Consider the following 55,022-nt stretch of genomic DNA (forward strand, 5'->3'; position numbering starts at 1 on the left):
GTCCAAGTTCTAATCTGAGTTTGATGTTACAAATCTTCCCATTCGGTGATCAGAGGCATCTCTTGCTCGTTCAGGATGTAACGGATCTGCAGAAGGCCGATGCAATGCGTCGTGATTTTGTGGCTAACGTTTCGCATGAAATGAGAACCCCAATTACAGTTTTGATGGGATTCTTAGAGACTATGCAGTCACTCGATCTTGAGAAGTCTCAGCAAAGTCAATATTTTGAAATGATGATGGCTCAGGCTCAGAGAATGAAGAGTCTAGTAGAGGATTTATTGACTCTAGCGAACCTAGAGGCAAATACCTTGCCGGCTTCTATTGAAAAAATCAACATTACCACTCTGATGGCGTTGTTGAAGAATGATGCAGAAGCACTTTCTCAGGGCCGTCATGCGCTTAGCTTTGAGGTTTTAAACCAGAACAATCTGATGGGTGAGGAGAGGGAGATTCTTTCTGCATTTGGTAACCTGGTCTCCAATGCCATCAGATACACACCCGATATTGCTTCAATTCAAGTTACCTGGAGCGTAAATGAGCATGGTGAGGGTGAGTTTTCAGTGGTTGATACTGGTCCGGGCATTGCTTCGGAGCATCTTTCACGGCTGACTGAGCGCTTCTATCGAGTCGATAGAAGCCGCTCTAGAGATACTGGTGGAACTGGCTTAGGTCTGGCCATTGTTAAGCACATTGCGAATCGCCATCAGGCTCAACTGATTATTAATAGTACGCCAGGTCAGGGCAGCACCTTTACCCTTCGCTTTCCTAAGGAGCGTATTTCAGCTTAAAGGTACTTGTATTGCTTAGTCCTTTTTATCCTTTTTATCTTTTTTATCCTTCTTATCCTTCTTTTTCTTAGATTCTTTAGGAAGCTTGTCTAACTTGCCATTGGCATAGAGGCACCATACCTTGATTTCCTCAAGCAGCTCGTTTAAGTCTTCATAGGATAGATTTTTAAAGTCTTGTAGGCCAATAGCGCCAGACTCTTGAAGCTGTTTTACAGCATCTTCATATTTATATTCGCTCATGGATATCCAGGTAAAAGTAATAAGAACGGACAAATGCTATCAAAGAAATATGACAAAACTGCTTTTTTCGCATCGAGAAGGGTATTTATCTGGATCGGAAGAGGTTTCGGCCGGCAATAGTCAGGCCCAATGCCAGGTCACTGCCCCCAAAAGCTGACTTTTGGTAATCTAGTGGCCTAGCATTAAATGATTTTCCTGACCTTGAGAGCCGTATAAACGGTGGCGCCAGCAGCCGCCATGAGAGCCATCACGAAATAAAAAGATTCCTTAAGGCCTGGCAGGTCCTCCATATTCATGCCCATGATGCCGGTTAGCAGTGTCATTGGCAGGAAAATCACGGTCATTACGGACAAAACCTGTAAGTTTCTTGCATTGAATTCGGCAACGTGAGCAGCCTGTTCATCTTGCAGCACTTTTGCACGGTCATACAGATTGGAAATTTCCTGTACCAAGAAGGAGAGCAACTCTAAGTCCTCATTTAGACGGAACTTATCGTCCTCAGAGAACCAGTATGGAAGGCGTTTTTGTAGGCGATGTAAGGCAATCAGTTCGGGTGAGAATTGACGCCTCAGGCGGCTACACTGGATTCGAATCCTGCCCAAAAACTCATGCTCGGGAAGCTCTTTGCCTTTTAGGAGAAGTTCCTCCAAGTCATCCATAGTTTCAGATAAATTGATGAGGAGGGTGCGTAGGTATTCTGCGCGTAAATCAATTAGCTCATGAAAGAGTTCGATTGCGGAGCGGGGATTGAGTAAGCCAGAGCGTAAATCAGATCGCAAGCGATCCGTTGTCCTCAGCGGGATATTTCGTAAAGAGATCATGAGTCGTGGAGTCAGAATGGCCCAAAGAGTCCCTAAGTCACCATTACTGAGATCATCTCCAAACTCTTGCTCAAAATCATTCATCACCATCAATAGGCAATCGTCTAGTTTTTCGATTCTCTCCAGGCGACTACGAGTTACGCCCTCATCGATCATCTCCACAACTCGATCTGGAATGAGGGAAGTATTTTTAAGCCAGCGCTGTACTTGAGAGTTGGATAGGTTGAGGTGCAACCAAACTGATAAATCTGAATTACTTAAGGCGTCCGCAATATCAAATAAGGGGATTTCATAATTTCTTCCATCGGATGTCATTGCCCAAGCAAAAACAACACCATTAATGGGGAAGGGGAGTGTAGGAATTAAGGTCAAAATGAATTTCCAAAGGGAGCTAAAAATATTATTAAATTGTAAGAATTTGACATCAAGCTGAAATACTCAAGCAATAAGATCAATCAGGTAAGCATCTTGATTAACTCTATGGAGGTTTGTATGAAACGCTTTTTTCTGAAAGTACTGATAATTTGGCACGACACCAAGGTGGCTTATCGCAATCGGAATATTCAACACCGTCTTGGTAGCTAAAACCGCCATGTGAACCCGATCTCTGAGCGGGAAGCATTAATACCTGAATTGCTGATAATGATGCCCATATTTGCGGCGCTTTTCATGTAAGAGATGCCGATATCAAGACTGTCACTTGCCGATATGATGGCCGCAACCAGAGCATAGTTGCTTAGATATTGCTCTGTGCTCGGTGGATTGGTAGTTAGACCAACATCCAATGCCAGCCGTAGCTTGTTTGCCACCCTCCAAACGGGTGCCATTGAAAAGAACCAGATATTGGTTCTATTTTCTGTAACGCCAGCGCCAATCTGGTAATTGGTGTTGTAGAGAGACTTGCTATACATTGCATTGAAGTGAACTTCTACTAAATCCCAATATCGTGAAGCAATCAAATTGACGCCATAATTTGGTAACGCGAGATCCAATCCTGCAGCTTGCTGCTGTGGAGATCCAGGTAGGGTGATGCTGGGTTTAAGGGCTAAACCCCACTGATCATTTTCAGCAAAGCGCCATTTCATCGCTATTACCTTGTTCGATAAAGGTGAGAAATTGCCTCTCGGGGCTGCAAAGTAGGTAGTGCCTAAAGAGAGCTCAACATTATCTGCCACGCCCCGGATATAGGTAAACGGGAAGGCCTTGGCACCTTGCCCACCAAAATATTCTTCACCGGGTGTAATGACGTCTGGAGTGCTAGCTGATCCACCGCCATGTGAGGCAGTGGTGAAAAAATACTGCTCAATTTGATTTAAACCCTTTGGTACTGTACCTGCGTCATCTGTATTCAGTGGCTCAAACGCGTTACATACAAGCGGAATCAGCAGTAAGAGAAGGGCAATCGATCGCATCTAACTTAAATGCCTAAAGCCTAAACTTTAGTCATGAAACATGACAATTCGATGTCACAAAGTGCTCCAATTGCTTGGTGAATTCAGTTAGCAATTGCAATCAATCTGAAATATTTCCTTCTTAAGATGGAGCTTTCATTACTTATTGTGAAATGCCATGAATAAACATAGCGATATCAACTTATCAACTCTATTTCGGCGCAATCTTGATACCCATGCGCTTGATGGTATTAGCATTAAGCAGGAATTTCTTAATGAAAAATACGAAAAGAGTGAGCACCTAACTAGTGTATTTATTGTTGATCAAAAGTACGCCTTAAATTTGGATGAGCTTATTTAGTTATTGAGCCATGGAAAATAATTACAACATCCTCTTTCTTTGCAATGAAAACTCTGCGCGATCAATTATTGCGGAGGCTCTGGCCACCACACTAAGTCACGGACGCTTCACGGGATATTCGGCAGGCGCTAAGCCCAGCGGGATAGTTCATCCGATTGCTTTGGAGATGGCTAAATCCATGGGATATCCGATTCAGCTTCTGAGAAGTAAAAGCTGGGATGAGTTTAGTCGTGAGGGCGCTCCCAAGATGGATTTCATTATTACCTTGTGTGATACCGCTATAGCCGAGGAGTGCCCAATTTGGCCAGGCCATCCCTCAACGGCTCACTGGGGATTCCCGAATCCAGCTACCTCAAAAACTAGCGATGATGAAAAAATTATTCAGGCATTCAAACAGGTTGAGATGGGTTTACGTAACCGAATAGAGCTGCTTATTGACTTGCCGATTGAAACTCTCAATAAGCTACAAATTCAAGACCAACTTCACAGCATTCATTACAGTAGTTAGCTTGAGCTACTCTGCGCAGTGTTTACGTTGCGGGGATTTGAATTATCACCACTATGTAATGTCATGACATTGACATCAAAAGCAGTGAACATGAGAAACCGATCGTCTCTTTAAGAGTTTTAGAATGTCTATTATCAAAGTTGCCTATCCAATTGTATTTATTACCCTTCTTCTTCAGGCGATTTGGGTTGAGGCAGCGGCTATTTACCCAATTAATAAGGCTTCCATTCTTGTTGGCTCATCATTTGATATCAAAATTGAATTCGATCAAGAGTACAAATTAGAAGATTTAGAAATTCAGCTCAATGATGCTCCCATCAAGGCGCAGATCAAGTCACAGCCAATATTTATTTCAAATGAATCAGGGAAGGGAAGTTCTCTGATTTATCGAGACATTCAACTTACAAAGCCTGGGCAATACACTCTGATCGCCAAAGCAGGTCAGGAAAATATCCAGGTGAACTGGGATGTCTATTCTAGCGGACCCAGAAAAGTAAAGAATGTCATTCTCTTTATTGGTGATGGCATGACGATTGCGAATCGTACTTCAGCCCGCGTTTTATCCAAAGGTATTGACGAAGGTAAATATCAGGGTAAGTTGTCATTTGACGATATGCCCAATATGGCGCTAATTGGAACCTCAGGTTCTGACTCATTGATAACGGATTCTGCAAACTCAATGAGTGCCTACACAACTGGTCATAAGACTGCTGTGAATGCTATGGGGGTTTATGTTTCAAGAGCAGCAGACAATTTATCCCATCCTAAAGTAGAAACTATTTCTGAATTAATTAAGCGTAAAACTAAAATGTCGGTTGGCATTGTGTCGGATGCCGAATTGCAAGATGCGACTCCAGGTGCCATGGTTGCTCATACAAGAAGACGTGCAGATAAGCCATACATTGCAGATCAACTCTTTGCTAGTGGGGCGGAGGTCATTCTAGGTGGAGGTTCTGCTTACTTTTATCCACAGTCTACTAAAGGGTCAAAGCGTAAAGATGATAAAAATCTTGTAGCTCAATTTGAAGCTTCGGGATATACAGTTGCCTTAAACAAACAAGAATTGTTGGCAGCAGCTAATGCTAAGGAAAGTCGAAAGCTATTTGGGGTATTTCATCCAGATAATATGGATGGATCTTTAGATCGGTTTTTCTTAAAGAAAAATACAGTGGCGCAATACCCTGATCAACCCGACCTAACGGAGATGACGCAAGCAGCGATTAATGTCTTATCCAAAAACCCTAACGGCTTTTTCTTGATGGTGGAAGCGGCTTTGATTGATAAGTTCAATCATCCCCTAGACTGGGAGCGGGCTGCTTTTGACACCATTATGTTGAGTAACGCTGTGCAAATTGCCAAAGACTTTGCTAAGAAAAACCCAGATACGTTAATCATCGTTACCCCTGACCACACCCATAGCGGCTCAATCAGTGGCGTTGTGAATGATGCTAAACCTGGGCCCCTGAGAGAAAAAGTGGGGGTATATGCTGATGCAGGCTACCCAAACTACCCCAAGGCTAATGTAGCGGGTTATCCAAGTCAGATTGATGTAAGCAAGCGCCTAGCCTTCTTCTATGGGAGTTATCCTGATCACTATGAAACGCTGCATCCAAAACTAGATGGTACATTTAAGCCGGCAGTTAAGGATGCATCTGGCAAGTATGTTGCTAATCCAAAATATATTCAGCAACATGAGGATGCTATTCATATGCCCGGCAATTTACCTTCAAACCAGGAGATGGGCGTTCATACGGCTGATGATGCAGTGTTAAATGCCATGGGCCCCGGTTCAGAAAAATTTCGTGGATTCATGGATAACACAGAGGTATTCAAGGTGATGGTTGACACTCTTGGGCTGGGTTATACCAGGCGCTAAGAAGTAACTTGAATGTCACCATCTAGGATCGGGTACCTTAGATAAGCCCCCAATTAACAGTGTTCTTACTTTATTGATTCATTACTATTATTCAACGACTTTGTAGTTCACAATGAATGCTGACAAGTAATATCTTGTTATAAATGGACTTAGCTTGAATGAAAAGAAAGTTATACGATTCACTGGTGGATTTAAGGCTTACTATTTCTAAAGTCCTTGGGCTCACTCAAGAGATTAAACATGGCATACCAGCCGCCGTTGTAGACGAGTTTGGGTTTGCACATGATCTTTCTTATGCTCTCTCAGAGACTCCTCTACTAACCCCCAAAGCAAAATTAATTCCGCCTAATACTCCTGTAAAGTCAAACATAGACCTGACTCTGCCTAATATCCAGTATTTTGATATTGCGAATGAGGGGGGCAATAGAAAACTTGCCTACAGCATCTCTGGGAATGTCAACGCAGAAAAAGTGTTGCTTTGCTTGCCTGGCCTCTTAGAGACTAAAGATTCCTTCAGTGTGTTGCATGCCTATTTTTTCGGGTTTGAAGATTGCAAGGTTGTTAGCGTTGATTTTCCTGGAAGGGGGGATTCCGAGTCTATTGCCTTGTCTCAAAACTACACCATGTCTCTATATCTATCAGACATTCAAGGCTTGATTAAGATGCTTTTGGAGAATCATTCATCGAGCACTCAAATTACTATTTTGGGTACTAGTATGGGTGGTGTGTTGGCCATTTATTTAACGAAATCATTTGGAAAAAGAATTTCAGAAATTATTCTGAATGACATTGCTTTAACGGTGAATTGGACTGCTCTCTATTCGCTGTATAAATCGATGAAAAATGAAGTTGGCTTTAAAGAGGTTAAACAATTAGCAGAAGAGCTGAGGGTGGATGAGAGGGCGTTTGCGGATGTGCAGTTACCTGGCCACTTTGATTTAAGTTTTAAAGCTGATGTATGGGGTATGAACTTCCATGAGGCAATGGAGGGCTATAAAGGTAAGGTTGCACTTATTTATGGTTCTGACTCAAAGGTATGCACACGCCAGCAAGTGCGCTCAGCAAGGGCTGCAATACCTGGATTAATTACATTCGAAGTAGAGGGTGTGGGGCATCCAGTCCCATTTACAAATCAGGTCTGTGAGTTTGTTCAAGTGCAAATGAAACTTGGGTAAGCTGTTGCTAATTATTTTCTTTGAGAATGATGGGTCTGAAGCTAAAGGGTTGCTCTTGCGCAGGATTAACCTGAACTTCAACTGCTTGAACTTGGTCGGCTCCCATCACTTGAAGTCGTAATACATTTTCCAGTACCTTTTTTTGATTCTGACGATATAGGGGCTGATCAATTTTGAGTCGGTGACTATCTCCATGAATCAATAGCACCGGTTTATTAAAGATCTCTGACTTGGATATGAGGCGATCTAATGTATCCCGATAGCCACTATCGCTACTCGTCAATTGACTGGGCTTATAAAACATATCGGCTTGATAGGCAAAGATGATCCCTTTCAAATTTCGCTGAGTGGCTAAATTAAATGCCTGATCAATCCATACTAGGTTGGCTTGATTTCTCTCTTGATATTCTTTGATAGCCGATTCTGTACCCTCATTATTATTATTGGAGCCGGGTATATGGACGCTGACAAATAGAAAATTATTTTTGATCCAGTAGGCGTTCTCTACATATTTAGAGTAATTAGAACTGATATCTGCCTGCCTGTGGAGGCGTATTGTATTTTTACCCAAGCTTTGATTGGTGTTAAAAAATACTGTTCTAAGCGCTTCCAGTCTTTCTAGTGGATCGTATGCACCAGCTAAGGGGCGGTGACAGTCTGTCCATTCATTGTCCCCTGGGCTGTAGATCAAGGGCGCTTTAAAGCTTGTGAAATAGGATTTAGTGATTTGATTATGCTCATCACTACAAAGTGACGAGCCAGATTTAGTGTCGCCAATAAAAATACTGAAGCTGGGTTTAAGTCGATTAATTTCAGTGATCAAAGTTTCAAAGCGCTGATAATCCTTTGGCGGTGAGTAAGGCATATCACCTAGGGCGACGAACTTAAATGTCTGGCCAATAGCAGCTGTTGAAAAGCTGACTATGGTGATAGTAAGAAAAAATAGGGTGAAGCGTATGGCTTTGAAGGATTTCATTTATTTGTATTGCTCAGGTTCATCACTGATTTCTTTGATCTCTAGCTCACCAAAGATGTATGTATTTCCCCCATATCCTTCCACCCAAGATCTTGAAATACATTTGCATGTTCTCCGGAAAACTTTTTTGATTTGCCATAGAAAATGTCTGTAAGCTCATCTTGCTCGTCTTCATCAATAGTCTCAGAAAAGTAGATCACCTTTTCCCCGTTATAAGTCTTGCTAATCACTGCTCCCGGAATATCGGCAATACAAATTCCCACTTGAGCTTGATATCGACTCATGAACCTTGGCTTTGTGGTGGTGATGATGGAACCCAGCTTCCAAACAGTCCCACATTTAATTTCTTTATTCTGTTTTTTAAAGATAGATCTTTGGACTAGAGAGCCCATTTCTAGAGGGATAATTTGATAAAGCATCCTATATCTCCTGTAGTGAATTCAGGCTTTTATCATGCTCTTAAAGTATGACGGTTCAATGAAGATGGGAGGACTTGATCAAACTTTAGGCGGGATAGTGTTTGGTGTATGAGGATTTAGCTGTCTTCATTTTGTAATAGTCACAGTTCATCATTCAGCCTGTGAACTCACTACATACAACCATTACCTGTCCCAACTGCCGTGGACAAGAAACCCTAGAAGTTTCGCAAGGCTATTCTCAGCACTTATATCGCTGTCCAAAATGCAGCACCATTCTGAGGCCTAGATCAGGAGATTGCTGCATCTTCTGTAGCTTCGGAAGCCAAGATTGCTCCAGCGCTGAGCAAAATTTAGCTGCCTAAGCCACTTCCCCAGTAGACTGAGGGCTAGTTTCACGAATATGTCATCAGATTTTAATAAAATAGACATATTCAAGTTAACCCGTTTCTATTGGAAATGCTGTGCCCTTAAATCTTCATCAAGCTGCAATGAATGCAACTGAGCTCGTCGCTGCAGTCGACCTTGGCTCTAATAGCTTTCGTATGCTGGTGGCTCAAGTCGTTAAGACGCCTTCGGGGACTCAGCTGCGTCCGATTGATACGCTGCGTGAGTCTGTCCGCCTTGCTGCTGGATTAACTGACAACAAGCTATTGGGGAATGATGCCTATCAGCGCGGGATTACTGCAATTCGGCGCTTTGGTGAGCGCATTCGAGGGTTTGATCCTGCCAATGTGCGCGCTGTTGCCACCAATACCCTGCGAGTAGCCAAGAATGCGCCTCACTTTATCCAAGAGGCCGAGGAGGCCTTAGGCTTCCCAATTGAAGTTATCGCAGGTGTAGAAGAGGCGCGCCTGATCTATATTGGTGCCGCTCACGAAGTCCCGGCGGTGCAGGGCAATCGCTTGGTGGTCGATATTGGTGGGGGCTCTACTGAGCTGATTATTGGTAAAGGTTATGAACCTAGGCTAATGGAAAGCCTTTATATCGGGTGCGTTTCTCATAGCCTGAGATTTTTCCCCAAGGGCAATATAGATTCTCATGCTTTCAAAGAGGCGGAGCTAGCCGCAAGAAGAGAAATTCAGGTAATTTCTGAGGCATATCTCAAGGCGGGCTGGAAGCAAGTTATCGGCTCTTCAGGAACCGCACGGGCTTTAGCCGAACTCATTGCAGAAAATGACTTCAATGGCCAAATAGACGGTTCCGATGGTTTGATTACTCGCGATGGCTTAAGAGCCATGAAAAAGCATTTATTGAAATATGAGCATGTCAATCAGGTTGAGCTCCAGGGTCTTAAGGACGATCGGCGCTCAGTTTGGCCCGGTGGCCTTGCCATCATGATTGCTGTTTTTGATGAGCTCGGTATTGAGTCTATGGAGGTCACCGATGCCGCTTTGAGAATCGGCGTTCTTTATGATTTACTAGGTCGCTCTCAGCATGAGGATATGCGCTTTGTGACTGTTGAGCAATTTATGCAGCGCTATGCCGTAGATCGTGACCAGGCTAAGCGTGTTGGCAATCTTGCCGCTGAGTTTTTGGCGCAATTACCCAAGCCAGATGAAGAGAGTCGAGCCGACAACATTGCTTTATTGCAATGGGCAGCTAATCTTCACGAAATCGGCTTATCGATATCACATAATGGTTATCACAAACATTCTGCATACATTGCCGGTAATGCTGATATGCCAGGTTTCTCAAAAAATGATCAGGCTAGATTAGCCGCCTTACTGATTGGTCACACCGGTAAGTTGGGGAAACTGGCAAATAACGCTTCCTTCACAGATTGGCGTATGTTGTTTTGCATGCGGCTTGCGCAAGTACTTTGCCGAGGTCGAAGCGATGTCAATTTACCCAAGGTTAAAGTCTCCGAGCACAATGGAGACTATTTGGTTAGCCTCTCTAAGGATTGGGCTAGAGAGCACCCATTAACCGAGTTTAGTCTTCAAAAAGAAGCGGCCGAGTGGGAGCGCATCGGCCGACCTTACCGAATTAGCTTAAAGTGATGCTTATAGCCCTAAGAAGTGTTTAGCGTAGCGAGGATTGATTTCTGACAGGCGCAACATAGTTAATACATCTGCCGTATTGAAATCTGGATCCCAGGCTGGTGCGCTGCAAATCTTGGCCCCTAATTTCAGATAGCCTTTAATCAACGGTGGCGGCTCTACTTCTAGACCACCATTCAGTCGCTCGAGTGGTAAGGGCAGGCGAGGGAAGGCATGATTTTCAACTGGTGCCATTTGATCATTGCTCAATGAGTTATATAAGCTTGCTGCAAAATGACCGCCATCACCCATAGGGATACTGGCACATCCAAGCATGATTTCATAGTCGTGCTTTTGCATGTATTGCGCTAAACCGCTCCACAAAGCCATGATGACTGCGCCTGAGCGGTAATTCGCATGAACACATGATCTCCCTAATTCAACCATCTTTGGTCGTAGGTGATTTAAGCGTGAAAGATCAAACTCAGAATCAGAGTAAAGGCGACCAATTTCTGCAGCTTTATTCGGAGGTAGAACACGATAGGTTCCCACTACCTTGAGGGTCTCTTGATCTCGAATTAATAGGTGATCGCAGTAGGCATCAAATTCATCAATATCGAGGTTTTCTGGATTATTGGGTAAATTGGCGCCCATCTCCTCAGCAAATACTTTGTAACGTAATCGCTGCGCTTCTTTAATCTCATTGGCATTGCTAGCCCAGGTAATTTGGAATGCAGGGCGTTTTGGCTTGGCAATTACCTTCTCAGTAACTGGCTCAAGTGATCGGAGCTCAGCTCTTGCTTTAGTGGCGAATTTCTTGCCAAATAATTTTTTCGCAATTTTTTTAGAAAAGAGTTTTTTAATTGCTTCTGCTTTACTTTTTTTGATCTTTTTTGGCTTTACTTCAAAGAGATCAAACGCAGCAAGCGGGTTTGGAATATCAGACATAGTGTTCCTTAGGTATTAATGATCAATAGTAAAAAATGGGTATTACTAATTGATGACAAGGGGTATACAAATCGTTGCCCACAATAAAGTGGCTATGAGTAGGGCAAGCATCACTGCGGCCGAGCCAAAATCTTTGGCTCTTTTCGAAAGATCGTGATGATCAAATGAAATGCGGTCGATGGCTGCCTCAACACTGGAATTCAGTAACTCAACAACTAAAACCATGATGAGAGAAGCAATGAGGGCGCATTTCTCAAGAGGGCTAATTGGCAATAAAAGAGCAACAGGGCTCAGCACTACCAGCAGGAAAAGCTCTTGTCTAAATGCGCTTTCCTCTTGAAACGCATAGACTATCCCGCACCAAGAATTCTTGGCTGCATGCCATGCTCTTGTCACTCCCCGATTACCTTTATGGGGGTTTTGCTTGATGTTGTAAGGTGCTGACAAAATAAACTCTTAAGCTAGGGCGGTAATATGAACTGCCGTGGAGGGTACAGGCTTTAAATGGTTGGCAAACTGCTCCGAAGCCGCTCTCCATGAAAACTTTTCTGCATGCGCTCTGGCTACTTCGCGAGGAATCTTTAGAGCTTGCAGGCAAGCCACTCTAAGATCTTCATGCATGGCGCCTGCCGCAGAGTTACCTAAAACATCAATTGGACCAGTTACAGGATAAGCCGCTACAGGCGTGCCGCAAGCCATGGCCTCTAGGATTACTAGCCCAAAAGTATCGGTTTTGCTTGGGAAGACAAATACATCAGCAGCGGCATAGACCTTTGCTAGCTCATGTTGCTGTAAAACTCCCAAATAGTTAATGTTGGGATATTTTTCTTTAATGCCGGCCATTGCAGGACCATCACCAACTACCCATTTAGAGCCAGGAAGATCTATTTCCAAAAAGGCGTTGATGTTTTTCTCTACTGCCACTCTACCAACATATAAAAAGATCGGATGAGCACTATTGAGCGCTTTAGATTCCTGCATCTTGAAGATGTCTAAATCTACTCCCCGTGACCACAACACGACATTTTTAAGACCATACTTCTCGAGATCATCTTTAACAACGATAGTTGGGGCCATGACTGCCATAGATGGTCCATGGAACCAGCGTATAAATGCGTAAGTAATAGCCAGCGGGATTCCTGTACGGGCTTTAACGTACTCTGGAAAACGGGTGTGATAGGCCGTAGAGAACGGTAAATGATTCTTTACGGCATATGAGCGAGCCGATAATCCCAAAGGTCCCTCAGTAGCAATATGCATTGCATCGGGTGCAAATTCTTTAATGCGGCGCGCCACTTCTTTTCCTGGGAATAAGGAAAGTGCAATATCAGGATAAGTAGGGCAGGGGATGGACTTAAAACCAGTTGGGGTAATCATTTCGACTTCATGACCCATATCGATGAGTTCGGCTCTAGTTTGTTTGAGTGTTCTCACAACACCATTTACTTGCGGATCCCATGCATCAGTAATGATCATAATTTTCATACAGTAACCTCTTTAATAAATGTTGCAAGCTCGGGTTGGAGGGTAATTTCAGGTACTTCCACTGGATCGCCATGAATATGTGTCCAGTAGATAATTTTTAGTTCACCGCTTGTGGTCTCTACTAGTGCTGATAGGCTTTCGACCCAATCACCATCATTGCAATACAGCAGACCATCAATTTCACGAATTTCTGCTTTATGAATATGGCCGCATACGACACCATCACAATTTCTTAGGCGGGCTTCTCTTGCCATGATGTGCTCAAAGTCTGCTATGTAGCTAACAGCATTTTTTACTTGATGTTTGAGATATTGCGAGAGGGACCAGTACTGCAATCCCATCTTGACTCGCAGCATATTGAAATAGCGATTGACGTACAGGATGAATGAATATAGGGAGTCGCCAACATAGGCAAGCCATTTAGCGTATTGCATTACCCCATCAAATAGATCGCCGTGGGTTACCCAAAGCTTGCGTCCATCTAAGGTTGTGTGTATTACTTCTTCCTGAACCTTGATGTCACCAAAGGACATGCCGAAGTACTGCCGAGCTGCTTCGTCGTGATTGCCAGGAATGTAAATCACTTCAGAACCCTTGCGAGCCTTACGCAATAACTTTTGCACTACATCATTGTGGGTCTGAGGCCAGTAAAAAGATTGCTTTAATCTCCAGCCATCAATAATGTCACCCACCAAGTAAAACTGATCAGCGTCATTATGTTTTAAGAAATCAAGGAGGTAGTTTGCCTGACACCCTGATGTTCCTAGGTGTACGTCTGAAATCCAAATCGCTCTGTAATGCGTCATGAGTACGTATTAAGCCGATTCATTATGAAGACCTCATGACACTTTTACGACAGTTTGATGACTTGATTTATATTACGGATAACTATGAAGTGCTCCCAATCACAACCCATTCCAACCCTGAATATTTGTTTTCGCTACTGGATTTGGATGCAAGTCCTTTTGCATGTGATTTCTGGAGTCTGTAAGCTTTCTATCCTTTTCCCCTTGCTAAATCGAGATCAAAAGGATCGCCATATTCATCAATGGTCTAGGAAATTATTAAAAATATTCAATATTCAGCTGCGTGTGATTGGCGCCGACAATTTGACATCTAGACAGTATTTACTCGCATCAAATCACATATCCTGGCTGGATATTCATGTGATCAATGCATTTAAACCGGTTCGCTTTGTTGCTAAATCGGAAGTGCGGGGTTGGCCTGTCTTTGGTTGGATGGCGAAGCAGTTGGGCACCGTTTTTATCCGCAGGGATAGTGCGCGTCATGCGAGGCAGGTTGTAGATCAAATGGCTGAGGTTCTAAAAGTAGAGCCTATCTGTATTTTTCCTGAGGGTACTTCAAGCTCTGGTGAATCAGTATTGCCATTTAAGCCCAATTTATTTGAATCTGCCATCCTTGCTCGTACGCCAGTCCTGCCACTTGCTATTGTGTACCGGACGAGGTCAACAGGTCTTAAGAGTGATTCTCCTGCCTTTATTGGAGATATGGGTCTACTGGAGTCTATGTCCAAGGTCATAGGCAATCGGGATATTGAGGTGCATTTATATCTTCTGGAGCCCTATTTAATTGATGGAGTGAATAACCCGGATCGCAAACAACTCGCCGTTTATTGTCAAGAATCTATAGCTAAAACCATATAAACAGCATATGTAATAAAAGTGTCATATGCTTGAGATACAACCATAGCAATGCATCTGGAAGAGATATGACATCAAAACATCAAGATATGGCCGAGTGGTACAAGCGGGCTCAAGAAGAAATTTTAGATAGTATGGACGAAGAGCTCGAAATGGAGCTCGACGATGATCGCCTATCACCAGACGGTGGAAGTGGTTCGATCATTCCTCGCAATGTTTACTTTAAGGAATTATTTCGCCTTCAAGGTGAGTTAGTAAAGCTTCAGGACTGGGTTGTAGAAAATAAGCTGAAGGTGGCTGTCTTGTTTGAAGGTCGTGATTCTGCAGGTAAGGGTGGCGCCATTAAACGGATTACTCAGCGTCTTAATCCACGTGTGTGCAAGGTTGTCGCGCTCACTGCGCCAAGTGAACGTGAGAAAACGCAATGGTACTTTCAGCGCTATGTATCCAACTTGCCCGCTGGTGGCGAGATCGTATTGTTTGACCGTAGCTGGTACAACCGTGCAGGTGTTGAAAAAGTAATGGGGTTTTGTACTGATTCCGAATATGAGGAGTTCTTGCGAACAGTTCCTGAGTTTGAGCGAATGATTATTCGCTCTGGAATCATCCTAATTAAGTATTGGTTCTCCATCTCAGATGATGAGCAATATAACCGCTTCATGATGCGTATTCATGATCCCCTAAAGCAGTGGAAACTAAGCCCCATGGATCTTGACGCACGCCGTCACTGGGAGGCCTACACCAAAGCAAAAGAGACTATGCTTGAGCGCACTAATATTCCTGAGGCGCCTTGGTGGGTTGTCGCTGCTAATGATAAGAAAAAAGCACGTTTAAATTGCATTTCTCACTTGCTGAATCAAATCCCTTATAAAGAAATTGATCATCCAGAGATTACTTTGCCTGCACGCGTCCATAACCCAGACTACTTGCGTGGCCCCGTTCCCAAGAGTATGTACGTTCCGGAGATCTACTGATTCGCGCTAGATAGTGTTAACCTCTCATCAATAATTGAGGGGTTAACCAAATGAAGCCACATGCCTTAATCACCAATCGGGAGTTCAAGCTTCTGATTAAGCCCAAGGGTTTAGATCGCCGTAGCAAAATTACCGCTCTGAGTGATCAGATTCTGAAATTCTGCAAAAAGAGTCAGGTTGAGTTCTTTCACCTCGACAATGCCAGCACTGGACTGCGCAACATATACTTTTTCGATACGCCTGGAGAGGATTTTCGTCGCAATAACATCATCTTGCGGGTGCGGGAATCTCGTCAAAATGTTTGGGTTGATGACTTTTGCGAGGTGACACTCAAGTGCCGCGCGCATGACCTCGGCGAATCATCCAAATTTGATCCTAAACCCAAGAAGAGCATTAAATCTAGATTGAGATTAAAAGAGGAAATCTTACGTGGAGATGGACTAGGAACAACCAGATCCATTTACTCGAACAACGCCATTTTGGACGCAATTCCGATTGATAGCTTGTTTGATAGATCATTGAGTAGTGCGATGAAATTTTTTCCAGGCTTAATTACATTACCTATCGATAAAAAATTACCGCTCCGCATCGTCGGAGGTAGAACGAATAAGATTTTAGAGGCTTGCCTACCTTTGGGTAATTTGGTCTTTGGCGATGGAGTACAGGCCCATTGTGATATTGCGATTTGGATGAAGAGTGTGGGGGACCCCATAGTTGGGGAGCTTGCTTTTTCATATCGCGTAAATGATGAGAACCGCGCTCAATCAAAAGCCCATAAACGTGCCGATAAGTTTTTTAAAAAATTGCAAATTGAACTTGCCGACTGGCTTGAAATTGGCAGTACCAAAACGGCATTAATTTATGGAAAACCAGAGTGAATCTAGAGTCCGAGCCCCTGGAATCAAGAGCTCAAGCTCTAAGCTTTGGAGATTTATTTATTCAGTTTCTGATTATTGGTGCCATTAGCTTTGGCGGCGGCATCATTGCCTATGAGCGCATTTTGTTAGTTGAAAAGCGTAAGTGGTTATCGCCAGATGAATTCATGGCCTATTTAGCGATCAGTCAAACTATGCCGGGACTCAACTCAGTCAATATGGCTGTCTTGGCTGGAGATCACTTACGAGGCGCATTAGGGGCATTTGTTGCCAGTATCGGTTTAATCTTGCCTGGCAGTGTATTTGTATTGGGTATTGGCATTCTCTATGCTGGCGCCTCCGATCATCCTCTAGCAAATCTCATTTTGATTGGCATTGCAGCGGCAGCGAGCGGCTTGCTAGCTGCCATTACTTATCGGATCGGAGATGCCAATTGGCGGCATCTCAAGTCTTTGCTCATCATTTTTGCCACCTTTTTACTGATGAGCATTGCTAAATTATCTTTACCGCTGGTTCTCCTCATCATGGCGCCGATTGCCATCTATCTATACCGACCAAGCAAGGCCGCATGAGTCTTTTAATCAACCTAGCCCTAAGTTTTTCTTTACTATCGCTTTTGGCAGTAGGGGGAGGCACTGCAGTATTGCCTGAAATGCAGTCTCTACTGTCCCATCATTTTGGTATAGATCACACCCAATTTGTTCATATCTACAGTATTGGTCAATTGGCGCCTGGCCCTAATATGCTGATGGTATTAGTTATTGGATATCAGTTGGCTGGCCTGCTCGGGGCTGGCATTGTTCTACTTTCTTTCTTCCTGCCCTCTAGTGTTTTATGTTTTTATATTGGCAGGCTCTGGAACCGCTTTGGTGAAAACCCATGGAGACGTTCTATACAAAATGCTCTTGAACCCATCTCTATTGGCTTGATGGCCTCTGGAGTTTATGCCGTTGCTAAGGCATCTATCGTTGGCGGGGTTACTGCAGCACTCGCATTAGTCAGCTTTTACCTCATCCTCAGAACCAAGATTAACCCAGTATTGGTTATTCTGGGCTCCGGAGGATTTGGTGCGCTACTGATGGTCTACCTAAAGTAGCCTCAGTTTAGAAAGTACCTCGCAAGCCAACCATGAGACTTCTACCTGGTTGGGGTGCAAAGAGTCTGACTGCCATTGGTGTAGTCGCATAACGAATTTGCTCATTGAGTAAATTCTTGAGGTTCATATACACAGTCCAATTTACATCTTTAATTTTCTCTGTGTAAGAGATTCCGGCGTTTAGTAAGTTGTAACTCGGTGCAGGCCCAATTTCCCAATTGGCTAAACGATTTTGCTGGTAGCTATAAATATAAGTAGCATTGGTAAGCCAGCCATTGCGCTGATGTGCTACCTCAGCACCTAAACGCGGAGCAGGTTGGAGCGGCAGATTTCCGCCCGCATCAAATGTACCCTGAGAGGCATCACCAAAGATGCGCCCACCAACACCATGCTGTCGCCAGTTATAGGTCAGTTCACCTTCAACACCTTTGATGGTAGCTGCTGCTTGTTGTGCAACGACTACTGAGAAGTTTTCTGCATCAGGTACCGATTGGCCAGTGTAGTAGCCATAGATGTAGTTATTAAAGCGGTTGGCATAGACGCTAGCTTTAGCACGCATCAAACCGCTGGTTTTCTGGATATTGAATTCTAGGTTATGCGAAGTCTCTTTATTTAAATTGGGATTACCAATATCAAACGTTGCAGTAGATTCATGTGCACCGTAAGAGTAAAGCTCTTGAGCGCTAGGAGCTCGCTGAGAAACGGTATAGGCAACCCCAGCACCATGTCCCTGCATAAAGTTCCATAAACCACCAGCAGAGTAGGACATTAGATTGAAGTTGCGGTTTTGCAAGGTAATGGTGGGCATATCACCAGTATTGACTGGTTCAGATACAAGCTCGGTTCCCAGATTTGGCTTTTGAGCCACATTGTTGTAGCGCAATCCTAAACTGCCTTGAAGAGAGTTCCACTTGCCTTCTTCAATCCAAAATAGGGCAGTGGAATTTGTTTTTGTTGGTGGCACGATTGCATAGCTACCGGTTCCAACTTCAGTTGCGTTGAGTGAGGCTGCAGAGACCTGTGCTCCAAAGGTGCCTTTCCATCCAGCGATAGGATTATGGGCTAATTCAAATCGAGCCTCATTGGCAATATTCTTCCAAAGGGAGGCTGCTTCACCAGCATTATTAAATTCTGTATGGTTGTAATTAGAATTCGCTGCACTAAATTTGAATGAAGAGAAGCCTGCGAATGGATCGCGCGTTTGATGTTGCAGGTCATATCGATTCTGCGACTGATTAATCGAGCCACCTTCTGGTGTTGGAATGCCGTAATTGTTATTGAGGCGCTCAACCGAAACACCGGTATATCCATTTTGACCAATGTAGGAGACGCCAACACCCAAATTATTTTGATTGCTAAAAGAATTCGGTAATTTGCCCGAGTATGGGACGCTGAGAGGTTCGCCTGGATTAATTGCCCATTCTTGATTTGGTCCGCCTTGATTGGCATAACCCGGTATACGATAGTTATTAGCATTATTAATTGCAGTATCAACGTGCACTGCAACTGAACCAAACGCTCCATCCACCTCAGCTGACGCAGCTCTACCATTGTTAACAGTTTCATAACTGGTATTGATGGCGCCTGTAGCTCTATCGGGCAGGTTGGTCAGGATTCGATCATTCACTACATTCACAAGTCCACCGCTGGAGCCTGAACCATAGAGAAGGGCGGCTGCACCACGCAGGATCTCCACTTGATGGGCGTTTTGCATATTGTTTCCAACCGCGTGGTCCTGTGAGATGTTGGAAACATCACCCACTGATAAACCATTTTGCAAAATCTGAACGCGAGCACCTTCAAGTCCACGAATCACTGGACGCGATGATCCCGCGCCATATCCGGTTGCAGACACGCCTAACTCATTGGCAAGAGTGGCGCCTAAGGTCGTGCCTAATTTATTCAGAAGCTCGTCACCTTGCAAAATCTTAGTAGGCGTCAAAATACTCTGGGTGGCTTCTTGAGATCCAGTAGCTGTTATTTCAAGTGAGGGTTGAGATTGTGCAAGCGCGGTAGAGCTAATCAATCCTGTGACTAAAACGTAGATCAGCTTGTGCTTAGCCAATGGCTTATCAATTTGATACATGGTATTTCCTTCAATCCTAATGAGCGCTAGCAATGAGATAGCGCAATAAATCTGGAGGCCAAACAAATTCTGTTTGGCGTGTTGGGCGATTTACAGGATGAAGCTAGGTGGCGCTCTCGATTGATATAGCCCAACATAGATTCGGGCTGGCAAAGAGTCATTGGATACCAATTGCACTTCATGAGAGAAGTTGATGCCAAGGAGTAAAGCGGGCGCTGAGGCAACGAAACCAGCAAGCGTGAGTGCGTCTAATAGATGACAACTTGCGGAGCTATGGCCAAGAGTAGGAGATTGATCTACACAACTCAGTTCGATGGCTTGATTCTGTATTCCGGAGTGGGCAATGCTATGCGCAAAGCCAATCCAGTGTGTGCCTACTAAGCTGGCAAGCAAAAAGCTCAGGGCGATCCAAGCCCGGAATTGCTTTCTGAATTTGCTTAAAAATAAGGCTTCCATACGCCGAATCTTACAGTATTTGCCCATGCAGGCCATCTCGGTGTAGAATATCAATTCCGTCGGAGTGTAGCGCAGCCTGGTAGCGCACCTGCTTTGGGAGCAGGGGGTCCAAGGTTCGAATCCTTGTACTCCGACCACTTTCTCTTTGTATTACGTTTTCAGTCCCAGTACACACTGCCTATAGCTCAGCTGGATAGAGCAACGCCCTTCTAAGGCGTAGGTCGCACGTTCGAATCGTGCTGGGCAGGCCAAATCCTCCTTATTTAATATTGTTTCAGGCTAGTTAATTGTGTCTGATTGGCTCAATCATGGCTAGAGCTTGGCTAGTGTTGGAGTGGCCTTTGGTAGGGCGTAGGTGATCCTGGATGACTATTAGCGACTCTGCGACTGAGCAACTTTAATGAAATTTAGGGGCTGGGCTTGTGGTGTCGGTTTGACCCGACTCGGAGGTGTCCGGTTACGTGACGGTCGGGTGGCTCTTATAGGGTGGCTTGCTGATACCCAAAACTGGATGATTGGTGGTGATGGGTGTCGGAGAGCGGCCAATAGCGGTCTATCCTCATGATCCTCAAAAATTACGCTACATTACTGATTTAATGTCAAATCATCTCAATCCCTCAATCTCTAAAACCATATTCATCGTGCCTGCTATGGATTGTCCATCGGAAGAGCAGATGATCCGCATGGCATTGGGCTCATTATCAATACACACGATGGATTTTGATATTCCCAATCGAAAATTAATCATTTGTCATAGCGAAGAGCCTAATGTGGTTCACGATAAATTAGTTCCCTTAGGTTTTGGGGCAAAGATTGAAAGCAGCCAAGTATTAGAAGACTTTGAAATTAAGCCAATTCAATTGGATGCCGCCAAAGATGCTCAAGAGCGAAAAGTCTTAATTTGGCTCTTGGCATTAAACGGATTGATGTTCTTTGTTGAGATTATTGCGGGCTGGATTGCCCAATCGGCAGGGCTTATTGCTGATGCTTTGGATATGTTTGCCGATGCCGCAGTCTATGTGGTGGCTTTATATGCCGTTGGTAAAGCCGCACAGCATAAGCTCAAAGCCGCTAAATTAGCTGGTGTGGTTGAATTACTTTTAACTGCTCTTGCTTTTTGGCGTACGGGTTATCAAATTTACATTGGGACAATGCCTGAACCCAATGCCATGATTTGGATTTCGCTACTTGCTTTGACAGTTAATGTCACCTGCCTATATCTAATATCTAAACGCAAGAATGATGGCGTTCATATGCGAGCCAGTTATATCTTCTCCGCCAATGATGTTTTGGCAAATCTAGGAGTTATTATTGCTGGTGTATTGGTGGTTTGGCTCAATAGCCCCTATCCAGATTGGGTCATTGGACTAGTTATCGGATTCTTAGTATTAAGCGGTGCTATTCGTATACTGCGTTTGAAGTAAAGCTAAAAGAGGGTAATTTGGAATTTATAAAACTCACAGGACTATTTGCTATTACGGCTGTAGCCGAGATTATTGGTTGTTATCTTCCATGGCTTGTATTGAGACAAGATAAGCCTGCTTGGTTGTTTTTGCCAGCGATAGTATCTCTACTATTATTTGCGTGGTTGCTAACCCTTCACCCTACCGCCGCAGGTAGAACTTATGCGGCGTATGGCGGTATGTATATTGTCGTTGCTCTGATATGGCTCAGACTAGTTGAAGGAATTGAACTGACAAGGTGGGATGTAGTTGGGGCAATAGTCGCCTTAATTGGTATGGCAATTATCGCTTTTCAACCATTTAGTAGGAGCTAGTGGCATGTTGTTTAAAACCACAGTCTAGATACAGAGTCGGGCATCCTAAGCTTTGGTCGATTCTGCCTAGGGACATCAAGAAACACTAAAATTGTGTGTAGGTGTTTTACTGGTATGAGCTGTCGGTAACATCTTTATCCAAAGCTAATCCATTAAGCGTTTGTGAGAAAGCTCATAATGCAAAATACTAAGAAATATGCTGTAATAGAAACATGAGAAAAATCCTGATAATTCTGGCCCTGCTAGCTTTATCTATACAAACATCCTATGCTACGGTTTCTGCTTACTGCCAAGAAGAGCGGGCAGCAGCTTCTCATGTTTCACATCACGAGCATGAGAAGCCAGTCAGTATTGCCTCAGCTAGCGATTCTGCAAGCTACGATTCTGATTGTGGAGTCTGTCATTTAGCACATTCTCCAGCATTGCATTCCACTTTTACCATTTCAGTTACTTCTACCGTCTTTCATTATGAAGATGCTCGATTAGAGTTTTTAGTCGATATTTCTCCTCACCGCCCCGAAAAACCCAATTGGCTCGCTCTCGCCTAAGTTAGCGAGAGCCTTAACCTAATTCTTCTCCTCTCGCTAACTCTGTTTTGAACAAACAAATGGAGTTTTTATGTTGCGAGAGTATTCGGGCGTAGTTCGTCGCTGCGTCATTCAATTTACTGGATTGGTTTTTATATTGGGATCGCCAATAGCGCTGGCTAATGGCGAGCGCAAAGCTGAGTCGGCCTTAAAGTCCTTCTATGAATCTTCATGGGAGCGCCAACCTGACAATAAGTCCTATCAGTATCGAGTAGAGGCCGCGCTTGCTAAGCAAAAAATTGCTAGCAGCCTTTTGGTAAGCCCCGCTTCGGTTGAAGTGTCGCAAAAGACCGATAGAACTAACACCAATCAAGGCGCTAGCGAAACCATACTGGGTTTAGATATTCCTCTGTGGTTGTGGAATGAGCGGTCAAGCTCAATTAATTTAGCGGATGCTGAATATAAAAAGCTTTTGTCTCAATACTATCTATCCCAATTGAGAATTGCAGCTGAAGTAAGGGATGCCTATTGGAATTACCAGAAATCAAAAATTGAGTCTGATTTAGCGCTACGCAGAAATGAGAATGCAAAGAGCTTAGCTCTTGATGTTGAAAAGAGATTTAAGGCTGGAGACTTATCTCGCGCAGATCTTCATCAGGCTAATGGCGCCCTCGCATCATCAGAAGCTTTTTTGGTCGAAGCGCAGGCCAACGTCATTAATGCTGAGCAAAGGGTGCGTTCTTTATTGGGAAGTGAGTATCTCAAGAAAATCCAATTCGGTGACATTACTAAAAATATTGAACCGTTACCCAAGGTTCCTGAAAACCTGTCAGGACTAGATTCTAGTTTGCCAATCGTTGCAGCCCTTGTAGATCAGTTAGAGGTTGCTAAAAAAGCAGTTGACCTAGCAAAGTCTCAAACTCGGGCCTCCCCACAATTGCAAATATGGACTACTAAGGGCCGTGAAGTCTATGGCGTTCCGTATCAGCAATCAGTTGCTGTTGGGTTAAGAATTCCTTTTGGCTCTGATGCTCGCAATACCAATAGATTGGCCAGTGCTACCGCTGAGATGGTCGATTCAGAGGTTCGATTGTCCTATGAGCGAGAGTCTGCATTAAGTAATGTGGAGTCAAATGTGGCTTTAGTGAAGTCGGCAAAAATGAAGCTTGGCGCCGCAGATAAGAGGTCTAACTTAGCCAATGAAACACGTCAATTTTTTGACAAATCATTTCGCTTTGGTGAAACCGATTTGCCCACAAGACTACGTATAGAGCTAGAAGCAGTCGATGCAAATAGACAGGCTGCGATTGCAAAAATCAATTACGCAGTTTCAGTTTCAAATTTACGACAGGCCCTTGGCCTGTTACCAGAGTAAGGTCACTTTAACTATGAATTTATTGAACAAATATAGTCAGTTGGCGTCAAAACTATTAATTGCGCTATCTCTGACAATCGCATCGGCAGCTTATGCAGGGCCTGGTCATGGGGAGGAAAAACCCACTACTGCACAAACTCAATCATTACCCCGCTTTTATGCTGAATCTGATCTCTATGAGGCGGTAGGAGTGATTAACGGCAAGGAAATCACGCTCTACCTAGATCGCTACTCCTCCAATGAATTGGTCAAAGGAGCTAAGGTTGAAATAGAGCTTGAGGGCTCTAAAATTAGTTCAGAGCCTCATGGCGATGGAGAGTATCTCTTTCGCCTAAAAAATAAAATTAAAGATCAGCCTACTGCGATCACTATCACGATTAATGATGATGATGTTACCGACATACTAGCAGCCACTATCGATCTAAGTTCCTTTGAGCGCTCCTCATTGATCACTTGGAAATCAGCAATAAAAATCTTGCTTTATTTCAGCCTCTTGATGGCAATTGCCTATTTGTCTTATCGCAAGAAAGAGATGTTGATGACGCATACAAAAAAGTTAATTAAACAAATCAAGGAGCGGGTATGAATCGCAAACAAAGAGATTTTGTATTTCGCCCCATTATCCTTATTGGTTTATCTGTGGCGCTATTTGCTTTTAAGGTTCATGCTGGGCCGGGTCATGGCGAGTCGGAAGTATCCCAAGTTCAAGGCGACGCCCCGAAAAGACAGTCGGACGGCAGTCTTTTTATTCCCAAGCCTGCGCAACGCCAGTTACAAGTGATGACAACTCCTGGCCAGTTCGGCGAATATGCCAAAACCTATGATTTAGCTGGAAAAGTCATCATGGATCCTAATTTTGGCGGTAAGGTGCAGGCGATTGTTGCGGGCCGTATTACGCCGGGACCAGCTGGTTTTCCATTGCCCGGACAGAAGGTTAGTAAAGGCGATGTCTTGGCGTATGTAACTCCAGAGGCTGGCCCAGGAAAATCAAGATCACTTGCGGAAAGTCGACTAAAGCGTTTGCGAGATCTTAGCGATACGGTCCCTCGTAAGACTATTGAAGAGGCAGAAGCGGCCGTCGCGAACGAGGAATTAAGAGCCCCAGTCAGCGGAATTATTTCTACTACGGGTGTTGTATCTGGCCAAGTAGTGCAAGCAAGAGATCTAATCTTTGAGGTCGTTAATCCATCCAAGCTATTAATAGAAGCGCTTGCCTACGACTCAAATCTGAGTAAGAACATTGCTGATGGCAAAGTGGATGTCAATGGCAAAGTGATTGAGCTCAAGTATCTCGGTGGTGGACAGACCCTCAGAGAGCAAGCTTTACCTCTTACTTTTTCTGCTAAATCGGACGATCTCCAATTTTTACCGATAGGCCAACCCATTCGAGTATTCGTAAATACCGATAGCAAGGTCACTGGAGTAAAGGCCCCTTCAAAATCATTAGTCAAAAGTAGCTCGAACCAAACAATTGTCTGGATTAAAAAGTCCCCAGAAATATTTGAGCCCAGAACAGTTGTATATGAGCCTTTAGATGGTCAAAACATTGTTATCACTAGCGGTATTAAAGATGGTGAACGAGTCATTACTGATGGGGCATCCCTCATCAATCAAATTCGTTAAGGACTAAGACATGTTTACTTGGTTATTAGATTTCAGCTTAAAAAATCGCATGATGGTGATTTTGCTTAGTGCTATATCTATGGTCTATGGTGCGTACACCTTAAGCAAGATGCCTGTGGATGTCTTTCCCGATCTGAATAAGCCTACTGTCACCATCATGACTGAGGCTGGCGGAATGGCTTCAGAAGAAGTTGAACAACTCATTACATTCCCACTCGAAACGGCTATGAATGGTTTACCCGGAGTAGAGGCCATTCGCTCAGTATCTAGCGCCGGCCTTTCTTTCATATACGTTACTTTTGACTGGTCTGTAGACATCTATCGCGCTAGGCAAATGGTTTCAGAAAGACTGTCATCTATGGACGGAGCAATTCCGGATGGCATTGTTTCGCGCATGGGGCCCATTAGTTCAATCATGGGTGAGATCATGCAAATTGCCATTCCGATTGATGAATCTAAGATTTCATCCATGCAGGTTCGCGAGTATGCTGACTGGGTTTTGCGACCCAGATTGATGGCTATCCCCGGGGTAGCGCAAGTCATTCCTATTGGCGGGCAAGTCAGGCAGTTTCAAGTACAACCCAATACTCGTCGTATGGCGGAGCTAGGCCTTAGCATATTGCAGATTGAAGATGCATTGCGGGGCTACTCTGCAAATACGTCTGGTGGATTTCTTGAGTCTAATAATCGTGAGTATCTTATTCGTCATATAGGGCGAACTTCTAGCCTTGAAGATTTAAAGAATATTGCCGTATCGAACCGCAATGGACAAACAATACTTTTAAGACAAGTTGCCGATATTACTTTTGCACCAGCAGTTAAGCGAGGCGATGCCGGTTATGAAGGTGGGCCAGCAGTCATCCTAGGTGTACAAAAACAACCTTCAGCAGATACGGTAGCGCTTACAAAAAAGATTGAATCAGCTATTGCAGAATTAAAGCAGGGCTTGCCAACTGGCATGGAAGCTCCAAAAGTAACATTTAGGCAGGCGAGCTTTATTGATGCATCCATTAGCACTTTAGAGGGTAAGCTCATCGGCGCATCAATCTTTGTTGCTGTAGTGCTGTATCTCTTTTTAGGAACAATTCGCCCGGTCCTCATCTCATTGACAGCAATTCCAGTTTCAATTCTCTTAACTGCCCTGGTTTTTAAGTACTTTGGTTTATCAATTAATACGATGACCTTGGGAGGCCTAGCCATTGCAATCGGCGGCCTGGTTGATGATGCAGTAGTTGATGTGGAAAACGTGATTCGTCGCCTTAGAGCAAATCTAGATAAAGCATCTTTAGACCAATTAAGCCCACTAGCGATTGTGAGAGCCGCCTCGCTTGAGGTAAGAACCGGAATTATCTACGCTACAGCCATCATCGTTTTGGTATTCATCCCATTATTTGCATTACCAGGTATAGAGGGGCGACTATTTGTGCCTTTAGGTATTGCTTTTATAGTCTCCACTCTTGCATCACTTTTAGTTTCAGTCACTATCACGCCAGTACTCTGCTTTTATCTGCTGCCCTCAATGCAGTCCCTGAGGGATCACGATACAAAGATTGTCACTTGGCTTAAAAGTCATTATGAGGTTCAGTTATCAAGGTTGTTAGCGGCGCCTAAAAAGCCTCTGATGTATGCTTTTACATCCGTCATAGTCGCTGCTGCCAGTGTTCCCTTTATGGCGAGCTCATTTTTACCGCCCTTTAACGAAGGGACTTTACTGATCGGACTGCGTTTAAATCCTGGTGTCTCTCTCTCTGAATCGGCAGGCGTGGCTAGCCAAGCAGAAAAGTTAGTCAGGCAGGTTCCTGAAGTAACTTATGTTGGACGCAGGAGTGGCCGCGCAGAATTGGACGAGCATGCGGAAGGTGTGCATGTGAGCGAGTTAGATGTTGGTTTAAAGCCTGCGGGAGATTTAGATCGCTCCATGGCTGAGATACAGGCAGATATCAGGTCAAGATTAGTTAACTTACCCGCTGCAATTGCGATCGGTCAGCCAATCTCACATCGAATAGATCACATGCTTTCAGGGGTTCGGTCGCAAATTGCAATTAAGATCTTTGGCGATGATTTAGACGTGCTGCGTAGCCAAGCCGATCTTTTGAGATCCAAATTAGCGGGCATTGAAGGCTTAGTTGATCTAGAAATAGAAAAGCAGGTTTTAGCACCACAAATTAAGGTCCGAATTGATTACGATAAAGCAGCGCAATACGGAGTTTCAACTTCTCAGATTATGGCCACCTTGCAGGGCATGGTTGAAGGGGAGAGACTCTCGCAAATTATTGAAGGTAATCGGCGGTTTGCCTTAGTGATCAAGTTACCAGACTCAGCAAGAAACTTAGAAGGGCTTGCTGATATTTTGATTGATACGCCAAATGGAAAAATTCCACTCTCAAAAATTGCTAGCATTGAGGATGGGGATGGTCCAAATCAAATTAGTAGAGATGGCGGTAAGCGAAGAATTGTCTTATCGGCTAATGCCTCTAAGCGCGCCTTGTCAGATATTGTGACTGACATTAGAACTGTTATCTCTAATCAGACTCTTCCAGAGGGGTACTTCATTACCTTAGATGGTCAATTTAAAGCGCAAGAAGAGGCATCTAAAGTAATTGGTTTGCTATCAATTGGATCATTTCTTTTGATGTTTGCAGTATTAAATAATCGCTATAAGTCCATGCGCCTATCTTTAATGATTATGTCTAACATTCCATTAGCTATGGTCGGAGCAGTGATTGGTTTGTGGATTTCAGGTCAGCCACTCTCGATTGCTGCATTAATAGGATTTATCACGCTAGCAGGAATATCTGTGCGTAACGGAATCTTAAAAATTAGCCATTACCTGAATTTGATGCAGTCAGAAGGTGAATCGTTTAGCCTGGCAATGATTATTCGCGGATCAATTGAGCGCTTAAGTCCTGTACTAATGACAGCTTTGGTTACAGCTTTTGCCTTGGCGCCATTGTTGTTTGAGGCAGAACGTCCTGGTACAGAAATATTGCATCCGGTAGCAGTCGTTATTTTCTCCGGGCTCATCAGTTCCACCTTATTAGATACTTTTTTAACGCCAGTCATGTTTTGGCTTTATGGGAAAAAAGCATCCGAAATAGCGTTGAGCCATATGAAATCTAACGAAGTATTTTAATTTTAAGGAGTCTATATGAAATCAATGATGGTGATTGCAACCTTGATAATCAGTTTTATTGGTCCAGCCCATGCTGGAGCCGGCCATGATTTAAAGCCAATGCATGGCGGTGTCATAGTAGAGGCTAAGGACATTGATGTTGAATTGGTTGCAAAGCCTGATAGCTTGTCGCTGTATTTGACGGACCACGGTAAACCGATACCTATAGATGGTGGGACCGCAAAGCTGACAGTCTTAATTGGATCAGATAAAAAAGATTATGAGCTACTGCCTAATGGAGGCAAATTCGAACTGAAAGGAAGCTTCGCTATTCCTAAAGGGGCTAAAGCCATAGCAGTTATCAAGATAAAATCGAAAGTGATTACAGCAAGGTTTAATTTATAAGTTAAATCACCTCAATCTAGCCTATAAATTGGGCCGTCGTGAAGTGATCGGATTGCTATCGTTGATTAGTGGAGCCATGTTCCGCCAAGGTCGGCTTTAGGTCGAACTCTGCCTGCCGCTATTAAGTAGGGTGTGGGCCTGCTTTGTGTTCAGTGAAAGCCCATCACAGCCCTGATGCTGTAGTGTCGGTTTAACCGACAGTAAATAATTCAGGTCGCCCAAAAGTAACTCTGAAATTAAGCTAACAAGTGTCCGGTTTCGAGACGCTTGTAATGAATAATTTATCACTCTTATTTTCTACCGTTATCGCTGATGATGAGCCCATCAAACTGCTTGATGGTGCCGTCACCCTCTACAAAAGACCTAGTAGTCACCAATGGCAATGCCGCTTTAAGCTGGCTACTGGCACTTGGCATTCCGCCAGCACAGGCGCAGATCAAGTAGCAGAAGCCGCTACCCAAGCCATTGCCATCTATGAAACTGTCAGGGTCAAGCTGGCCAGCGATTTAGCTGTTAAAACCCGGACCTTTCGGCAACTAGCCACGCAAGAACTAGCGGCTGCTGCCAGGGTAGTTCAAGCCAATCCCAATAAGCGCACTCATGTTGATTACATACACATCTACGCCAAGTACCTCATCCCATTCTTTGGTAATTATCAAGTTAATGACATAACCCAAGAGTTAGTAGATGACTATGCAGCGTGGCGCATATCCCAGATGGGCAAGAATCCCAAAACATATACCCAAAGACGTCATGCTGGGCTTTATAAGCGAGTAATTGAGCGAGCCAGAGATCAAGGCTTAATCCATCGAAATCGCACCATTCCCTTGTTGGAGGTTAATGCCGATAGGGCAGAAATTAGGCCTGCATTTAATCAACAGGAGGTCAATTACTTACTAGAATACATGCGGGATTGGGAGCGTTTCGGCCGCAATCAACGCAGTAATCACATGAGAAGGTTATGCAGGGTCTATGTGGAGTTCTTGCTGGGAACAGGCATAAGGCAGGGAACTGAGAGTATGCCAATCCGCTGGAAAGCTCTACAGTGGCATTGGATTGGTGAGCAGCGTTACCTAAGAATTTGGGTATCGGGTAAAACGGGCCCTAGATACCTAATAGCAAGACATTTTGTGATTGAGGCACTAGAGCGATTAATTGCTTGGCAAAAGCTACCTTATAAGAACCTAGAGGCTGTGATTGAGGCCAGATTGGATAAGAAAGTATTTGTATTTCCAGAGGGGGATGCTCCACATAGCCTAGATGATGTCTTTGAGCGGCTCATGGTTGAATCTAATTTATTAAAGGATGCGACAGGTAAGAATAGAACCCTGTATAGCCTACGCCATACTTATGCAACCTTTGCTCTAGCTGAAGGTATTGATATACATACCTTAGCCAGGCAAATGGGTACTTCGACTTTAATGATTGAAAAACATTACTCAAAGCTTACTCCTATGATGGCGGCCGCCAATTTAGCTTAAGCTGCCATGAGCGGGCTAATTGGCTCAGGCGTTGGTACTTCTACAACTACTCCACCGGGATTACTCGGCGGATTGCGTACCGATCTAACAAAGTCTTCAAGACGCTCTAATAATTTACGATTGCTAGAGCTTATTTGCAATTGCGCTGAGAGGACTTTGAGTAGCTGATCGTCGGGTAGGGCAATACCTTCTTGCTGCAAGATCCACTGTGCACGTGGTAACCAGTCTTTAGCCGAAACTGGAGGTACCACCAGGCAGCTGCTACGATCGCGTAAAGCAATATCCACTTGATCAATATAGTTCGTTGTAAAGATGAACTGGGTATGACTGATCATGTCATCGATTACATCTCTAAATGCTATTGCAGCTTTAGGGGTGAAATTAATTTCATTGGAAATGATGTAATTACGCTTTTGATCATTAATCGTAAACACTTGATAAAACATCGTGTGATCTTCAAACGTCTGCATGACATCGTTGATCGAATTAAATTCCACTGCTTTAAGGCGGGTAACTTCAGCCTTTTTACTCTCAATGGAATCAGGCAGTAAATTGGCGATGGTAGTTTTGCCAGTACCAACCCCGCCATGCAGTATTAACGGCTTTAAGTCTCGCCCGTTAATGTATTCAGCTAGCTTGTTTTTGAGAGTGATGCTACCTAGAATAACCTCATCGAGAGTTTTAGGTGCATATTTGAGTGCGAAGCTCATGGTATTTCCTTTCTAATTGGGTAAAAGCAGGGGCGGTTGATCAGCCCTAAACCCCTGTCAAATAATGAACAATGGCTTATGCCATCTCTTTGAAATAGGCTTGGTTAGCCGCTTCAGTGATTGCCGCTTGCGCTGCAAGCTCTGCTTGGGCTTTGATATGCTCATCAACCTTATTGAGCAGTTCTTGCGCAATCTTGCGAATAGCTTGCTCAATCATGGCAGTAGTAGAGCCTGGCACTACACTTAAAACCTGCGTTTGACCGCTAGCTAGCATCTTGCCAATGAGCAAGGTGTATTCAGCAGAATCAGCTGGATGCGCTAAGCCAGTTTTTGGCACCAAACTTAGCGGGTGTTGTAGTTGGTTAACTAATAATTGCTTAACCTCGGCAACCTTATTATCAAGCTGGCTACGCTTTTTAATAGTCTCATCGGTAATACCTTTGGTACTGGCTACTTCCTCAATGCCACCAACCTTGGTTACCCATTCAGCAAAATTACCCACTGAAATTGCTTCTTTAGCCGCTACCCGTAATGCACGGGAATAAGCAGAAGCACGGCGGCGCTCGGCATTAAACACATACTTTACGATCAAGGTTAGTACTGGAGTGCTGGTTTGCACTTTAATGCCACGTCCTTCTAGATTGGCTTTAATACCTTCTAAAACGACTTTCTCAGCAGAGCTGCCTTTGATCTCGTAATACATACCAAGGCAATCCGAGAGAAGGGCGTAAAGCGCCTTATTGGATTTATCGTAAAAGTCCCGTTGCCAGACTTGACGACGATTTGCTAAGGCATCTAGTTTTACCAAAGTGGCATTAGCGATTTCTTGCTTTTGATTTGCTGTGATTCTCATGGTGATGCTCCTTCAAGTTTTAAAATTACCAACACGGTTTTAGCGAAAGTGCTGTTGATACTTTTTTGTGTTGATTGAGTCACTGTACATTTTTGGGATTTTTCGAACAAATCACCTAGTTGTTTTATTTCCTTGACAGAAAAACACGAAAAATCAAAGCCACATGAACAGGGGCTTGTAGGGCGATTTTATTTTTGAGAAAAAATCACCAAAAAACTCTGTTTGAAAATTTGATGAAAAATAAATAGAAAGAAATTTCTAAATTAATTCAACTGCGTTTCTCTTTTGCTCATCATTTACATCGATGTACCGCTGAGTTACAGCAATTGATCTATGACCTGCTAATGAGGCTAAGATTCTTACACCGATGCCTTTATTAGCCAAAGTCGTAATAAAAAATTTTCTGCCCGAGTGGCTGCTTCCGCCGCTAATGCCCACATTCTTATAAAGTTGATGAAACCAAACGCATAAGCCATTGGGGCTAAAGCGTAAGCGGTGATCAGTATGAAAGAAGGGAATATCAGCGCCTTTGGCATGCCTTGTGGTGAGGTAATTAGCCAATTCCGCTTGTAAACGCTGTGATACGAAAACGGTTCTGGGGTGTTTGCCCTTAGTTTGCGCTGCCGATAGTCGAATCTCGTTTTTAATGGTGCCATCGGGGTTCACTACGTCCCCCATGGTTAAAGATGCGATCTCCGCAACGCGAAGCCCTCCGAGAAAGCTGGTAAGAATAATTGCGCGATCACGCAAAGCGTATTTTTTGGTACTAACGTAGCCTAGAACTTGATCAAGTTCTGCTTGAGATAAGGTTTTTGCTTGTGCCATTTGGTTTTCCTGTCATAAATAAAATGTGCGTTTTAAGTATGTTTCCTTAACGGGAAAAGGTCGACCTCAGTTTGTTTGCGAAGTGTCACGTAACAAGACAAAAAGACCTTCCAAGAATCAATGACTTACAAGACTGGGCTAAGAATATGTGAATATTCTTAGCCTCTTTCTTTCTATAAGTATTTAGCAATATTTACTAAGATCTGTCGTCTTTAGACGACGACCTTAGCTAACACCTCAAATCACTGGATAGCGTACTTTTGTAAGTTCTCAAGTGCTTGCTTATAACCCCCGGCAAACACGCCGTTTGTAGACGGTTTTTGAGGGGAATTTAGCTCGGATTGCGTTGTAGCTATCAGTGCAGGCGTGGGTTTTCCAGGAATTCTGGCAATACAACTTCTAACGGGTAGTTCCCAGTAATCATTTATTCCGTGCCCTGAATCTTTAATTTCAATATAAATTCTGCTGTAGTTCATATCCAAAGACGCATATCCCTCAATAGGGCTTTTTGAGCCATTCTCGTAGCGGTAGATCCAGCTCATTAATACTCCGGCTTCATTAACTGGTGGGTTTGCCAAGCGATTAGCCATTTCCACATGAACTGGACTCTTTGGGAAATGAAACCAAGTTTCGACTTCCTCAAAATCAACTAAATACTTGGCATAAGGACTTGGGATCTCTAATGTCCCGTTATAGATGGCCTTGCGATATTGACCTTTGCCGAAGGTTGTTCCGTACATTTTGTTTTCCCATAAGCGGGCTGTGATTTCTTTCATTTTTAATCTCCTTGAATGTTGAAAGGAGTCGCGGTGTTGCTTTGAGATGCTCTGAGAGGCAAAGACAAAAGATAGTTGCTGTTGCGTGAGTTGCTGTTCAGAGCTACTCATTTGTCCCAAATACAGCAACTTAAGCAACTCCTATTTACAACTGCAACTTATTTCTTAATCGCATCTCAATGCAACTCATTACGCGACTCGTAAATATTTAGCCCTTGTTAATAAAAACCATATTTTTTATGTCCAAAATGAGCCGATTTGCTCGTGATCTAAAAAGAGGTCGACCTTAAAAAGCTCTGAAATTAACTTGTATATAGGCAATCACGCCATTGATCACAAGGAGACGTAAATGAGTCAATTAAGTAGCCTCAACCTAGTAGCAGTCAAAAAGCCGATGCACCAACCAGCCATTGTTAATCGTAGGAATAAGTTATCTAGTCATTTGTGGGAGCAGATTCAATTAGCAAAAGGGCAGTTATCCGGAATCCCATTTGTATTAATGAAATTCCGTAGCATTAAGGATGCTCACACAGGGGTGCGTAAGCAAGTAGAGGTTCCTAAGAGGATCAAGCCTTGGTGGTTTCAGACGGAGGAGGGCAAAGTCTGTGTGTCCATTAAATATGGAGCGCGAATACTTGAGCTAGCAAAAGGTAAACCCAGTATTCAAGTTGATAGTGCCGAAGATTTAATTAAGGCACTTGAAGCGGTTAAGGTTGCAGTAGAGGCAGGTGATTTAGATGCACAAATTGAAAATGCTAGTGACTTATTAAGAGCTGGATTTCGCAGGTAAGCTGGGGGACGTCATATTCAAGGTGACGCCTATTGCCGAGTAATCCAACTTTACTTTAATAAGGAAAACTATGCGAGCAGTTGTAATAAAACCCCATCCAATCGTCTTTGACAAAGTTGAAAGATTGATTAATGTTAATGGTATGAATTTTGAAGAGGAGTTTATTGCTAAGGTTATTGGCGAGCATTTAGCAAGGCGGAAAAGTGGCAAGCTACCCACTATTACAGATGCTTTTGAAATCTATATGCATGAAGCTAAATCTTCTCATCGCCCAACATTTGTGAAGCATGCTAATTATCATTTTCGTAGCTTTAAAGAGTTCTTTGGTGATTTAACACTAGAAGAGCTCAAGCATTGGCATATTACGGAATATAGAGATTACCAGCTTAACAGAGGCATAAGCCCTACGAGTGTTCGTAAACACAACAATACTTTGAACGCTATGCTAAATGTCGCATTTAAACATTTAGATATAGATAGGCTAAGCCCTTTTAGGGCACTAAAAATTAGAGGTGAGGGTGAAACAAAGCGTTCTATGCCAATTATTATCACTCAGTTGATACAGCAAGTAAAAGAGCATTTGTTAAAAAACTCGACCGCACATAAGCTGGTGGCACTAATACAGCTCAATACGGGATTTAGATTGAGCGAGCCTTTGTTTGCGAGATTGGAAGATTGTGTCTTGGATCATGATATTCCGCACTTGTGGATTAGGCGAAATGTCCTAAGCGATAGAAAGACCAAGTCCAGTATTAGAGCTGTGCCGCTATGCGGCGTGTCATTAGATGCTGCAAAAGAGCTATGTAAGATTGCAAAAAAGAAAAACAGCGAGTGGTTTGTTCCACATTACGCAAGAGATAATGGGAATTCTAGTTGCTCCCAAATTATTAAGAAAACACTTAAACAATTTGACTTTAAGAGTCATATGTTTAGGCATGCCATTATTGACAGAATGAAGGCTCGTAATGACATACCTACACGTCTAGCGGAAAGCATTACAGGACATAGTAGTGGCGGGAGTGAATTTAATATGTATGGGACTGTTGGCTACACACTGGAGCAAAAGAGGGATGTAATTTTGAAGGTATTAATTTAAGCATAAGGGCGTCTAGTTACTAGAGGCCCTTATGCATGCTGCTTTACGGTTAAGAAAAGCTAAATATCTATATGAAACGATATAAGGCAACAGTCAATGCAGCGGGCTTGTGGGTAGAAACTATTCTGTACGCCCAAAATCAAGCCCAGGCATACAAGCTATTTCAAGCTATCTTTGGCGCTACAAATGTTCCACATCAACCACAGCAGATTGGTTAACTATGCGATTCGATGAAATAGCCCCAATTAAGCCTTTAAGCCCAGAACAGGCCAGACTTAAATCAATGAAGGATCGCGTTAAGCGTGATCAAGAGGCTGTAAAAGCTGAGCGGGCTAGACAAAAGATCAAGGCTGGACAGAAAGCCCTGACTCAAATAAGTCGAAATTAGATTAAACCCGCCGAGGCGTCCTGATGGCATCCTTGTTTGTATAGGTATATCCACCCCAATACTCTTCATCATCGTATTCGGACACAACTAAAGCTATTGCAATTGCCTGGATTGCTGCCTTAAGCCAATTGGAATCTGTAAAGTTTTTGGCTGCCTCAAGCTCTTTTGCCTCCCAAGGAGCAATCATTCCATACTCATAATTTAAATAATATTCAGCTTCTGCAATCAGCAAGCATGTGGTTTCTTGGTGATTTTCATATCCCCGGGTAAGTTTGAGGTCAAGTTTTTCGAGTTTCTCCAGGATGTCATTAAACATACATACTTTCTTTGTGAATTGCGGTGATAACTGCTTCGGTTCATTCTAAGTCAAGTGTCACTTAACGCGACACTTGCTCGGTTCTCATTGATGATATCGATATTCCTGGGTCTTGCCTCCATACCCATAGCTAGCAGCTCTAACATCTTGCACATAGATATAGCTCTCTTCATGAATATTACCTAGGATGCCTTCAAAACCCTCAAATGCCTCCTTGATGTACTGAGCCTTCTCATCTTTGGTATTGGTCTCATCGGTAATCTTGATGTCAAAGTAAAAGCTGTTCTTGCCTTGCTCGCTTAATAGCTTGCCACCCACAAACCAACAATCGAGATCTACGTATTCGATGGCAATGGCAGTAACTTCCTTTTTCTTACCCAGAATGCGATGAGTAAGGTCTAGTAGTAGTTCATTGATCGCCTTGGTAGTAGCGATATTCTTTTGGCCGCTGACTTTCACGTTCAAGATTGGCATGTAATTCTCCTTTGTTGATTCATTAAAATAAGTTAGCTATGCAACTATTAGGGAAATAAAAAAGTCCCGTTACTTCAGGGCAGAGCTAATGCCCCGAAGTTGCCCAACAACATCTTCAAAGTGTCCAGTTCCTAACGTTTTCTTCAGGCGCTTGGTAACAGCTCCACTGGCAGCATTAATGGCATCTTTCATCTCAATAGCCTTCTTGGTTGGATGAATCTCTTGTTCCCGACCATCCTTTTGAGAGGAAACCCGCTTAATTAGGATCAATCTTTCAAGGCCATCTAAACCTCTAGTAGCGGTGGGGCGGCTGATATTCATTTCCAAAGCCAGCTCACTTTGTAATAGTGGGGCTTTATCTAATACGACCCTGAGCATGAAGGCTTGAGAAGGGGTAAGACCAAAAGGCTTAAATGCAATCGTCCATTCTCGCTCCAGCTGGCGAGCTAGGCTGGTGGTATTGAAATAGAGGCATTGTTCGAACATATGGGTAGTGTAATCGATATTGGTTAGCTATGCAACTATACAGGTATAGTCATCATGCAGGGTGACGGTTGAAAATCACACAAATCTATAAACGCAATGTATTAATTAAGTGGAGCAGGTCAGATAAAAGACAAAGATCTCTTTTTCGGATATTTTTCGTAAAAACTCTTAAGGCGTCCATTTTTCTCAAGCAAAATTCGGTAGTGAGAGTGATTTGGTTCATTGATATGACAATGTACGCATAGGACCTTAAGATTAAGGGTGCTATTGTTGCTTGCATCACCATCGAGATGATGGGTATCCAAATCCTTTGGATCAAATCTATCAAAGCAGCCGTGACACTCTTTTTTTGATCTTAATTCTGCTGATAGAGTTTTGAAGCTAGCGGAATATGTATTGTGATTTGCCTGAAGCACTGATCTCCTGCTCGTTATAAACTCGTCAGCACAATTAAGTGGAAATTTTTCAAAAAACTGTTCGACAGTAAAATTTATCCTACTTGGAAAGGGAATTTCCGGAAACAGGCTTCTAAAGCAATACCCGCAGGGGTGAAGGCCGCTATCAAAAGTTTCTTTCTTTTTTCCATTTACAAGTAGCAGTCTAAACTTCCCATCCGGAGTAATTGGCCTTACATATCGATCGGCCCTACCAATTGATGCCATTTTGCTAATTGTGGTGCATTCGGTGAAATGGTACTTTGGTAGAGTAGCTTTGTCCTTTGTGTTCAATTTCCCCATGTAGTTAGATGGGTTACATATATAAATGAATGTGCGTTTGCCATCAACAATTAGCGTACCGTCCTTGGCTACTTGGTATTCTCCATGACGAATTTCAACTGCAGTCCCAAGGTTAAGGCGACTTGGATCCTCTTCAATAGGAGCTGCCATTTGGCTTGGAATCTTTGCTATCCCCGATAAATACCCAAAGCGGCGCATTAGATCGCCCAGGTAGTCTTCAATCATTTGATGTTTCCAAGGAGATTAATTTTGAATTCAACCCTTTGGTTACGAACATCATCAGCAGATACAACAATGGGTTTTGAGCTGGATAGTCCAATCGAGTATAAATTCGATACAACCCAATCATAATTCTGATCTGAGTTTTGTAATGTATAGGTAAGTGTTGATAGGGCTCTTCTCTGAGACAGCTCCATATTAAGTAAATAGGCAGTTTTTGTGTCGGTACCTACAGCCCAAAATGCAGAGGTATGCCCTTCAATCCTAAGCTCTTTAATGTACGGCTTAAATTTCGGCTTGGTGATAATCGCAAAGTAACGAGGTAGAAAAGAATCCATAACAGCTTTAAATTCAGGTTTTACCTCTGCTTTGCCAGTCGCAAACATCAAATCCGGATTTTTAAAGCGTAATGTTAGATCGTCAAGAATTTGTGCGTCCCATTTGGGGAGGTCTTGAGCAAACTCGGCCTCTAATTCACCGAGTAGTTGGATTCGAGTTTGTTTAGCTGAATCTTCATTAATACTAATGCGTGAGACTTCAGTTAGTAGAACTACTGTTAGTAACAAGAAAATCATGAAAAGCGACGTCATAAAGTCGCTCATTGCAATGAAGGAGGAGTTTTTAGACATGCTTATCTGTTTTCAGATTGAGATAGTCTTTGCTTGATATCTGAGATTTGTAATGCCATATTTTCGATAATGTCAGCTAATTGCTGCCCAAATTTACTCATAGTTGAGTCAAGATTTGACTTAATCTGCTTATCAAGGGCAACTAGATTATTTTTGAGTTCTTCAGTGGCCTTTACAGTTGCTCCAGTTGCTTTTTCTTGTCCATCTGTAACTGTTTGAGTTAACTTGGTTGCTCCATCTTGCAGTTGGCTAATCATTATCTCAATCTTCTGATTTACCGCAGGCGGAAGCCCTTCGTAGGCAAGTAACGTTTTTGTGAGTGATTCTTGACCTTGAGCAAGTAGTGCATATTGCTTCTCCAGCTGAGCTATAAGAGCAGAAATTTGCTCACTTCTTAGAGTAAAGTTGGTTGATGATCCTGCTAATTGATCCAGGCTGGCGCTAATCTCAACTAAATGCTGTGTTGCTTTACCAAGATTTTCAGTAATTTGACTATTTTTTTCTTGCTGAATATTTAGCTCATCTTTGTATTGTCGTTGCCAAACTACAAGCTCTCCAACTGCTTGATTCAACTGCTTAAAGTTTTCGCCAAACTGTTCAGTAAGATTTTTGTTGAAGTCTTTTACAACCTCTTCTAGAGCAGCCACTATTGCCTTTGTGGAATCTTCCGCTAGTCTTTTTGCAAAATCTTCAAGTGTTTGATTTAGCTTATCAAATTGTTCAATTTGTCGATTTTGGTTTATAAGTAATGTATCTTGTATGTGACCTAAATTAACATCGGCATGTGTCAGTGTCTTTCTTAATCCATTTGCTATGCCCATTGCTAATTTGCATCCAAGGCCAGTTAGGCTCATGATGAAGCCAAATCTGATATCGCCTAAAAATGCGGTAATTGATTCAATTGGGTTTGAGGGATTGAAATTAAATAGGGCTACAGATATAGAGAAAAGGCAACCCACTAAAGCTGCGGTTACGAGAACTTCTTCAGCTCGATCTTTCCAGTTCTGATTGTTTGTTCGTAGGGCAAATATAAAAAAACCTACGATTGCGACTATAAAAAGGTATTCATATCGCATTTAAGCGCCCTTATTTGTTTTTGGTAATGTGGAAATTGATGGTAATTTTTATAGTTAAATATTACCAGCTGGAAAATTATTCCTAGGGCTTATGTTTGATATCTCGCCTAGAACGGCTGGAAAGTGTCTCGAAACACGACACTTCGGGTTGATTTGACAAGTGGGTAATAGGCCCCTAAATCCTTGTAATATGTAGAAAATCACTAAAAAATTACATATATGCCATTACTTGAAATCTGGAAAGCTACAAAAGATTCCGTACTTAAGATGAATCTTGAAACCATTGTCAAAATGGCGGGCGATGGCCAGCTCAAGGATGGAAGTGAAACATCTCTTGAATTTAGGCAATTTCTCACCGAGGTAGACAGCAAAAAACTTGCTGAATATGCCACTTACTGCACAGACCATGCCTTTACCAATAGCGGTCAGGTGCTTCAGGATGTCGTCAATGAGATTGGCAGAAGACTTGGATTTACTGCGGAAAACGGCCGCTATCAGGGTGTTCGTAACGACATTGGCTATGACGGTATTTGGACGTCTGGATCAGATTGCCTGGTAATTGAGGTAAAGACTACTAACGCTTACACAATTAAGTTAGATGTCATTGCCACTTATCGAGATCGATTGGCTGAAGCGAGGAGAGTTCCCCATGACTCACCAATATTGATTGTGATTGGTAGAGATGAGACTGAATCACTAGAAGCCCAGGTTAGAGGCTCTAGGCATGCCTGGACTATGAGGATTATTGGAATTGAGGCCTTGATTAAGCTCATGGAAGTTAACTTATCAACTTCAGGCAAAGAGGTTACTGAAAAAATTCACACTATTCTCAAGCCCATTGAATACACCCGTATAGATAAGATTGTCGATGTGATCTTTACCGCAGCTGAAGATAAGGATCTGGAGATTGATGGAGCAGGTGAGCCGCTAGATTATCAAGACAAGCCTGAGCAGAAAACTTACGCCACACCTCAAACAACCCCTAGAGAAATCATTGAACAGAAAAAGCAGGTAGCAATTGAAGAATTGGGTCTCAAGCTAGATAAGGTCTTAGTCAAGAAGAAATACTCCCTTTATTCAGATCAAAGTGGGGATGTTCATGCAGCAGTCGCTATATCTAAAAGATATGTTCGTTCTGAGATTTTCTACTGGTATGCCTATCATGAAGTGCAGCGTCAATTCTTAAGCGAGGCTGCTTCTGGATACATGCTCTTCGGGATGGTCGATTTGGATGTCAACTTTGCCGTCCCTTATGCCAAGTTAGAAGAATTGAGGGAAAAACTCAGTTCCACTGTTCGTGAGGATGGTCGTGAGTACAAGCATATCTTCATTTATGTGGATGGCGACAAGTACACCATGCGCTTACGAGGTAGTGAAGAGATGGATTTATCGGCTTATAGAGTTTGAAATGTAAATTAATGTGAAACAAGATATTTTCTTTAATAGGGGATTGTTTTGATAAATGCTTTCTGGACTGTGAGATTTAGAGCGAAAGATGTTCGTATTGGCGAGGGTGTAATAACTACCATCGACGGAAGAATCTATGGGGGGGATAGTTGTTACAAGTACATAGGTTCATATACTGAAAATGAAGGATCAATCACTGCAAAGCTACAAATAAGCAAATATTCAGACCTAGCCAATCTGCAATCAGTGGTTGATATTGACAACTTCAGCCTATCTTTAACTGGAAAAGTTCAACGAGATTCAATTTACCTAGATGGGGAGTTGCCGAGTGATCCAAATAATCGTTTTGAGGCAATACTGACAAGAATTACAGATATTGACTAGTATCTGTGGTTCTGTTGCTGCTGCGTAATTCTGTGGGTGTATTAGATCCAAAACAAAGTTGAGTGGAGATATCTCAACCAGTGGAATCATGAGTCTGTAGATGCCATATCAAAACCAATCAATTCCACGTGATTCCACGACTCTCGGTGCGTATGCCACACCTGATCTAGCAAGGCTTAAGTCATTGTTTCTGCTATTGTTTTAGCTCATTTTTAAAGCTTCTAAGGCGTAGGTCGCACGTTCGAATCGTGCTGGGCAGGCCAAATTTTCCTGTTCCCCCCAGCTTTACTTCTGCTTTAAATTCCCATCTCTGCAAAGACCTCTTTTGCACATCTAAAGCTATCAATAGCTGCAGGTACGCCACAGTAAATTGCGGCTTGTAAAAATACTTCTTGGATATCTTCTTTAGTTAAGCCGTTATTAATTGCGCCTCTCACATGAAGCTTGAGCTCATGAGGGCGATTTAAGGCAGTAATCATGGATAGGTTAATGATGCTTCTCGTTCTGCGGTCTAGGCCAGGGCGGTTCCAAATTTCATTCCAGCAATACTCAGTCACTAGTTCCTGCATGGGCATATTAAATGCATCCGCATTCTTGATGGAGTTATCTACATACTCTGCACCTAGTACTTCGCGACGAGTTTTAAGTCCTTTTTCAAACGCTTCTTTGTTCATTTTGGTCTCCTGTCTTGCTGCTTTGTTAAATGGATTCCCTATATTGCCACTATTCAGGTGTCTCCGTTTGGCCTAGAATAACTTTCATGAATAACACTTTACTTTTGCGCCTTATCGCCTTGTCTTCTATTCTCACTCTATTGAGCGCCTGTAGTGTTGATAAGCTGGAGGCCAGATTGCAGGCTGATCCTCAATGTAAGTCGGTTATGAATGCGAAAACAGGGGCTTTGATGCCATGCCCTGGAACGGATAAAGAATTCTATAAATCCATACCGACTCTCAGTGCTGCTTCACCGAAGGTGGCTCAGGCTGCAGAAGTGCAGGCATCTACTGTTACCCCAACATCAACCCCAAAATCTATAGCTGCACCAGTAGAGTGCAAGCCACAACTCCATCAAAAGTCTGGCAGCTTGATGCCTTGTCCAGCGCCATAGATCTGTAATAAATTGAAGCCTGCAATGAAGCGTATGATCTGATAAAACTAGCTCAAGGGCTAATATCAATAAAACTACCCACTGGATATCACAATGAATAAATTAGGCGCTTTAGTTGCAGCAATCTCTGTAGCTACTTTATTGACTGCTTGTAGTAATACCCCTAAATTGGCGAGTCAGCCAATGCCCAAGTCTGGCTTCTTGCCGAATTATTCAGTGCTAGTGCCGATAGCTACATCTGAATCGGACACCCGCATTTGGAGATATCGCAAGGCTGGGGTTAATCCAGGTGCATACACAGCAGTGATTTTGGATCCGATTTATTTAAACCAAAACGCTACCAAGGAAATTTCTCCAGAGGTGATTAATCAAGCGCGGATTGCATTGCAGGATTCCATGGTGAGCGCGGTGAATAGCCGCGGAAATATCAAGATTGTGAATCAGCCTGGCCCTGGCGTAGCTCGTATCTCAGTTGGCATTACTGGTGCAGAGAGCTCTTCAGATAGTCTGCAGCCATGGAATTTCACACCGATTGGTTTAGCCATGAATGCTGCTGCTTATGCAGGTGGCATGAATTCTAAAACTCCAGCGATGTTAGTAGAAAGCAAGATTACAGACAGTCAATCTAAAGAAGTCATTGGCGAAGGCTTAGTGACTATTCAGGGTGAATCTTTCCGTACTGGCGGTGGTTCAGTTGAATCATTTATAGCGATGGCTAAAAAGGTAGTGCAGGTTGCATTGGAAACCTCTGCCGACCCAAGAGCTACTGCTGCTAAATAAGACTCTCTCATGTTAGTATTTATTTCTAAACTAGGTCTCATCAGCACAGCAGCATTCATGCTCATAGCAATGCCTGTCTCTGCTGATGAAGCATCACGAAATAAAGAAATCCAAGAGCGTTTTTCTCAATGCGATGTAAACCGTGATGGCAAGCTCACCCGAGATGAAGCTAAGGGTTGTATGCCGCGTATCTATGATCATTTCAGTAGTATTGATACGCAAAACAAAGGCTATGTTACTGTTGCTGAAATCGAGGCAATGACCAATAGGTAGTCCATTGGTCAAATAGAAGAGCCTCTGATGAGGCTCTTTTTTATTGGAGTAGGTGTATGGCGTACGTAATTGAAGGCTTTAAAGAATCCACTATTACCGTTCCCTCGGCAGATGGACCGATAGATATTGCTTGCCAAACCGCGGGCTCTGGACCAGCCTTGCTATTACTGCATGGATTTCCTCAAACTAAAGCAATTTGGCGTCATGTCGCTCCGCAGTTAGCAAAACGCTTTTCTGTTGTTGTGACAGATCTTCGTGGCTATGGCGCCTCATCAAAACCAGCGGGCGCTCCAGATCATTCGACGTACTCAAAGAGATCTATGGCTGCAGATCAGCATGCAGTAATGCAAGCACTTGGGCATAAACAGTTTTCTGTAATTGGCCATGATCGCGGTGGACGGGTATCACATCGTCTGGCAATGGATTTCCCTGAAAGTGTTGAGCGACTGATGGTGCTCGATATTTCTCCAACACTCTCCATGTATGAAAACACAACGATGGAATTTGCTAGAGGCTATTGGCATTGGTTTTTCTTGATCCAAGCTCACCCCATTCCAGAAACACTGATTGGTGCTAATCCAGAGTTTTGGCTACGAAATCACATGGGTAGACATGCAGGTATCGGAATTTTTGATCCGCAATGCTGGGCCGAGTACCTTGCGGGGGCAAGCAATGCAGAATCGATGCATGCTATGTGCGAGGATTATCGTGCCGCAGCTTCAATTGACTTAATTCATGATCGAACGGATAGGGATGCTGGTAAAAAATTGCAAATGCCGTTTCGGGTTTTGTGGGGAGAGCGGGGCCTTGTGGCTAAATGCTTTTCACCAATTGAAGACTGGAAGAAAGTCGCTACGGATGTTTCTGGTAAAGCGCTGCCTTGCGGCCACTACATTCCTGAGGAGTTGCCGCAGGAGCTAATTGTTGAGGCTGACTTATTCCTTGCTTGATGAAGCTATTTAGCTAGTTTGGGCAGTTTTTTAGAATTCTCTGGCCAGCTTAAAACAATCTGAGGATCAACTTTTAAGATCTGCTTATCTTGGCCTGGGTAGGTAACTCGGGATAAGAGATTCGCAATCAAATTCAGATGTGCAAGCTTCTTGTCATCCGCACAAATCACGGTCCACGGTGCATCAGATGAGTTAGTTTTCTTGAGCATTTCATCTCTAGCCTCAGAGTAGGCGTTCCACATTTTCTGAGCCTTTTGATCAATAGGACTGATCTTCCACTGCTTCAGGGGATCTTTTGCTCGAGCCTTCAGTCTTTTGGCTTGCTCTTCTTTTGAGATATCTAGGTAGTACTTGATTATTTGAATATTGGATCTGACGAGCAAGGATTCGAAATCATTTACTGTTGCCATGAACAACTTGTATTGATCATCAGTACAAAAGCCCATGACTTTTTCAACACCAGCCCGGTTGTACCAGCTTCGATTGAAGAGGACAGTTTCACCATTTGATGGGAGTTGTGCAACGTACCTCTGAAAATACCACTCATGTTCTTCTAGAGAGGATGGGGGGGCTAGAGCAACTATTTTTGTATCTCTAGGGCTTAAATTTTCAGTAATGCTTTTAATGCTTCCATCTTTGCCCGCAGTGTCACGTCCTTCAAAAATAACTAAGAGACGTTTACCTTTTTGAATAATGTGACGCTGTAGTTTAACTAACTCAATTTGTAGTAGTCGTAGGTCTGCCTCATAAGTATTTTCAGTTATCAGTGATTTACTCATGGGCAGCCTTTAAAAACGCTGAATGATTATTGGGCAGCGCTTGTCGGAGCGACTTTTTTAGCTGGAGCTCTTTTTACAGCTGGCTTTTTTGTTGGTACTTTCTTAGATACTGCTTTTTTAGCAACAACTTTCTTTGCAGGCGCCTTTTTGGTAACTACTTTTTTAGCTGGGGCTTTCTTGGCAGCAGCTTTCTTTGCTGGCGCCTTTTTAACTGGAGTCTTTTTCTCAAGCTTGTCCAACGCTTTTGCCAACTTGTCGATTAATTTCTCTCTTTCGGCTTCGAGCTTATCCAGTTTTTTCAATAATTGCTTAACTAATTTTTTCTGACTCATGATGTATTCCTTTAAAGAGAGTGCCTGTTAGGTAATCGGTGTACAAGGCTGATGCCTACCTCTTGATCCTACGTTCTATTGATCTCAGTTTCAAGCGATTGTGACAGTCTGGGCCATATTTAATTTGGTGCTACATTGAATCAGTATGTTCAAAACTTTAATGTCTCTACCCCGAACTGTATGGCTAATTGGTCTGATTAGTTTTGTGAATGATGCCGCAAGTGAAATGCTTTATCCCTTGATGCCGCTATACCTCGCAACCGTTCTGATGGCAGGACCTAAAGCGCTCGGCTTAATTGAGGGGATCGCTGAGGCTAGCTCCAGTATCTTCAAGTTAGTTTCTGGGGTCATTGTGGATCGAACCAAAAGGACCAAGCCTTGGATAGTGATTGGATATTTCTTGGCTGGGGTTGGTAGGCCATTGATTGCGATTGCCAGTTCTTGGGCATGGGTTTTATGCATTCGGTTTACCGATCGCCTCGGCAAGGGCTTGAGAAGTTCGCCGCGAGATGCCCTGCTTGCAGAGAGTGTTGCGCCAAATCAGCGAGGAATAACCTTTGGCTTACATCGTTCGATGGATAATGCCGGCGCTGTCTTTGGCCCCTTGATGGCGGCATTTCTGTTGTCGATCAATATCCCCTTGCGAGATATCTTTCTGTGGGCGGTAGTCCCCGGCATCATTGCCGTCAGCTTGGCTCTCTGCCTCAAAGAACCGCCACTTGATCAAGTGAAGACTAAGCCTTTTTCCTGGTCACTAGAGGGATTGCCCTCACAATTTAAGCGCTATATTTTGGTTGCTGGAATTTTTGCCTTAGCCAATTCATCTGACATGTTCTTATTATTGAGAGCTAGAGAGCTCGGCGTTCCTCAGGAGCAGATTCCTCTTCTGTGGGCTGCCATCTCTCTAATTACGACTGTTTTTGGAACGCCGCTATCTGCACTTTCGGATAGATTTAGTCGTCAGCATTTCATTTTGGTCGCTTGGTGTGCTTTTGCTTTCTTCTACATTGCTATGAGTTTTTCTGGACTCTCTATATGGATGCTCTGTGGGCTATTTGGAATATATGGATTATTTAAGGCTGCAACCGAAGGTGTGGAAAAGGCTTTAGTAGCCGATTTAGCTCCAAGTGGGATGGCTGGGACGGCATTTGGCTGGTTTAATCTCATCTCAGGCTTGATGTTGTTGCCCGCGTCCCTAATATTTGGCTGGCTTTATGAGTCATTTAACCCTAGCTATGCATTTCTATTCTCGGGCTCATGTGCCGGCATAGCCTTTTTATTGCTGGCATTTTGGGTTTTCAGACCCCTAGAAACACAAAACCCCAGATAAATACTTCATCCGGGGCGATTGGGTGCCTATGGGCTTAGCAGAATTATTCCGGGTGGAAGTTATTGCTGGCCATAAAGCTGATAGTGCGCTCAAAGCCCAAAATGCGGATATAGCGCCAAGCGATATCGCGGTATTTGCTATCTAAATAGCCAATAGCGACTTCTGGCGTCCCTTTGGACAAGTCGATTTGTTGAATTGCGCGGGCCCAACGTTTGAGTCTTGTTGACATATTTGTCACCTCCATGGGCATACAACGCCTGGAAAAGTGACTGAGATGACAGGAATTACTAATATTTTTAAAGAAATCAGCAAAAACCTACCCAATAAGTCCTTTTTTGCCCTTTACTCATCGATTCCTGCGGCAGCCCGCTCCTTTTTAGCCGCTTTAGCCCGTGCTTTGATGGGTTTGAGGTACATGAGCAAGCAAATAAAGCCGACTGTTCCTACGGCCGTTTCCAGGGCAGCCATCCAGAAATTAGCCCCAGTTTCTAGAATCCGGACCAACCCTTCGGTGATGTAGAGCAGGATCAGCATTGACGCCCATTGCATGGTGTAGACATTGCCTTTCCATAAGCCGGGAATGGCAAATAGCAGGGGAATGGCCTTCAGAATAAGCCAAGAGCCGCCAGGCCTGAGCGGGGAAATAAACCATTCCCAAGCAACACACAGAATAAATAGGTCAACAAAAGCTGCAGTAGCAATGAGTTGATATGGATTTTTGGAGAGCCAGTTTTTGAACATAAATGACCCTTAAATAAGTTTGAGTGCTGTGAGTGCGAGACGTTTGCCCTGAGCAATCGCGAGGCGCTGCTCTTCGGCGCTAATCGGTGCTCTGCCATCTGCATGGGCGAGATGAGTTACTCCATAAGGGCTGCCGCCAGTTGAAGTGCTCATCAAATCAGGCTCGCTATACGGAATACCCATGATCATCATGCCGTGGTGAAGCAGGGGAATCATCATGGTGAAAAGAGTGCTTTCTTGACCGCCATGTAAGCTACCGGTACTTGTAAAGACGCAGGCTGGCTTGCCAACTAGCGCGCCATTCATCCACTCTGAGGAGCTGCCATCCCAAAAGTATTTCATGGGGGCAGCCATGTTGCCAAAGCGCGTGGGGGATCCCAAAGCTAGGCCAATACATTCCTTCAGGTCTGCATATTCAACGTAAGGAGCACCATCGGCTGGAACGGCAGCCTCTGTAGATTCGCATACGGTAGAGACGGCTGGAACCGTGCGCAATCGGGCATTGGCACCCGGAACACTTTCAACACCTTCCGCAATCAGGCGAGCCAAGTCCCGAGTGGCTCCGTAGCGCGAATAGTACAAAACTAAAATATCAGATTGGCTCATATTGATCTCTTATCTCTTATGATATGGGCGATGCGCCTCATTCAGAATCCTCAATTATGGCTCTCTCTTGGAAAAGAGACTTGGGAGCGCAATCGTGGCCACAATCTCAAGCAAGTGGCGGCTAGCTTGGCCTTTACAACCACGCTCTCCTTGATTCCAATGCTGACGGTAGCCTCCATTTTGATTGGCTATCTTCCAAGCGTTGTGAGGATTAAATATGCCTTTCAGGCGTGGCTGCTCGATACCTATATGCCTGGTGGATTAAACCAACAAGTCTTTAATTATCTCGATCAGTTTTCAGCTCAGGCCAAAGGTCTCACCTTAATTGGTTTGCTCGGTTTAGTCATTACAACAATCATGACACTGGCGGTGATTGAAAGCGCTTTTAATCAGATCTTTCGAGTGACTCAAACTCGACCCATTCTGAAGAAGGTGGCAATCTACTCCGCGGCTACCTTATTGGGCCCCATCTTATTGGGTGTGGGAACCTATTTCAGCGGTCTTTTGTTTAGTGCGGCAGAAGGGTGGACCGAGGCTTTAGGTTTTGGGCTGGGCTTATTCGCAACCGTGGTTCCCGTATTGCTGGCGATGTCGGTATTTTCTGTGGCTTACAAAATTCTTCCTTATGCCCAAATTCAGTGGCGTGATGCCTTGAGTGGAGCCTTTTTTGCTGCGCTCACTTTTGAGTTAATGAAGTTTGGTTTTGGTCTCTTTTTAACCAATGTCGCCTTCTATAAAACTGTCTACGGTGCTTTTGCCATAGTCCCATTGGCACTGATTTGGATTTACCTGACCTGGTGGATTACTTTGGCCGGTGCCATCTTGGTTGCGGATCTCCCAAGCATTCGAAGTGGACTCGTAAGGGTTATTCGTTACTGAAATACTGTACTTGACCCTTGATTCCTTAGGGGCTTGAGAATATATTGCTTATATAAGAACTCATTTCCGGAGGCTGTATGAAGGTTTGTGACATATTGCGCGTTAAAGGCAGCACACTATTTACAGTGGCGCCAGATACCGCTCTGCAAACTGCGGTCTTGGTGATGAGTGAGCACGATATTGGCTCATTGGTCGTCATGGAGTATGACAAGTTGGTCGGCATCCTCACATTCCGCGAGGTGATTGCTGCATTGGCTAAGCACCACGGCAAATTAGACGACCTGAAGGTTCAAAGCGTCATGAATGCCAAGCCACTGACATGCAATATGGAAACTGAGATTGATGAAGTACGCCGCATGATGCTCGTTGAGCATGCGCGCTATTTACCGGTGATTGATCAAAAGATGCTGATGGGTGTGATTTCTTTCTACGACGTGGCTAAATCCGTTGTTGAGGCTCAAGACTTCGAGAACACCATGCTCAAGGCATATATCCGCGACTGGCCAGAAGAGGCCGAAAAAGCTGCTCCTTAAGCTCGGCCTAGCCTAAGCCCCCTGAGCAATGACATAATGTCAATATGTCAGGAAATACTTTAGGCCTTCTCTTTACCGTCACTACTTTTGGTGAATCCCATGGTCCCGCGATTGGTGCTGTTGTTGATGGCTGCCCTCCGGGGATGTCTTTGTGCGAAGCGGATTTGCAGATTGATTTAAATCGTCGCAAGCCCGGCACCTCCCGCCATGTGACTCAACGTCAAGAAGCTGACCAAGTGGAGATTCTCTCCGGCGTATATGAAGGTAAAACTACTGGTGCGCCCATTGGTTTGTTAATTCGGAATACCGATCAACGCAGCCAGGATTACGGCAACATTCTGCAAACATTTAGACCTGGTCATGCGGATTACGCCTATCACTACAAATATGGTTTGCGCGATCCTCGCGGTGGCGGACGATCTTCTGCTCGATTAACTGCGCCAGTAGTGGCCGCAGCAGCCATAGCTAAGAAGTGGCTCAAAGAACAGTACGGTACTGAGTTTTATGGCTATATGAGTCAACTTGGTGAAATTGAAATTCCATTCAAAGACGCAGCGCTGATCGAGAGCAATCCTTTCTTTGCTGCCAATGCCGATATCGTCCCTCAGTTAGAGGCGTATATGGACTCACTGCGCAAAGCAGGGGATTCATGTGGAGCGAAAATTGAAGTGCGGGCGCGCAACGTTCCGATTGGATTGGGCGAGCCTTTATTTGATAAGTTGGATGCTGATATTGCGCATGCCATGATGGGTATCAATGCCGTTAAAGGTATTGAGATCGGCTCAGGCTTTAAGTCAGTAGCGCAACGTGGCAGTGAACATGGTGATGAGCTGCATCCAGATGGATTTGCTAGCAATAATGCTGGTGGTACTTTGGGTGGCATTAGTAGCGGTCAAGATTTGCGCGTATCGATTGCCATCAAACCTACCTCTAGCATTCTGAGTCCAAAAGAATCCATTGATTTGGATGGCAAGCCTATCACTGTGCAAACCAAAGGTCGCCATGATCCTTGTGTTGGCATCCGAGCAACACCGATTGCTGAAGCGATGCTGGCTTTGGTATTAATCGACCATGCTTTACGTCATCGCGCTCAGTGTGGTGATGTAAAACATACTGTTCCGCCGATACCGGCTGCACGTCCTGGTTCAGTAACCGATTAAGTAAAGCTCAAAAAAGAAAATGACACCTTCAGTGCGTTGGGCCTTCGGGTCCTTTTTCTTTTTATATTTCGCTTATGTCGGCTTGGTGTCTCCATACGCCAGCCTCTTTTTTCTTGATCGCGGTTTTAGTGTCATTGAGATCGCAGTCTTGATGTCCATGTTGCAAATTACCCGCATAGTGGGCCCATTCTCTTGGGGGTGGTTATCGGACTATCTGTCCGATCGTATTGGGATTATTCGTTTTTGTGCTTGCCTGGCCGCAGCGACTTTCTTGAGTATCTTTTTTCTCCAAACTTACATTGCCTTCTTTATCTGGATGTTTGTACTGCATACCATCCTGAGTAGCTTGATGCCATTGGGTGAGTCTGCAACGGTGCATGCTTTATTTAAAGACAATTCATTTGATAAGCGTTATGGCCGTTTACGTTTATGGGGATCCATTGGTTTTATCGTGATGGTCTTATTTGCTGGTGAGTTATTTCAGCGTGAGGGCATTGAGCTATACCCCATTGTGGGCGCGGTGATCTTGACCTTCTTAGCCTTGGTGACCTTTCGTCTACATGAGCCAAAGATGGAACGCCGCAAGATGGTCAAGGGCGAGTTGCTGATTGTTTTATTTAATCCGGATGTGCGTTGGTTTCTGCTATCAGGCTTTTTTATGATCTTTGCACATGCTGCTTTGTATGTGTTCTTTTCACTCTACCTAGCCGATTTGGGTTACGACAAATTTCAGATTGGATTATTTTGGGCTTTGGGTGTTGCTGCAGAAGTCATCTTCTTTTATTTCCAGAGCAAAGTGCTCAGTCGTTTGGATGCCGAAATAGTTTTGCAAATCGCATTTGGTATTGGTGTGATTCGTTTCATCTTGATTGCCTTTTTCCCGGTAACTTGGGTTTTGATTCTGGCTCAGCTGATGCATGCAGCAACGTTTGGCGCTCACCACAGTGCGGCCACTAAGTTATTGCAACGTTGGTTTACTGGCTCCCTACAGGCGCGAGGGCAGGCCTTGATGGCAACGGTATCTTATGGTTTGGGTGGAACGCTGGGTGGCTTAGTTGCTGGTTGGTTATGGGATGCAACGCAACCACGCAATGTGTTTGTGATGTCAGCTTTAGCCTGTGGTCTAGCGGGTATGGCGATTGGAAAAATGCGCCCGCGCCGCTACCCAGCTAGATAAATACTAGGCTTAGAGTAAAACCCTTTACATTGACCCGTAGTTAGGGCCACCACCACCTTCAGGCGTAATCCAAACGATGTTCTGACTTGGATCTTTGATGTCACAGGTTTTGCAATGCACGCAGTTTTGCGAATTGATTTGCAACTGCGGCTGCCCCTCTTTTTCTACATACTCATACACGCCGGCAGGGCAGTAACGCTGCTCTGGTCCTGCGTAGGTTTTGAGGTTCAAGCTAACCGGTACCGAAGCATCTTTTAAAGTGAGGTGGATGGGTTGATTCTCAGCATGATTGGTATTGGAGATAAATACGGATGAGAGGCGATCAAAAGTAATCTTGCCATCTGGCTTCGGATAGTCAATTGGCTCATGCTGTGCTGCTGGCTCTAGGCATTCATGATCAGCATGCTTCAAATGAATTGTCCACGGCACATTGCCGCCCAATAGCTTTTGCTCAATGCCAACCATCAGAGTGCCCAGGTAAAGTCCTTTAGACATCCATGGCTTAAAGTTACGCGCCTGATTTAATTCCGTATGTAGCCAGCTATTTTTAAATGCGCTTGGATATGCTGCCAAGACATCGGCGGAGCGATTGTCAGCAAGTGCAGCAACTGCTGCTTCTGCAGCAAGCATGCCAGTCTTGATGGCAGCATGACTTCCCTTAATACGTGATGCGTTTAAGAAGCCCGCATCACAACCAATTAAAGCGCCACCAGGAAATACTGTTTTAGGCAAACTATTGAGACCACCAGCTGTCAGTGCGCGCGCACCATAGGCTAAGCGTTTGCCACCTTCAAAAGTCTCGCGAATCTTCGGATGTAACTTATAGCGTTGGAATTCTTCAAAAGGCGAGAGGTAAGGGTTCTTATAAGAAAGGCCGACCACTAAACCTACTGCAACTTTGTTATCACCCAAGTGATACAAGAATGAGCCGCCATAGGTGTCGCTCTCCAATGGCCAGCCTGCGGTATGGACCACTAGGCCGGGCTTGCTCTTAGAGGGCTCCACTTCCCATAACTCTTTAATGCCAATCCCATAGCTTTGGGGGTCGGCATCTTTATCCAATGCATATTTTGCAATGAGTTGTTTACCCAAATGTCCGCGGGAGCCTTCAGCGAATAGCGTGTACTTGGCACGCAACTCCATACCAAGTTGAAATTGATCTGTCGGTTGACCTTCTTTATCTAATCCCATTGCACCAGTAACGACGCCACAAACTGCACCTTGCTCGTTATAGAGAATTTCTGCTGCAGGAAATCCTGGGAAAATTTCTACGCCTACATTTTCTGCCTGCTGGCCAAGCCAACGAGTCACATTGGCAAGACTGACAATATAGTTGCCTTCATTTTTGAAGCAGTGGGGCAGCATCCAGTTCGGAACTTGCAATGCGCTTTCTTTTGTCAGGAACAAAAACTGGTCTTGGGTAACTTCGGCATCTAGCGGCGCACCTAATTCTTTCCAGTTAGGAAAAAGTTCAGTCAGCGCCTTTGGATCCATGACGGCACCCGACAGAATATGTGCGCCGATTTCAGAGCCTTTTTCGAGAACGCATACGCTAATCTCTTTACCTGTTTCATTGGCGAGTTGCTTTGCTTTGATGGCGGCGGACAAACCGGCTGGGCCACCCCCTACGATGACTAAGTCATAGTCCATGGATTCTCTAGGTCCAAATTGTTCGAGCAATTCCTGGGCAGTCATTTCATTTCTCCGACATTACTAATAGATAGGGCACTTAAGGAATTTTCAGCATTTTGAGTATTTCTGCCGTTTCTAATGCCTTAAATCACACCTATAGTTTAGTTCTAAGCTTGAAAAACTAGGTTGCTGCCTATTGCCAAAGGGCTTAAGAGTCTAAGGCGTTATGATTACTTTTTTACCTTTTTGGCAATATTAGGACGAATTTATGAATAAAACTTACCCATCGGCTGTTGATGCCTTGCGGGATATCTTGAAGGATGGTCAGAAGCTCGCTGTTGGCGGTTTTGGCTTGTGCGGTATTCCCGAGGCACTAATCCAAGCGGTCAAGGATCTTGGCGCACAAAATTTGACTGCCATTGCCAATAATGCTGGGGTGGATGGCTTTGGCTTGGGTTTGTTGTTGAACTCAAGACAGGTTAAGAAAATGGTCGCATCCTATGTGGGTGAGAACAAAGAATTTGAGCGTCAATTTTTAGCGGGTGAACTCGAGTTGGAATTTACTCCGCAAGGAACTTTGGCAGAAAAGTTGCGCGCAGGTGGTTGCGGTATTCCTGCTTTCTATACCAAAACCGGTGTAGGCACTTTGGTTGCTGAAGGTAAAGAAGAAAAAGAATTCGATGGCGAGCGTTACATCATGGAGCGTGCAATCGTTTCAGACATCTCACTCGTGAAAGCATGGAAAGCTGATAAATCTGGTAATTTAGTTTATCGCTATACCGCCCGCAACTTCAACCCAGTAGTTGCTATGGCTGGCAAGATCACCGTTGCTGAAGTGGAAGAGATCGTCGAGAACGGTGAATTAGATCCAGATCAAATTCATACACCAGGCATCTACGTACATCGCTTGGTGCTCAACACGACACCTGAGAAGCGTATTGAGCAACGCACCTTATCTGCAGCTTAATACCCATAGAAGCAATATAAAAGAACAGTAAAGAATAGTTAGGAAGATCGATATGCCTTGGAATAGAGATGAAATGGCGGCACGTGCTGCTAAAGAACTAAAGGATGGTTACTACGTCAATTTGGGTATTGGTATGCCAACTTTGGTTGCTAACCATGTTCCCGAAGGAATGGAAGTATGGCTCCAGTCTGAAA

Annotated in this window: 63 protein-coding genes and 2 tRNA genes (2 of these 65 cut by a window edge); 37 read left to right on the top strand and 28 right to left on the bottom strand. The window is 43.9% G+C overall.

Translation table 11 applies throughout. The features are described 5' to 3' along the window. Window positions 1-788, top strand: the 3' portion of a protein-coding gene (gene phoR, locus AOC19_RS03610) for a phosphate regulon sensor histidine kinase PhoR (protein WP_215377645.1). Its footprint begins 511 nt before the window's first position; only the last 788 of its 1,299 coding nucleotides appear in the window; its start codon lies off the left edge, out of view; it ends in the stop codon at window positions 786-788. A 15-nt stretch (window positions 789-803) separates the two neighbouring features. Here the strand turns inward: phoR and AOC19_RS03615 are convergent, their stop codons facing one another. The 3 genes from AOC19_RS03615 to AOC19_RS03625 all read right to left on the bottom strand — a co-directional run bounded on the left by AOC19_RS03615 (window position 804) and on the right by AOC19_RS03625 (window position 3,261). Beyond that, the gene (locus AOC19_RS03615) at window positions 804-1,028 is read right to left on the bottom strand and encodes a hypothetical protein (protein WP_215377647.1); all 225 of its coding nucleotides are present in this window, start codon (window positions 1,026-1,028) and stop codon (window positions 804-806) included. A gap of 182 nt (window positions 1,029-1,210) precedes the next feature. Continuing rightward, on the bottom strand, window positions 1,211-2,221 hold the full coding sequence (locus AOC19_RS03620) for a CorA family divalent cation transporter (protein WP_251368078.1): 1,011 nt from the start codon (window positions 2,219-2,221) through the stop codon (window positions 1,211-1,213). Window positions 2,222-2,430: 209 nt separating this feature from the next. After that, the gene (locus AOC19_RS03625; protein WP_215377649.1) at window positions 2,431-3,261 is read right to left on the bottom strand and encodes a hypothetical protein; all 831 of its coding nucleotides are present in this window, start codon (window positions 3,259-3,261) and stop codon (window positions 2,431-2,433) included. A gap of 350 nt (window positions 3,262-3,611) precedes the next feature. Between AOC19_RS03625 and AOC19_RS03630 the strand changes: the two genes are divergently transcribed. From AOC19_RS03630 to AOC19_RS03640, 3 genes are all read left to right on the top strand, one after another. Continuing rightward, complete coding sequence (locus tag AOC19_RS03630) at window positions 3,612-4,109, top strand: arsenate reductase ArsC (RefSeq protein ID WP_215377650.1); 498 nt, start codon at window positions 3,612-3,614, stop codon at window positions 4,107-4,109. A 124-nt stretch (window positions 4,110-4,233) separates the two neighbouring features. Then, the gene (locus AOC19_RS03635) at window positions 4,234-5,985 is read left to right on the top strand and encodes an alkaline phosphatase (protein ID WP_215377652.1); all 1,752 of its coding nucleotides are present in this window, start codon (window positions 4,234-4,236) and stop codon (window positions 5,983-5,985) included. Window positions 5,986-6,143: 158 nt separating this feature from the next. After that, window positions 6,144-7,160 (top strand): alpha/beta fold hydrolase, encoded by a 1,017-nt coding sequence (locus AOC19_RS03640; protein WP_215377654.1) that lies wholly within the window; start codon window positions 6,144-6,146, stop codon window positions 7,158-7,160. A 7-nt stretch (window positions 7,161-7,167) separates the two neighbouring features. On the opposite strand, the gene AOC19_RS03645 is transcribed toward AOC19_RS03640, so the two are convergent. Both AOC19_RS03645 and AOC19_RS03650 read right to left on the bottom strand, forming a co-directional pair. Beyond that, entirely contained in the window at window positions 7,168-8,136 is a 969-nt protein-coding gene (locus AOC19_RS03645; RefSeq protein WP_215377656.1) for a hypothetical protein, read from the bottom strand. A 41-nt stretch (window positions 8,137-8,177) separates the two neighbouring features. Then, on the bottom strand, window positions 8,178-8,555 hold the full coding sequence (locus AOC19_RS03650) for a hypothetical protein (RefSeq protein WP_215377658.1): 378 nt from the start codon (window positions 8,553-8,555) through the stop codon (window positions 8,178-8,180). A 161-nt stretch (window positions 8,556-8,716) separates the two neighbouring features. On the opposite strand from AOC19_RS03650, the gene AOC19_RS09355 reads away from it, so the two are divergent. Both AOC19_RS09355 and ppx read left to right on the top strand, forming a co-directional pair. After that, window positions 8,717-8,917, top strand: coding sequence for a GDCCVxC domain-containing (seleno)protein (locus tag AOC19_RS09355; protein ID WP_285896596.1), 201 nt, complete (start codon window positions 8,717-8,719; stop codon window positions 8,915-8,917). Window positions 8,918-9,043: 126 nt separating this feature from the next. Continuing rightward, the gene (gene ppx / locus AOC19_RS03655) at window positions 9,044-10,555 is read left to right on the top strand and encodes an exopolyphosphatase (protein ID WP_215378080.1); all 1,512 of its coding nucleotides are present in this window, start codon (window positions 9,044-9,046) and stop codon (window positions 10,553-10,555) included. A 3-nt stretch (window positions 10,556-10,558) separates the two neighbouring features. Here ppx and AOC19_RS03660 read toward each other — a convergent pair whose 3' ends face one another. From AOC19_RS03660 to AOC19_RS03675, 4 genes are read right to left on the bottom strand one after another with little or no spacing between them, the layout of a single operon-like run. Further along, window positions 10,559-11,482: a GNAT family N-acetyltransferase gene (locus AOC19_RS03660; protein ID WP_251368079.1), complete on the bottom strand. Its 924-nt coding sequence runs from the start codon at window positions 11,480-11,482 to the stop codon at window positions 10,559-10,561. A 45-nt stretch (window positions 11,483-11,527) separates the two neighbouring features. After that, window positions 11,528-11,929 carry a diacylglycerol kinase gene (locus AOC19_RS03665; RefSeq protein ID WP_215377660.1) on the bottom strand — a complete coding sequence of 134 codons (402 nt, stop codon included), beginning with the start codon at window positions 11,927-11,929 and terminating at the stop codon, window positions 11,528-11,530. Window positions 11,930-11,938: 9 nt separating this feature from the next. Next, the gene (locus AOC19_RS03670) at window positions 11,939-12,967 is read right to left on the bottom strand and encodes a glycosyltransferase family 4 protein (RefSeq protein WP_215377662.1); all 1,029 of its coding nucleotides are present in this window, start codon (window positions 12,965-12,967) and stop codon (window positions 11,939-11,941) included. Beyond that, a complete protein-coding gene (locus AOC19_RS03675; protein WP_215377664.1) occupies window positions 12,964-13,773 on the bottom strand; it encodes a UDP-2,3-diacylglucosamine diphosphatase in 810 nt (269 codons plus the stop codon). Before AOC19_RS03675 ends, AOC19_RS03670 begins: the two co-directional genes overlap by 4 nt. Before the next feature lie 84 nt (window positions 13,774-13,857). Between AOC19_RS03675 and AOC19_RS03680 the strand changes: the two genes are divergently transcribed. From AOC19_RS03680 to AOC19_RS03700, 5 genes are all read left to right on the top strand, one after another. Further along, window positions 13,858-14,631: a lysophospholipid acyltransferase family protein gene (locus AOC19_RS03680; RefSeq protein WP_215377666.1), complete on the top strand. Its 774-nt coding sequence runs from the start codon at window positions 13,858-13,860 to the stop codon at window positions 14,629-14,631. 65 nt (window positions 14,632-14,696) lie between these two features. Next, the gene (gene ppk2 / locus AOC19_RS03685; protein WP_215377668.1) at window positions 14,697-15,602 is read left to right on the top strand and encodes a polyphosphate kinase 2; all 906 of its coding nucleotides are present in this window, start codon (window positions 14,697-14,699) and stop codon (window positions 15,600-15,602) included. 50 nt (window positions 15,603-15,652) lie between these two features. Next, complete coding sequence (locus tag AOC19_RS03690; protein ID WP_215377670.1) at window positions 15,653-16,480, top strand: hypothetical protein; 828 nt, start codon at window positions 15,653-15,655, stop codon at window positions 16,478-16,480. Next, a complete protein-coding gene (locus AOC19_RS03695; protein WP_215377671.1) occupies window positions 16,477-17,049 on the top strand; it encodes a chromate transporter in 573 nt (190 codons plus the stop codon). Before AOC19_RS03690 ends, AOC19_RS03695 begins: the two co-directional genes overlap by 4 nt. Next, window positions 17,046-17,573, top strand: a complete 528-nt coding sequence (locus AOC19_RS03700) for a chromate transporter (RefSeq protein ID WP_215377673.1) — start codon at window positions 17,046-17,048, stop codon at window positions 17,571-17,573. The genes AOC19_RS03695 and AOC19_RS03700 overlap by 4 nt, the downstream gene beginning before the upstream one ends. 7 nt (window positions 17,574-17,580) lie before the next feature. Here the strand turns inward: AOC19_RS03700 and AOC19_RS03705 are convergent, their stop codons facing one another. Both AOC19_RS03705 and AOC19_RS03710 read right to left on the bottom strand, forming a co-directional pair. Continuing rightward, complete coding sequence (locus tag AOC19_RS03705) at window positions 17,581-19,659, bottom strand: TonB-dependent receptor (RefSeq protein WP_215377675.1); 2,079 nt, start codon at window positions 19,657-19,659, stop codon at window positions 17,581-17,583. A 90-nt stretch (window positions 19,660-19,749) separates the two neighbouring features. After that, window positions 19,750-20,115 carry a hypothetical protein gene (locus AOC19_RS03710; RefSeq protein WP_215377677.1) on the bottom strand — a complete coding sequence of 122 codons (366 nt, stop codon included), beginning with the start codon at window positions 20,113-20,115 and terminating at the stop codon, window positions 19,750-19,752. Window positions 20,116-20,175: 60 nt separating this feature from the next. Between AOC19_RS03710 and AOC19_RS03715 the strand changes: the two genes are divergently transcribed. From AOC19_RS03715 to AOC19_RS03765, 11 genes are all read left to right on the top strand, one after another. Beyond that, window positions 20,176-20,252: transfer RNA gene (locus AOC19_RS03715), tRNA-Pro, on the top strand. 37 nt (window positions 20,253-20,289) lie between these two features. Next, a tRNA-Arg gene (locus AOC19_RS03720) sits at window positions 20,290-20,366 on the top strand. Between the two features lie 345 nt (window positions 20,367-20,711). Continuing rightward, on the top strand, window positions 20,712-21,539 hold the full coding sequence (locus AOC19_RS03725) for a cation transporter (RefSeq protein WP_215377678.1): 828 nt from the start codon (window positions 20,712-20,714) through the stop codon (window positions 21,537-21,539). Window positions 21,540-21,556: 17 nt separating this feature from the next. Next, window positions 21,557-21,892 (top strand): YnfA family protein, encoded by a 336-nt coding sequence (locus AOC19_RS03730; protein ID WP_046330089.1) that lies wholly within the window; start codon window positions 21,557-21,559, stop codon window positions 21,890-21,892. Window positions 21,893-22,104: 212 nt separating this feature from the next. Continuing rightward, window positions 22,105-22,440 carry a cobalt-zinc-cadmium resistance protein gene (locus AOC19_RS03735; protein ID WP_215377680.1) on the top strand — a complete coding sequence of 112 codons (336 nt, stop codon included), beginning with the start codon at window positions 22,105-22,107 and terminating at the stop codon, window positions 22,438-22,440. Between the two features lie 70 nt (window positions 22,441-22,510). Further along, window positions 22,511-23,794: a TolC family protein gene (locus AOC19_RS03740; protein ID WP_215377682.1), complete on the top strand. Its 1,284-nt coding sequence runs from the start codon at window positions 22,511-22,513 to the stop codon at window positions 23,792-23,794. Window positions 23,795-23,807: 13 nt separating this feature from the next. Further along, window positions 23,808-24,380: a hypothetical protein gene (locus AOC19_RS03745; protein ID WP_215377684.1), complete on the top strand. Its 573-nt coding sequence runs from the start codon at window positions 23,808-23,810 to the stop codon at window positions 24,378-24,380. Continuing rightward, entirely contained in the window at window positions 24,377-25,417 is a 1,041-nt protein-coding gene (locus AOC19_RS03750) for an efflux RND transporter periplasmic adaptor subunit (RefSeq protein WP_215377686.1), read from the top strand. Before AOC19_RS03745 ends, AOC19_RS03750 begins: the two co-directional genes overlap by 4 nt. Window positions 25,418-25,427: 10 nt before the next feature. Further along, a complete protein-coding gene (locus AOC19_RS03755) occupies window positions 25,428-28,550 on the top strand; it encodes an efflux RND transporter permease subunit (RefSeq protein WP_215377688.1) in 3,123 nt (1,040 codons plus the stop codon). A 15-nt stretch (window positions 28,551-28,565) separates the two neighbouring features. Then, window positions 28,566-28,934, top strand: a complete 369-nt coding sequence (locus AOC19_RS03760) for a hypothetical protein (RefSeq protein ID WP_215377690.1) — start codon at window positions 28,566-28,568, stop codon at window positions 28,932-28,934. Between the two features lie 272 nt (window positions 28,935-29,206). Beyond that, entirely contained in the window at window positions 29,207-30,415 is a 1,209-nt protein-coding gene (locus AOC19_RS03765) for a tyrosine-type recombinase/integrase (protein ID WP_215377692.1), read from the top strand. On the opposite strand, the gene AOC19_RS03770 is transcribed toward AOC19_RS03765, so the two are convergent. From AOC19_RS03770 to AOC19_RS03785, 4 genes are all read right to left on the bottom strand, one after another. After that, window positions 30,412-31,125, bottom strand: a complete 714-nt coding sequence (locus tag AOC19_RS03770; protein WP_215377694.1) for an AAA family ATPase — start codon at window positions 31,123-31,125, stop codon at window positions 30,412-30,414. The genes AOC19_RS03765 and AOC19_RS03770 overlap by 4 nt on opposite strands. 76 nt (window positions 31,126-31,201) lie before the next feature. Continuing rightward, on the bottom strand, window positions 31,202-31,978 hold the full coding sequence (locus AOC19_RS03775) for a hypothetical protein (protein ID WP_215377696.1): 777 nt from the start codon (window positions 31,976-31,978) through the stop codon (window positions 31,202-31,204). A 258-nt stretch (window positions 31,979-32,236) separates the two neighbouring features. Continuing rightward, window positions 32,237-32,803 (bottom strand): tyrosine-type recombinase/integrase, encoded by a 567-nt coding sequence (locus AOC19_RS03780; RefSeq protein ID WP_215377698.1) that lies wholly within the window; start codon window positions 32,801-32,803, stop codon window positions 32,237-32,239. Window positions 32,804-33,045: 242 nt separating this feature from the next. Continuing rightward, a complete protein-coding gene (locus AOC19_RS03785; RefSeq protein ID WP_215377700.1) occupies window positions 33,046-33,579 on the bottom strand; it encodes a hypothetical protein in 534 nt (177 codons plus the stop codon). 349 nt (window positions 33,580-33,928) lie between these two features. Here AOC19_RS03785 and AOC19_RS03790 point away from each other — a divergent pair, with 349 nt between their 5' ends. The 3 genes from AOC19_RS03790 to AOC19_RS03800 all read left to right on the top strand — a co-directional run bounded on the left by AOC19_RS03790 (window position 33,929) and on the right by AOC19_RS03800 (window position 35,683). Beyond that, window positions 33,929-34,369 (top strand): DUF6641 family protein, encoded by a 441-nt coding sequence (locus tag AOC19_RS03790; RefSeq protein ID WP_215377701.1) that lies wholly within the window; start codon window positions 33,929-33,931, stop codon window positions 34,367-34,369. 70 nt (window positions 34,370-34,439) lie between these two features. Further along, the gene (locus tag AOC19_RS03795) at window positions 34,440-35,465 is read left to right on the top strand and encodes a tyrosine-type recombinase/integrase (RefSeq protein WP_215377703.1); all 1,026 of its coding nucleotides are present in this window, start codon (window positions 34,440-34,442) and stop codon (window positions 35,463-35,465) included. Between the two features lie 71 nt (window positions 35,466-35,536). Continuing rightward, window positions 35,537-35,683 (top strand): hypothetical protein, encoded by a 147-nt coding sequence (locus tag AOC19_RS03800; RefSeq protein WP_215377705.1) that lies wholly within the window; start codon window positions 35,537-35,539, stop codon window positions 35,681-35,683. A 171-nt stretch (window positions 35,684-35,854) separates the two neighbouring features. Here AOC19_RS03800 and AOC19_RS03805 read toward each other — a convergent pair whose 3' ends face one another. The 6 genes from AOC19_RS03805 to AOC19_RS03830 all read right to left on the bottom strand — a co-directional run bounded on the left by AOC19_RS03805 (window position 35,855) and on the right by AOC19_RS03830 (window position 39,790). Then, window positions 35,855-36,169, bottom strand: coding sequence for a hypothetical protein (locus tag AOC19_RS03805; protein ID WP_215377706.1), 315 nt, complete (start codon window positions 36,167-36,169; stop codon window positions 35,855-35,857). 84 nt (window positions 36,170-36,253) lie between these two features. Further along, window positions 36,254-36,643 carry a tautomerase family protein gene (locus AOC19_RS03810; RefSeq protein ID WP_215377708.1) on the bottom strand — a complete coding sequence of 130 codons (390 nt, stop codon included), beginning with the start codon at window positions 36,641-36,643 and terminating at the stop codon, window positions 36,254-36,256. 69 nt (window positions 36,644-36,712) lie between these two features. Beyond that, window positions 36,713-37,129 (bottom strand): MarR family winged helix-turn-helix transcriptional regulator, encoded by a 417-nt coding sequence (locus AOC19_RS03815; RefSeq protein ID WP_215377710.1) that lies wholly within the window; start codon window positions 37,127-37,129, stop codon window positions 36,713-36,715. Window positions 37,130-37,248: 119 nt separating this feature from the next. Further along, entirely contained in the window at window positions 37,249-38,091 is an 843-nt protein-coding gene (locus AOC19_RS03820; protein WP_215377711.1) for a hypothetical protein, read from the bottom strand. Next, window positions 38,088-38,714 (bottom strand): OmpA family protein, encoded by a 627-nt coding sequence (locus tag AOC19_RS03825; RefSeq protein WP_215377713.1) that lies wholly within the window; start codon window positions 38,712-38,714, stop codon window positions 38,088-38,090. The genes AOC19_RS03820 and AOC19_RS03825 overlap by 4 nt, the downstream gene beginning before the upstream one ends. 2 nt (window positions 38,715-38,716) lie before the next feature. Then, on the bottom strand, window positions 38,717-39,790 hold the full coding sequence (locus AOC19_RS03830) for a hypothetical protein (protein ID WP_215377715.1): 1,074 nt from the start codon (window positions 39,788-39,790) through the stop codon (window positions 38,717-38,719). Window positions 39,791-40,009: 219 nt separating this feature from the next. Here AOC19_RS03830 and AOC19_RS03835 point away from each other — a divergent pair, with 219 nt between their 5' ends. Next, window positions 40,010-41,197: a hypothetical protein gene (locus AOC19_RS03835; RefSeq protein ID WP_215377716.1), complete on the top strand. Its 1,188-nt coding sequence runs from the start codon at window positions 40,010-40,012 to the stop codon at window positions 41,195-41,197. A 680-nt stretch (window positions 41,198-41,877) separates the two neighbouring features. Here AOC19_RS03835 and pcaC read toward each other — a convergent pair. Further along, window positions 41,878-42,255, bottom strand: coding sequence for a 4-carboxymuconolactone decarboxylase (gene pcaC, locus AOC19_RS03845; protein WP_215377720.1), 378 nt, complete (start codon window positions 42,253-42,255; stop codon window positions 41,878-41,880). Between the two features lie 86 nt (window positions 42,256-42,341). Here pcaC and AOC19_RS03850 point away from each other — a divergent pair, with 86 nt between their 5' ends. The 4 genes from AOC19_RS03850 to AOC19_RS03865 all read left to right on the top strand — a co-directional run bounded on the left by AOC19_RS03850 (window position 42,342) and on the right by AOC19_RS03865 (window position 44,692). Continuing rightward, the gene (locus AOC19_RS03850) at window positions 42,342-42,689 is read left to right on the top strand and encodes a hypothetical protein (protein ID WP_215377721.1); all 348 of its coding nucleotides are present in this window, start codon (window positions 42,342-42,344) and stop codon (window positions 42,687-42,689) included. A gap of 93 nt (window positions 42,690-42,782) precedes the next feature. Further along, on the top strand, window positions 42,783-43,469 hold the full coding sequence (locus AOC19_RS03855) for a DUF3313 domain-containing protein (RefSeq protein ID WP_215377723.1): 687 nt from the start codon (window positions 42,783-42,785) through the stop codon (window positions 43,467-43,469). Window positions 43,470-43,478: 9 nt separating this feature from the next. Then, window positions 43,479-43,742, top strand: coding sequence for an EF-hand domain-containing protein (locus AOC19_RS03860; RefSeq protein ID WP_251368080.1), 264 nt, complete (start codon window positions 43,479-43,481; stop codon window positions 43,740-43,742). A gap of 56 nt (window positions 43,743-43,798) precedes the next feature. Beyond that, window positions 43,799-44,692 carry an alpha/beta hydrolase gene (locus AOC19_RS03865; RefSeq protein WP_215377725.1) on the top strand — a complete coding sequence of 298 codons (894 nt, stop codon included), beginning with the start codon at window positions 43,799-43,801 and terminating at the stop codon, window positions 44,690-44,692. Window positions 44,693-44,697: 5 nt separating this feature from the next. On the opposite strand, the gene ppk2 (AOC19_RS03870) is transcribed toward AOC19_RS03865, so the two are convergent. Together ppk2 (AOC19_RS03870) and AOC19_RS03875 are read right to left on the bottom strand one after the other, a co-directional pair. Beyond that, entirely contained in the window at window positions 44,698-45,471 is a 774-nt protein-coding gene (gene ppk2 / locus AOC19_RS03870; protein WP_215377727.1) for a polyphosphate kinase 2, read from the bottom strand. 26 nt (window positions 45,472-45,497) lie between these two features. Then, window positions 45,498-45,803 (bottom strand): serine/threonine protein kinase, encoded by a 306-nt coding sequence (locus AOC19_RS03875; RefSeq protein WP_215377729.1) that lies wholly within the window; start codon window positions 45,801-45,803, stop codon window positions 45,498-45,500. Between the two features lie 145 nt (window positions 45,804-45,948). Between AOC19_RS03875 and AOC19_RS03880 the strand changes: the two genes are divergently transcribed. Further along, window positions 45,949-47,133, top strand: coding sequence for an MFS transporter (locus AOC19_RS03880; protein WP_215377731.1), 1,185 nt, complete (start codon window positions 45,949-45,951; stop codon window positions 47,131-47,133). A 43-nt stretch (window positions 47,134-47,176) separates the two neighbouring features. Here the strand turns inward: AOC19_RS03880 and AOC19_RS03885 are convergent, their stop codons facing one another. From AOC19_RS03885 to wrbA, 3 genes are all read right to left on the bottom strand, one after another. After that, a complete protein-coding gene (locus AOC19_RS03885; RefSeq protein WP_215377733.1) occupies window positions 47,177-47,362 on the bottom strand; it encodes a hypothetical protein in 186 nt (61 codons plus the stop codon). A 113-nt stretch (window positions 47,363-47,475) separates the two neighbouring features. Beyond that, window positions 47,476-47,874 (bottom strand): DUF2069 domain-containing protein, encoded by a 399-nt coding sequence (locus AOC19_RS03890; protein ID WP_215377735.1) that lies wholly within the window; start codon window positions 47,872-47,874, stop codon window positions 47,476-47,478. A 9-nt stretch (window positions 47,875-47,883) separates the two neighbouring features. Continuing rightward, window positions 47,884-48,480 (bottom strand): NAD(P)H:quinone oxidoreductase, encoded by a 597-nt coding sequence (gene wrbA, locus AOC19_RS03895; protein WP_215377737.1) that lies wholly within the window; start codon window positions 48,478-48,480, stop codon window positions 47,884-47,886. Between the two features lie 30 nt (window positions 48,481-48,510). Here wrbA and AOC19_RS03900 point away from each other — a divergent pair, with 30 nt between their 5' ends. The 4 genes from AOC19_RS03900 (at window position 48,511) to AOC19_RS03915 (ending at window position 52,229) form a co-directional block, all read left to right on the top strand. Then, entirely contained in the window at window positions 48,511-49,359 is an 849-nt protein-coding gene (locus AOC19_RS03900) for a YihY family inner membrane protein (RefSeq protein WP_215377739.1), read from the top strand. A gap of 77 nt (window positions 49,360-49,436) precedes the next feature. Continuing rightward, window positions 49,437-49,892 carry a CBS domain-containing protein gene (locus AOC19_RS03905; protein WP_015421001.1) on the top strand — a complete coding sequence of 152 codons (456 nt, stop codon included), beginning with the start codon at window positions 49,437-49,439 and terminating at the stop codon, window positions 49,890-49,892. A gap of 44 nt (window positions 49,893-49,936) precedes the next feature. Further along, window positions 49,937-51,052, top strand: a complete 1,116-nt coding sequence (gene aroC / locus AOC19_RS03910) for a chorismate synthase (protein WP_215377741.1) — start codon at window positions 49,937-49,939, stop codon at window positions 51,050-51,052. Window positions 51,053-51,071: 19 nt separating this feature from the next. Next, window positions 51,072-52,229, top strand: a complete 1,158-nt coding sequence (locus AOC19_RS03915) for an MFS transporter (protein ID WP_215377743.1) — start codon at window positions 51,072-51,074, stop codon at window positions 52,227-52,229. Window positions 52,230-52,253: 24 nt separating this feature from the next. Here AOC19_RS03915 and AOC19_RS03920 read toward each other — a convergent pair whose 3' ends face one another. After that, complete coding sequence (locus tag AOC19_RS03920; protein WP_215377745.1) at window positions 52,254-53,924, bottom strand: electron transfer flavoprotein-ubiquinone oxidoreductase; 1,671 nt, start codon at window positions 53,922-53,924, stop codon at window positions 52,254-52,256. Window positions 53,925-54,129: 205 nt separating this feature from the next. Between AOC19_RS03920 and AOC19_RS03925 the strand changes: the two genes are divergently transcribed. Next, window positions 54,130-54,828 (top strand): CoA transferase subunit A, encoded by a 699-nt coding sequence (locus AOC19_RS03925; RefSeq protein WP_015421005.1) that lies wholly within the window; start codon window positions 54,130-54,132, stop codon window positions 54,826-54,828. Window positions 54,829-54,880: 52 nt separating this feature from the next. Then, window positions 54,881-55,022: the beginning of a CoA transferase subunit B gene (locus tag AOC19_RS03930; RefSeq protein WP_215377747.1), read on the top strand. It continues 509 nt past the right edge of the window; the window shows 142 of its 651 coding nt (coding positions 1-142); it begins with the start codon at window positions 54,881-54,883; its stop codon lies beyond the right edge, outside the window.

This window comes from Polynucleobacter asymbioticus (genome assembly GCF_018687575.1).
Taxonomy (GTDB): Bacteria; Pseudomonadota; Gammaproteobacteria; order Burkholderiales; family Burkholderiaceae; genus Polynucleobacter; species Polynucleobacter asymbioticus_C.

Bases quoted from the DNA above. Each gene is read 5' to 3' on its own strand.
- AOC19_RS03615 (WP_215377647.1), bottom strand. From the start codon at position 1,028: ATGAGCGAATATAAATATGAAGATGCTGTAAAACAGCTTCAAGAGTCT.
- AOC19_RS03625 (WP_215377649.1), bottom strand. From the start codon at position 3,261: ATGCGATCGATTGCCCTTCTCTTACTGCTGATTCCGCTTGTATGTAAC.
- AOC19_RS03630 (WP_215377650.1), top strand. From the start codon at position 3,612: ATGGAAAATAATTACAACATCCTCTTTCTTTGCAATGAAAACTCTGCG.
- AOC19_RS03635 (WP_215377652.1), top strand. From the start codon at position 4,234: ATGTCTATTATCAAAGTTGCCTATCCAATTGTATTTATTACCCTTCTT.
- AOC19_RS03640 (WP_215377654.1), top strand. From the start codon at position 6,144: ATGAAAAGAAAGTTATACGATTCACTGGTGGATTTAAGGCTTACTATT.
- AOC19_RS03645 (WP_215377656.1), bottom strand. From the start codon at position 8,136: ATGAAATCCTTCAAAGCCATACGCTTCACCCTATTTTTTCTTACTATC.
- AOC19_RS03650 (WP_215377658.1), bottom strand. From the start codon at position 8,555: ATGCTTTATCAAATTATCCCTCTAGAAATGGGCTCTCTAGTCCAAAGA.
- ppx (WP_215378080.1), top strand. From the start codon at position 9,044: ATGAATGCAACTGAGCTCGTCGCTGCAGTCGACCTTGGCTCTAATAGC.
- AOC19_RS03660 (WP_251368079.1), bottom strand. From the start codon at position 11,482: ATGTCTGATATTCCAAACCCGCTTGCTGCGTTTGATCTCTTTGAAGTA.
- AOC19_RS03670 (WP_215377662.1), bottom strand. From the start codon at position 12,967: ATGAAAATTATGATCATTACTGATGCATGGGATCCGCAAGTAAATGGT.
- AOC19_RS03675 (WP_215377664.1), bottom strand. From the start codon at position 13,773: ATGACGCATTACAGAGCGATTTGGATTTCAGACGTACACCTAGGAACA.
- AOC19_RS03680 (WP_215377666.1), top strand. From the start codon at position 13,858: ATGAAGTGCTCCCAATCACAACCCATTCCAACCCTGAATATTTGTTTT.
- ppk2 (WP_215377668.1), top strand. From the start codon at position 14,697: ATGACATCAAAACATCAAGATATGGCCGAGTGGTACAAGCGGGCTCAA.
- AOC19_RS03690 (WP_215377670.1), top strand. From the start codon at position 15,653: ATGAAGCCACATGCCTTAATCACCAATCGGGAGTTCAAGCTTCTGATT.
- AOC19_RS03700 (WP_215377673.1), top strand. From the start codon at position 17,046: ATGAGTCTTTTAATCAACCTAGCCCTAAGTTTTTCTTTACTATCGCTT.
- AOC19_RS03705 (WP_215377675.1), bottom strand. From the start codon at position 19,659: ATGTATCAAATTGATAAGCCATTGGCTAAGCACAAGCTGATCTACGTT.
- AOC19_RS03710 (WP_215377677.1), bottom strand. From the start codon at position 20,115: ATGGAAGCCTTATTTTTAAGCAAATTCAGAAAGCAATTCCGGGCTTGG.
- AOC19_RS03725 (WP_215377678.1), top strand. From the start codon at position 20,712: ATGTCAAATCATCTCAATCCCTCAATCTCTAAAACCATATTCATCGTG.
- AOC19_RS03735 (WP_215377680.1), top strand. From the start codon at position 22,105: ATGAGAAAAATCCTGATAATTCTGGCCCTGCTAGCTTTATCTATACAA.
- AOC19_RS03740 (WP_215377682.1), top strand. From the start codon at position 22,511: ATGTTGCGAGAGTATTCGGGCGTAGTTCGTCGCTGCGTCATTCAATTT.
- AOC19_RS03745 (WP_215377684.1), top strand. From the start codon at position 23,808: ATGAATTTATTGAACAAATATAGTCAGTTGGCGTCAAAACTATTAATT.
- AOC19_RS03750 (WP_215377686.1), top strand. From the start codon at position 24,377: ATGAATCGCAAACAAAGAGATTTTGTATTTCGCCCCATTATCCTTATT.
- AOC19_RS03755 (WP_215377688.1), top strand. From the start codon at position 25,428: ATGTTTACTTGGTTATTAGATTTCAGCTTAAAAAATCGCATGATGGTG.
- AOC19_RS03760 (WP_215377690.1), top strand. From the start codon at position 28,566: ATGAAATCAATGATGGTGATTGCAACCTTGATAATCAGTTTTATTGGT.
- AOC19_RS03765 (WP_215377692.1), top strand. From the start codon at position 29,207: ATGAATAATTTATCACTCTTATTTTCTACCGTTATCGCTGATGATGAG.
- AOC19_RS03770 (WP_215377694.1), bottom strand. From the start codon at position 31,125: ATGAGCTTCGCACTCAAATATGCACCTAAAACTCTCGATGAGGTTATT.
- AOC19_RS03775 (WP_215377696.1), bottom strand. From the start codon at position 31,978: ATGAGAATCACAGCAAATCAAAAGCAAGAAATCGCTAATGCCACTTTG.
- AOC19_RS03780 (WP_215377698.1), bottom strand. From the start codon at position 32,803: ATGGCACAAGCAAAAACCTTATCTCAAGCAGAACTTGATCAAGTTCTA.
- AOC19_RS03785 (WP_215377700.1), bottom strand. From the start codon at position 33,579: ATGAAAGAAATCACAGCCCGCTTATGGGAAAACAAAATGTACGGAACA.
- AOC19_RS03790 (WP_215377701.1), top strand. From the start codon at position 33,929: ATGAGTCAATTAAGTAGCCTCAACCTAGTAGCAGTCAAAAAGCCGATG.
- AOC19_RS03795 (WP_215377703.1), top strand. From the start codon at position 34,440: ATGCGAGCAGTTGTAATAAAACCCCATCCAATCGTCTTTGACAAAGTT.
- AOC19_RS03800 (WP_215377705.1), top strand. From the start codon at position 35,537: ATGAAACGATATAAGGCAACAGTCAATGCAGCGGGCTTGTGGGTAGAA.
- AOC19_RS03805 (WP_215377706.1), bottom strand. From the start codon at position 36,169: ATGTTTAATGACATCCTGGAGAAACTCGAAAAACTTGACCTCAAACTT.
- AOC19_RS03810 (WP_215377708.1), bottom strand. From the start codon at position 36,643: ATGCCAATCTTGAACGTGAAAGTCAGCGGCCAAAAGAATATCGCTACT.
- AOC19_RS03815 (WP_215377710.1), bottom strand. From the start codon at position 37,129: ATGTTCGAACAATGCCTCTATTTCAATACCACCAGCCTAGCTCGCCAG.
- AOC19_RS03820 (WP_215377711.1), bottom strand. From the start codon at position 38,091: ATGATTGAAGACTACCTGGGCGATCTAATGCGCCGCTTTGGGTATTTA.
- AOC19_RS03825 (WP_215377713.1), bottom strand. From the start codon at position 38,714: ATGTCTAAAAACTCCTCCTTCATTGCAATGAGCGACTTTATGACGTCG.
- AOC19_RS03830 (WP_215377715.1), bottom strand. From the start codon at position 39,790: ATGCGATATGAATACCTTTTTATAGTCGCAATCGTAGGTTTTTTTATA.
- AOC19_RS03835 (WP_215377716.1), top strand. From the start codon at position 40,010: ATGCCATTACTTGAAATCTGGAAAGCTACAAAAGATTCCGTACTTAAG.
- pcaC (WP_215377720.1), bottom strand. From the start codon at position 42,255: ATGAACAAAGAAGCGTTTGAAAAAGGACTTAAAACTCGTCGCGAAGTA.
- AOC19_RS03850 (WP_215377721.1), top strand. From the start codon at position 42,342: ATGAATAACACTTTACTTTTGCGCCTTATCGCCTTGTCTTCTATTCTC.
- AOC19_RS03855 (WP_215377723.1), top strand. From the start codon at position 42,783: ATGAATAAATTAGGCGCTTTAGTTGCAGCAATCTCTGTAGCTACTTTA.
- AOC19_RS03860 (WP_251368080.1), top strand. From the start codon at position 43,479: ATGTTAGTATTTATTTCTAAACTAGGTCTCATCAGCACAGCAGCATTC.
- AOC19_RS03865 (WP_215377725.1), top strand. From the start codon at position 43,799: ATGGCGTACGTAATTGAAGGCTTTAAAGAATCCACTATTACCGTTCCC.
- ppk2 (WP_215377727.1), bottom strand. From the start codon at position 45,471: ATGAGTAAATCACTGATAACTGAAAATACTTATGAGGCAGACCTACGA.
- AOC19_RS03875 (WP_215377729.1), bottom strand. From the start codon at position 45,803: ATGAGTCAGAAAAAATTAGTTAAGCAATTATTGAAAAAACTGGATAAG.
- AOC19_RS03880 (WP_215377731.1), top strand. From the start codon at position 45,949: ATGTTCAAAACTTTAATGTCTCTACCCCGAACTGTATGGCTAATTGGT.
- AOC19_RS03885 (WP_215377733.1), bottom strand. From the start codon at position 47,362: ATGTCAACAAGACTCAAACGTTGGGCCCGCGCAATTCAACAAATCGAC.
- AOC19_RS03890 (WP_215377735.1), bottom strand. From the start codon at position 47,874: ATGTTCAAAAACTGGCTCTCCAAAAATCCATATCAACTCATTGCTACT.
- wrbA (WP_215377737.1), bottom strand. From the start codon at position 48,480: ATGAGCCAATCTGATATTTTAGTTTTGTACTATTCGCGCTACGGAGCC.
- AOC19_RS03900 (WP_215377739.1), top strand. From the start codon at position 48,511: ATGCGCCTCATTCAGAATCCTCAATTATGGCTCTCTCTTGGAAAAGAG.
- AOC19_RS03905 (WP_015421001.1), top strand. From the start codon at position 49,437: ATGAAGGTTTGTGACATATTGCGCGTTAAAGGCAGCACACTATTTACA.
- aroC (WP_215377741.1), top strand. From the start codon at position 49,937: ATGTCAGGAAATACTTTAGGCCTTCTCTTTACCGTCACTACTTTTGGT.
- AOC19_RS03915 (WP_215377743.1), top strand. From the start codon at position 51,072: ATGACACCTTCAGTGCGTTGGGCCTTCGGGTCCTTTTTCTTTTTATAT.
- AOC19_RS03920 (WP_215377745.1), bottom strand. From the start codon at position 53,924: ATGACTGCCCAGGAATTGCTCGAACAATTTGGACCTAGAGAATCCATG.
- AOC19_RS03925 (WP_015421005.1), top strand. From the start codon at position 54,130: ATGAATAAAACTTACCCATCGGCTGTTGATGCCTTGCGGGATATCTTG.